Annotated in this window: 29 protein-coding genes, 1 tRNA gene and 2 pseudogenes (1 of these 32 running past the window's edge); 25 read left to right on the top strand and 7 right to left on the bottom strand. The window is 72.7% G+C overall.

The annotated features are described in order from the left end of the window. Positions 1–1,138, top strand: the 3' portion of a protein-coding gene (locus AC156L_RS25600; protein ID WP_330883321.1) for an acyl-CoA dehydrogenase family protein. The gene continues 59 nt to the left of window position 1, outside the view; 1,138 of the gene's 1,197 nt are visible here — the last part of the coding sequence; the start codon falls outside the window, past its left edge; the stop codon is at positions 1,136–1,138. An 18-nt stretch (positions 1,139–1,156) separates the two neighbouring features. On the opposite strand, the gene AC156L_RS25595 is transcribed toward AC156L_RS25600, so the two are convergent. Beyond that, a complete protein-coding gene (locus AC156L_RS25595) occupies positions 1,157–2,251 on the bottom strand; it encodes a calcium:cation antiporter (RefSeq protein ID WP_330883319.1) in 1,095 nt (364 codons plus the stop codon). Between the two features lie 165 nt (positions 2,252–2,416). Between AC156L_RS25595 and AC156L_RS25590 the strand changes: the two genes are divergently transcribed. After that, complete coding sequence (locus AC156L_RS25590) at positions 2,417–3,148, top strand: MOSC domain-containing protein (protein WP_330883317.1); 732 nt, start codon at positions 2,417–2,419, stop codon at positions 3,146–3,148. Between the two features lie 10 nt (positions 3,149–3,158). Here AC156L_RS25590 and AC156L_RS25585 read toward each other — a convergent pair whose 3' ends face one another. Beyond that, positions 3,159–4,208, bottom strand: a complete 1,050-nt coding sequence (locus AC156L_RS25585; protein WP_330883315.1) for a saccharopine dehydrogenase family protein — start codon at positions 4,206–4,208, stop codon at positions 3,159–3,161. Between the two features lie 71 nt (positions 4,209–4,279). Between AC156L_RS25585 and AC156L_RS25580 the strand changes: the two genes are divergently transcribed. Then, on the top strand, positions 4,280–5,230 hold the full coding sequence (locus AC156L_RS25580) for a helix-turn-helix domain-containing protein (protein WP_330883313.1): 951 nt from the start codon (positions 4,280–4,282) through the stop codon (positions 5,228–5,230). Between the two features lie 67 nt (positions 5,231–5,297). Here the strand turns inward: AC156L_RS25580 and AC156L_RS25575 are convergent. Beyond that, positions 5,298–5,852, bottom strand: a pseudogene (locus tag AC156L_RS25575) (TetR/AcrR family transcriptional regulator); the annotation flags it as partial. Positions 5,853–5,982: 130 nt separating this feature from the next. Here AC156L_RS25575 and AC156L_RS25570 point away from each other — a divergent pair. After that, positions 5,983–6,867: an alpha/beta hydrolase family protein gene (locus tag AC156L_RS25570; RefSeq protein ID WP_330883311.1), complete on the top strand. Its 885-nt coding sequence runs from the start codon at positions 5,983–5,985 to the stop codon at positions 6,865–6,867. A 50-nt stretch (positions 6,868–6,917) separates the two neighbouring features. Beyond that, the gene (locus tag AC156L_RS25565) at positions 6,918–7,766 is read left to right on the top strand and encodes an LLM class flavin-dependent oxidoreductase (protein ID WP_330883309.1); all 849 of its coding nucleotides are present in this window, start codon (positions 6,918–6,920) and stop codon (positions 7,764–7,766) included. Between the two features lie 67 nt (positions 7,767–7,833). Here AC156L_RS25565 and AC156L_RS25560 read toward each other — a convergent pair whose 3' ends face one another. Beyond that, on the bottom strand, positions 7,834–9,426 hold the full coding sequence (locus tag AC156L_RS25560; RefSeq protein WP_330883307.1) for a tryptophan halogenase family protein: 1,593 nt from the start codon (positions 9,424–9,426) through the stop codon (positions 7,834–7,836). A gap of 352 nt (positions 9,427–9,778) precedes the next feature. Here AC156L_RS25560 and sbnB point away from each other — a divergent pair, with 352 nt between their 5' ends. The 9 genes from sbnB to AC156L_RS25515 all read left to right on the top strand — a co-directional run bounded on the left by sbnB (position 9,779) and on the right by AC156L_RS25515 (position 32,119). Further along, positions 9,779–10,810 carry a 2,3-diaminopropionate biosynthesis protein SbnB gene (gene sbnB / locus AC156L_RS25555; RefSeq protein WP_330883305.1) on the top strand — a complete coding sequence of 344 codons (1,032 nt, stop codon included), beginning with the start codon at positions 9,779–9,781 and terminating at the stop codon, positions 10,808–10,810. Between the two features lie 33 nt (positions 10,811–10,843). Further along, a complete protein-coding gene (gene sbnA, locus AC156L_RS25550; RefSeq protein WP_330883303.1) occupies positions 10,844–11,848 on the top strand; it encodes a 2,3-diaminopropionate biosynthesis protein SbnA in 1,005 nt (334 codons plus the stop codon). After that, positions 11,848–26,760 (top strand): non-ribosomal peptide synthetase, encoded by a 14,913-nt coding sequence (locus AC156L_RS25545; RefSeq protein WP_484407324.1) that lies wholly within the window; start codon positions 11,848–11,850, stop codon positions 26,758–26,760. Before sbnA ends, AC156L_RS25545 begins: the two co-directional genes overlap by 1 nt. Further along, positions 26,757–27,629, top strand: a complete 873-nt coding sequence (locus AC156L_RS25540; protein ID WP_330883299.1) for an ABC transporter permease — start codon at positions 26,757–26,759, stop codon at positions 27,627–27,629. The genes AC156L_RS25545 and AC156L_RS25540 overlap by 4 nt, the downstream gene beginning before the upstream one ends. A gap of 24 nt (positions 27,630–27,653) precedes the next feature. Continuing rightward, positions 27,654–28,871 carry a cytochrome P450 gene (locus tag AC156L_RS25535; protein WP_330883297.1) on the top strand — a complete coding sequence of 406 codons (1,218 nt, stop codon included), beginning with the start codon at positions 27,654–27,656 and terminating at the stop codon, positions 28,869–28,871. 114 nt (positions 28,872–28,985) lie between these two features. Then, the gene (locus AC156L_RS25530) at positions 28,986–29,204 is read left to right on the top strand and encodes an MbtH family protein (RefSeq protein WP_330883295.1); all 219 of its coding nucleotides are present in this window, start codon (positions 28,986–28,988) and stop codon (positions 29,202–29,204) included. 31 nt (positions 29,205–29,235) lie between these two features. After that, positions 29,236–30,177, top strand: a complete 942-nt coding sequence (locus AC156L_RS25525) for an ATP-binding cassette domain-containing protein (protein ID WP_330883292.1) — start codon at positions 29,236–29,238, stop codon at positions 30,175–30,177. A 155-nt stretch (positions 30,178–30,332) separates the two neighbouring features. Beyond that, entirely contained in the window at positions 30,333–31,607 is a 1,275-nt protein-coding gene (locus tag AC156L_RS25520) for a cation:proton antiporter (RefSeq protein WP_330883290.1), read from the top strand. Continuing rightward, positions 31,604–32,119: a flavin reductase family protein gene (locus AC156L_RS25515; RefSeq protein WP_330883287.1), complete on the top strand. Its 516-nt coding sequence runs from the start codon at positions 31,604–31,606 to the stop codon at positions 32,117–32,119. Before AC156L_RS25520 ends, AC156L_RS25515 begins: the two co-directional genes overlap by 4 nt. Before the next feature lie 166 nt (positions 32,120–32,285). On the opposite strand, the gene AC156L_RS25510 is transcribed toward AC156L_RS25515, so the two are convergent. Both AC156L_RS25510 and AC156L_RS25505 read right to left on the bottom strand, forming a co-directional pair. After that, positions 32,286–32,924 (bottom strand): GTP pyrophosphokinase, encoded by a 639-nt coding sequence (locus tag AC156L_RS25510; protein WP_330883285.1) that lies wholly within the window; start codon positions 32,922–32,924, stop codon positions 32,286–32,288. Between the two features lie 907 nt (positions 32,925–33,831). Then, positions 33,832–33,918 (bottom strand) — tRNA-Ser (locus tag AC156L_RS25505). 968 nt (positions 33,919–34,886) lie between these two features. On the opposite strand from AC156L_RS25505, the gene AC156L_RS25500 reads away from it, so the two are divergent. From AC156L_RS25500 to AC156L_RS25485, 4 genes are read left to right on the top strand one after another with little or no spacing between them, the layout of a single operon-like run. Next, a complete protein-coding gene (locus AC156L_RS25500; RefSeq protein WP_330883283.1) occupies positions 34,887–36,392 on the top strand; it encodes an acyltransferase domain-containing protein in 1,506 nt (501 codons plus the stop codon). 4 nt (positions 36,393–36,396) lie between these two features. Next, a complete protein-coding gene (locus AC156L_RS25495) occupies positions 36,397–42,129 on the top strand; it encodes an SDR family oxidoreductase (RefSeq protein ID WP_330883281.1) in 5,733 nt (1,910 codons plus the stop codon). A gap of 21 nt (positions 42,130–42,150) precedes the next feature. Further along, the gene (locus AC156L_RS25490) at positions 42,151–43,494 is read left to right on the top strand and encodes a cytochrome P450 (RefSeq protein ID WP_330883279.1); all 1,344 of its coding nucleotides are present in this window, start codon (positions 42,151–42,153) and stop codon (positions 43,492–43,494) included. Then, positions 43,491–47,312, top strand: coding sequence for a KR domain-containing protein (locus tag AC156L_RS25485; RefSeq protein ID WP_330883277.1), 3,822 nt, complete (start codon positions 43,491–43,493; stop codon positions 47,310–47,312). The genes AC156L_RS25490 and AC156L_RS25485 overlap by 4 nt, the downstream gene beginning before the upstream one ends. Before the next feature lie 296 nt (positions 47,313–47,608). Here AC156L_RS25485 and AC156L_RS25480 read toward each other — a convergent pair whose 3' ends face one another. Then, positions 47,609–48,127: an ATP-binding protein gene (locus AC156L_RS25480; RefSeq protein WP_330883275.1), complete on the bottom strand. Its 519-nt coding sequence runs from the start codon at positions 48,125–48,127 to the stop codon at positions 47,609–47,611. Between the two features lie 974 nt (positions 48,128–49,101). Between AC156L_RS25480 and AC156L_RS25475 the strand changes: the two genes are divergently transcribed. The 7 genes and pseudogenes from AC156L_RS25475 to AC156L_RS25445 all read left to right on the top strand — a co-directional run bounded on the left by AC156L_RS25475 (position 49,102) and on the right by AC156L_RS25445 (position 57,292). Further along, a complete protein-coding gene (locus AC156L_RS25475) occupies positions 49,102–50,352 on the top strand; it encodes an ROK family transcriptional regulator (RefSeq protein WP_330883272.1) in 1,251 nt (416 codons plus the stop codon). Between the two features lie 153 nt (positions 50,353–50,505). Continuing rightward, positions 50,506–50,748 (top strand): annotated as a pseudogene (locus AC156L_RS25470) (inositol-3-phosphate synthase); the annotation flags it as partial. Continuing rightward, positions 50,745–50,972 carry a hypothetical protein gene (locus AC156L_RS25465; RefSeq protein WP_330883269.1) on the top strand — a complete coding sequence of 76 codons (228 nt, stop codon included), beginning with the start codon at positions 50,745–50,747 and terminating at the stop codon, positions 50,970–50,972. The pseudogene AC156L_RS25470 and the gene AC156L_RS25465, both read left to right, overlap by 4 nt. Beyond that, positions 50,969–51,349 carry an EboA domain-containing protein gene (locus AC156L_RS25460; RefSeq protein ID WP_330883267.1) on the top strand — a complete coding sequence of 127 codons (381 nt, stop codon included), beginning with the start codon at positions 50,969–50,971 and terminating at the stop codon, positions 51,347–51,349. The genes AC156L_RS25465 and AC156L_RS25460 overlap by 4 nt, the downstream gene beginning before the upstream one ends. Positions 51,350–51,443: 94 nt before the next feature. Continuing rightward, positions 51,444–52,586: a metabolite traffic protein EboE gene (gene eboE, locus AC156L_RS25455; RefSeq protein ID WP_330883265.1), complete on the top strand. Its 1,143-nt coding sequence runs from the start codon at positions 51,444–51,446 to the stop codon at positions 52,584–52,586. Between the two features lie 202 nt (positions 52,587–52,788). Further along, positions 52,789–55,599 carry a carbohydrate-binding protein gene (locus AC156L_RS25450; protein WP_330883263.1) on the top strand — a complete coding sequence of 937 codons (2,811 nt, stop codon included), beginning with the start codon at positions 52,789–52,791 and terminating at the stop codon, positions 55,597–55,599. A gap of 13 nt (positions 55,600–55,612) precedes the next feature. Then, a complete protein-coding gene (locus tag AC156L_RS25445) occupies positions 55,613–57,292 on the top strand; it encodes a ThuA domain-containing protein (RefSeq protein ID WP_414720119.1) in 1,680 nt (559 codons plus the stop codon). Positions 57,293–57,671: the final 379 nt, after the last annotated feature.

The following is a 57,671-nucleotide window of genomic DNA, read 5'->3' as shown; positions in this document are numbered from 1 at the left end:
GGGGGCCGACTTCCGGGCGCTCGGGTTGGCGCTCGACCGCGACCCCGAGCTGATCCGGGAGCACTTCGACCTGCCCGCCGTGCGGTACCTGTCCACGATGGGCATCCCGCCGGAGTACGGCAACGTGCCGATCCCCATCGCGGGCAACAGGTTCTACGGGACGCTCGCCCTGGAGCGGGCGATCATCATGGAGGAGCTGTCCTGCGCCGACGTGGGGATGCTGGTCGCCTCACCCGGCCCGCTGCTCGCCGGGGTGCTGATCGACCTGCTCGCCGACGAGCAGCAGAAGGACTGGTTCTACGGGCGGATGCTGGAGAGTCCGCTGTGGACGTTCTTCGCGCTCACCGAACCGGACCGGGGTTCCGACGCGGGCGCGCTGAGCACCACGGTCGTGCCCGCCACGGGGGACCGGCCCGCGCTGCTCAGCGGCGAGAAGCGGTACGTCGGCAACGCGGCCCGCGCGCAGCTCGGCGTCGTGTTCGCCCGCACCAGCCCCGGCCCGCTGGGGATCAACGCGGTGCTCGTGGAGAGCCCCAGCCCCGGTTTCCACGCCGAGGCCCTGGAGACCATCGGCCTGCGGGGCGCGCGGATCAGCGCGATCACCATGCGGGACGTGGAGATCGCACCCGAGCGCTTCCTCGGGCGGCACCTCTCCCCGTCGCGGCGGGGGATGTGGGCGTTCGTGCAGACGTTCAACCTGCTGCGGCCCGGTGTCGCCGCCATCGCGCTGGGCATCGCGCGGGCCGCGCACGAGTACGTGATCACCCACCGGAGCGCGCTGCGGCGCGACGAGCGCGACCGCCTCGACCTGCTGGCGCGGCGGATCGACGGCGCGCGCAGGCTCGTGCACCTGGCGGCGGCCGCGGTCGACGCCCGCACCGGCGACGGCTACCTGGCGTCCGCGGCGAAGGTGCGCGCCGCGGAACTGGCCCACGACGCCACGCAGCAGGCGTGCACGTTCTTCGGCGCGGGCGCCAGGCTGGAGCACCCGGTGCTGGACAAGCTGGTCCGCGACGCCCGCGGCATGGAGTTCATCGAGGGCACCTCGAACATGCAGAAGCTGAACCTGTTCCAGGGGTTGTTCACCGGCAAGCTGGACCGCGACGACCCGTTCCGCACGGCGCCGCTGGCGGTGTGACGCGCCTGTTCCTCGCCGTCACGGGCTGACGGCGAGGAACAGGAACGCGGCCAGCAGTCCGAGGTGGACACCACCCTGGAGCAGGGTGGCGCGCCCCGGCACGATCGTCAGCGTCCCGGTCACGACGGTGAGCGCGAGCAGCACCATGTGCGTCGGGCCGAGACCCAGCACCAGCGGGCCGGTGAGCCAGATCGACGCGATGGCGATGGCCGGGATCGTCAGGCCGATGCTCGCCATCGCCGAACCCAGCGAGAGGTTGATGCTGGTCTGCACCCGGCCGCGGCGAGCCGCGCGCACGGCGGCGAGGGTTTCCGGGGCCAGCACCAGCAGCGCGATGACCACACCGACGACGGCGAGCGGGAACCCGGCCGCCTCCACACCCGCCTCGATCGCGGGCGAGACGGCCTTGGCGTTGCCCACGACCGCCACCAGCGACACCAGCAGCAGCCCGAGGCTGATCACCGCCGCCTTCGCGGTCGGCGGCTCCGCGTGCTCCTCCAGCACCACACCGTTCTCGTCGAGCGGGAGGAAGTAGTCGCGGTGCCGCACGGTCTGCATCGCGACGAACAGCGCGTAGAGGCCCAGCGACGCGACGGCCGCGAACGCGAGCTGCGCCGGCGAGAACTCCGGGCCGGGCTTGGTCGTGGTGAACGTCGGCAGCACCAGGCTCAGCGTCGTGATCGTGGTGACGGTGGCGAACATGCCGCCCGTGCCCTCCGGGTTGAACGTCGCCACCCGGTGCCTCAGCGCGCCCACGAGCAGCGAGACACCCATGATCCCGTTGATGGTGATCATGACTGCGGCGAACACCGTGTCGCGGGCCAGCGTCTCGCTGCCGGGTTTGCCGTCGGCCATGAGCGTGACGATCAGCGCGACCTCGATCACCGTCACCGCGACCGCGAGCACCAGCGACCCGAACGGTTCACCGACCCGGTGGGCGACCACCTCGGCGTGGTGCACCGCGGCCAGCACGGCTCCCGCCAGCAGCACGGCCACGAGCACGACCGCCAGGACCGGCAGCTCACGCCCCCAGGTCAGGGCGAGCGCCGCGACGGCGACGACGGGAACGGCGGTGGTCCAGTGCCGGGCGGTGGTGCGGGTCGGGTTCGCCATACTTCCTCACGTGCTCGGGGACGGTCCCTCCCAGCATTCCTGTTCCACCGCTGTTTCGCACCCCGACGAATCGTCCAACCAGCGGTTTCGCCGTTCCGGTGTGGTGAAACCGACCCCCGTCGGGTGATCCGGTTTGGCACGGGGGACGGCGGGCTAGCCTGGCCCATGTCGTTCCCGACACCCGCGGGCCGGGTGGACCTGCTGCTCGTCGCGCCCAGCAGGACCGAGTTCAGCACGTTCCCGGTGACCGCCGCCGAGTTCGACCTGGAGGCCAACAAGATCGTCGGCAGCGTCCGCAACGCGGGCCGGGTGGTCGCCGCCGACGTGCGGTGCCGGGCCTACCGCCGGGGCACGACGGTGCTCAACCGGCAGTCGGTGTCGCTCATCAGCGACACCGACCTCGACCACATCGCGGCCGGGCTCGGCCTGGACGAGCGGGCGTGCCTGGACGGTCTGCGCGCGCTGGGCGCGGCCCACGTGGACACCGACGGGGTGGACGTCGCGGCCCACGCGGCGCTGCTGGACGGGCTGGCCGACGGCGAGGCGGGCAGGCTGTTCCTGGCGCAGTGCCTCGGGGTCAACGTCGTCGTCGGCGGGTTCGCCGGGGAGGGTGCCATCCCCGACTTCGGCGCGCTGCCCGCGGGTGTCGACTTCGGCCCGTACGACCGGGTGCGGCGCCGGTTCACCGACGCCGCCGTCGTGGTCACCCGCGTGAACGAGCCGTGCGCGCGGCCCGCCGCCCTGGTCGAGAAGTACTACCCGCGGCCCATCGGCAGGCTGGGCAAGCGGTTCGTCCGGGTGGCGGCCGGCAGGCGCGGGTACGTCGGCATGGTCGCCAGGGGCGGGTCGATGGCCGTGGGGCAGTCGCTCGGCTTCGTGCCCTTCGGCGCCCGCTAGCGCCGCCCGGTCAGCTCGGGTCCAGGTCGACCTCCAGGTGCTCGGGGCTCAGCGAGAGCAGGAAGTCCCGCGCGTCGAACGCCTCGCCCGCCGCGAGGACCCCGGTCCTGCCCGGCGCGTCGAGCAGCCGCACGGCCGCCTCCACGACCAGCGGAGCGGTGACCGCGTAGATGTCCTGCCCGCGCGCCACCGCGCGCCTCGTCGAGCCCTCCCGCGACACCACGGCCTCGACGAGGAACGTCTGCGCGGAGCGGCCCCGGTCGTCGACGGCGGTCGGGGGCCTCGGATCGGCCGAGCGCAGGTCGTCCACGGCCGCGGCCGACAGGTACGTGCGCACCTCGGGGACCGCGAGGTGGCTGGGGATCGTGGCGCTGTCGGCCGTGGTGGACTCGGCGACCACGGACAGCGTCCCGACCGGGTCGGGGAAGGTCCACTCCGCGAGCGGTGCGGGACCGGTGCGCCTCCGGAACCGGTCGCCGGTGTAGACGATCCGGTCGCCGCCCCGGCGTCGCGCGGAGACCCGGCCGGTCGCCCTCGTGCCGGGGGTCGGGCGCCAGCAGCTCAGCGCGTAGGCGAGCGAGACCCGGTCCGCGGCGGGCCAGTCGCGCAGCGCGGCGGTGGCGAGCAGGTCGCCGAGACCGCCGAAGAACGCCATCGCCGGGACCACCGCGACACCCGCGTCGCGGGCGGGGGAGTCGTACCGGGCGATCACGTCCGCGACGGACTCGACCTCCGCGGTCACGTCCAGGTACGGCACGCGGGCGCGCAGGGCGGCGTCGAGCACGGGCGCGGCGGTGCCCGCGAAGGGCCCCGCGCAGTTGACCACGGCGTCCGCGCCCGCCAGGACGCGGTCGAGCGCCGCGGGGTGGTCCAGCGCCGCGGGTCGGACGACCGATCCGGGGAAGGCCCTGCCCAGGTCGTGCAGCCGGTCGGCGTCCCGGCCGGAGAGGATCGGGACCAGCCCGCGCCCGCTCAGCTCCGCGACGACGAACCGGCCGGTGTGCCCGTACGCGCCGATGACGGCGACGGTCCTGGTGGGTGTGGTGCTCCGCTCGGTCACGGTGATCAGCGTGGTCAGCGGGCCGGGCGGCCACAACCGTCCGCGGAGCCACGACCCGTACAGTTTCGGACATGCACTCGGTCGCCCTGGCGGTCACCGACGGGACACCGCTGTTCGAGCTGGCCGCGGCCTGCGAGGTGTTCGGCGTCGACCGCGACCTCGTCTCCCCGTGGTACGGGTTCACGGTCTGCGGGTCGGGCGGCGCCGAGGTCGGCGGCTGGCTGACGGCGGGCGTCCGGCACGGCCTGGACGTGCTCGCGACCGCGGACACCGTCGTCGTCCCGTCCCTCCGCGCGGCCGAGGACACCCCGCTGCCCGAACTGGTCGACGCCGTCCGGGCGGCCCACGACGCGGGCGCCCGCGTCGTCTCGCTGTGCACGGGGGCGTTCGTCCTCGCGGCGGCGGGCCTGCTGGACGGGCGGCGCGCCACGACGCACTGGGAGCACACGGCGCTGCTGGCGGAGCGGTACCCGCGGGTCCGGGTCGACCCGGACGTCCTCTACGTCGACGAGGGCTCGGTCCTGACCTCGGCGGGCAAGGCCGCCGGGATGGACCTGTGCCTGCACCTCGTGCGCACCGACCACGGCGCGGCCGTCGCCAACGCGCTGGCCCGCTGCCTCGTCGTGCCGCCGCACCGGCCCGGCGGGCAGGCGCAGTACGTGCCCGCGCCGGTGTCGCACGGCCGGGGCCACGCCCTCGCCGACCTGCTGCCGTGGATCACCGCCCGGCTCGACCAGCCGCTGACCGTCCGGGACCTGGCCCGCCAGGCGGGCATGAGCTCCCGCAACCTCGCGCGGCACTTCACCGCCGTCACCGGCTCCAGCCCGCTGCGGTGGCTGCTGGTCCAGCGGGCGCACCGCGCCCAGGAACTGCTGGAGACCACCGACGCCACGGTGGAGCTGATCGCGTCGCGGACCGGCATGGGGACGGCCACGACGCTGCGGCGGCACTTCGCCCGCCTGTTCGGGGTCTCGCCCGAGGCCTACCGCCGCACCTTCCGCGGCGGCGGCCTCCCGCGCTGACGGCTCTGCCGCGGTGACCGCCGCCCCCGCCGAGCCGTGCGGACCGCGGCCACCGCTGGTGCAGGAGCAGGCCGGTGAGCAGGAGGTCGACCAGGTGGCGGGCGTCGTGGCCGACGCCGACGCCGAGGTCGCCCACGCCGACCCCCAGTTCGAGGGCCGTGACGTCGGGGCGGACCTCGCCCGCACCGACGGCGGCGCAGCAGTGCGGCGCAGACGGGTTCCAGGCGGTCGAGGAAGTGGGCGTGCAGGGCCGCGAACGCGGTGTCGTCGGACCGCAGCGCCTCGGCGAGCCGTGCTCGGTGACGAGGAGGTCGACGAAGAGGTCGATCCAGCGCACCAGGGCGGCGTGCGGTGAGCCGACCGCCGCGAGCAGCGCCGGACCCGCCTCGGCGCAGGCGTCGACCTGGTGCCGGTGGACGCCGATGACGAGGTCGGCGCGCGTCGGGAAGTGCCGGTAGACCGTGGCGACGCCGACGTGCGCCCCGGCCGCGACGTCGCGCACCGGAGCGTCCACACCGGACGTGAGGAACGCCGCGGCGGCGGCTTCCAGGAGGGCCTGTTCGCGGCACCGGGCGTCGGCGCGCTTCCTGGGCACCGACGACCCCGGCTCGCTGCCGGCCACCGCGCTGTTGCCCCCGTCACCCTCCTTGATAACCGGAACACGGTTCCGTATGTTCTTAGTGGAACACGGCTCCGTTTAGCCAGGATGGCGGAACGGGACGTCCGTGACCACCACCTCCGAGGAGATCCCCATGACCCACCCCGTCCACTCGGTGCGCCCGGTGGTGCTGCCCACCCCCGGCCGCGGCGACGACCTGCTGGTGCGGGTGTCCGCCCCGACCACCGGCGACGCCCTGCCCGTCATCGTCTTCTCGCACGGGTTCGGCAGTTCGCTGGACGGCTACGCCCCGCTGGTCGACCACTGGGCCGCCCGCGGCTTCGTGGTGCTCCAGCCCACCCACCTCGACTCGCGGAGGCTGGGCCTCACGCCCGACGACCCCCGCTACCCGGAGATCTGGCGCATCCGGGTCGAGGACCTGAGCACGGTCGTCGACCGGCTGGCCGTCCTCGAAGCCGCCCTGCCGGGCCTCGCGGGCCGCGTCGACCACGGCCGGCTCGCCGTCGCGGGCCACTCCTGGGGCGCCCAGACCGCGAGCGTGCTGCTCGGCGCGCGGGTCCTCGACGCCGACGGTCACCCCGGCGAGGACGCGACCGACCCGCGCGTCAAGGCGGGCGTGCTGCTCGCCGTGCCCGGCGCGGGCGGTGCCGACCTGACGCCGTTCGCGGTCGAGAACCTGCCCTTCATGAACCCCGGCTTCGCGGAGATGGCCACGCCCGCCCTCGTCGTCGCGGGGGACCGGGACCAGTCGGCGCTGTCGGTCAGGGGACCGGACTGGTTCACCGACGCCTACGCGCTGAGCCCCGGACCCAAGAGCCTGCTCACCGTGCACGGCGCGGAGCACTCGCTGGGCGGGATCTCCGGGTACGACGCCGCGGAGACGACGGACGAGAGCCCCGAGCGGGTCGCCCTCGTCCAGCGCGCCACCACGGACTTCCTCCGCCACGCGCTGCGCGTCGGGGACACCGCGTGGCCCGGCGCGAGCGCGGAACCCCTGGGCCGCCTCGAATCCAAGTGACGCGCGCCCCGGAGCACCGGGAAGGACCACGCGTGCCGAGCTTCGGCATCATGACGGCCCCTGTGCGGGTCGACTACCACGACGTCCTGCGGGTCTGGCGGGAAGCCGACGCCATCCCCGAGATCGAGCACGCGTGGCTGTTCGACCACCTCATGCCGATCGGCGGCAGCCCGCTCGGGCCCGCCTACGAGGGCTGGACCCCGCTCGCGGCGCTCGCCGCCCAGACCCGGCGGCTGCGGGTCGGGTTGTTGGTGACCAGCAACAGGTTCCGGCCACCGGCGGTGCTGGCCAAGATCGCCGCGACGGTCGACGTCGTGTCCGGTGGGCGGCTGGACCTCGGCATCGGCGCGGGGTCGCGGCCCGACCACCCGCTGGCCCGGCGCGAGTACGAGGCGCACGGCCTGCCGCTCCACGACTTCGCCCACTCGGTGGAGAGCCTCGCCGAGGCGTGCACCGTGATCCGGCGGCTGTGGACGGAGACCGAGCCGTTCGACTTCGACGGCGCGCACGTCCAGCTCTCCGGCGCGTTCGGCAACCGCAAGCCGGTGCAGCGCCCCCACCCGCCGATCCTGATCGGCGGGCGCTCGTCCAGGACGCTGCGCGTGGTCGCCGAGCACGCCGACGTGCGGAACATCGCGGGCGGCGACATCGACGACGTCGTGCGCCGGAGTGCCCTGCTGGACCGCTGCTGCGCCGAGATCGGCCGCGACCCCGCGTCGATCACCCGCTCGATCCACCTGCCCGTCTCCTGCGAGCGGCCGGGGGACACGCGCGCCGCGATCGGCGACGCGGTCGCCGCGGGCTTCGGGCACGTCGTCCTCGGCCTGTCGTCGCCCTGCCCCGCGACCGCGGCGCGGTGGGTCGCCGACGAACTCGTCGTCCCGTCGGCGGTGCCCTGACGGGTGGCGGACGCGCGGGAACGCCGGAACGGGTCGGGGGCCCGTTCCGGCGTCCTGGTCGCCCGGACTACTTGCCGTGCAACTGCTTCAGGTAGTCGTAGGTCGTCGGCAGCGTCTTGAGCAGCTCGGCCTGCTTGCGCTTGATGTCCGCGAACACGTGCTCCGCGGAGTCGAGCATGGACGGGTGGTGCGTCAGCTTCGTCAGCGTCTGCTGCGGGTCGAAGCCGAGACCGGTGAACACGCAGTAGTAGCTCGCGTTCGTCCAGAAGTTGCGGAACTCCGCGTCGAAGTTCGCGTAGTAGGTGTTCTCGTCGGTGACCGGCATGTTGATCGCCAGCCCCGCCTTGTACATCCGGATCTTCTCCTTGATGTCGTCCGCGAGCACCAGGTCCTTGCAGGCGCGCCAGAACTCGGTGTCGTTGCGCGCGGCCAGGCTGAAGTGCGCCTGGAGGAAGTCGCGCGAGTCGTCGAACATCGTGTTGATCTCGGTGTTGAACCGGTCGGCGAAGATCGGGTCGAAGTTCTTGTCCGGGAAGTGCTTCGCCAGCTGGTAGAGCGCGGCGGTGATGAAGTAGATGCCGGTGGACTCCAGCGGCTCCAGGAAGCACGACGACAGGCCGATCGCGGCCACGTTGCGGACCCAGGTGCGGCGGTTGCGGCCGACGCGGAACTTGATGTGGTTGAGCTTCTGCTCGCTGGGGTCGAGGCCCCACATCTCGCAGAACTCCTGCGTCGCCGCGTCCTGCGTGGTGAACCGGCTGGAGTAGACGTGGCCGGTGCCGAAGCGGCCCAGCATCGGGATCTTCCACGTCCAGCCGTTGGTCATGGCGATCGAGCCGGTGAACGGCTCCACGCCGTTCTTCTCGTCGTCGTGCGGGACCTGCGTCGCGACCGCGCGGTCGTTGAGCAGGTGGTCGCTCATGTCCAGGAACGGCTCGCGCATCACGCCGTTGATCAGCAGCGCGCGGAAGCCCGAGCAGTCGACGAAGAAGTCGCCCTCGATCTTGCGGCCGCCCTTGGTGTTCAGCGCGGTCACGTGGCCGCGGGTGTCCACGTCGGCGTCGATGAACTCGTCCTGGATGTGGATCGCGCCCTGCTTGTTGGTCGCGAAGCGGCGCAGGAAGTCGGCCACCAGCGCGGCGTCGAAGTGCCACGCGTAGTTCGTCCACTTGGTGCCGTCGGAGTGGCGCGGCGCCAGCTTCGCGTCCAGGATCGGGGGCTCGCGGTAGCAGGCGTAGTCGAACGCCTCGGTGGTCTGGCCGGTGAGGCGCTTGTGCGACCAGTACGCCGACAGCGGCTCGTTCTCGTGGTTCGGCAGCAGGCCGAACAGGTGGTAGTAGTGGTCGGTCGTGTCGCGGTAGGGCCGGGGGTTGGCGTCACCCCTGCCGCCGGTGCGCCAGTTGGTGAACTTGATGCCCATCTTGAAGCTGGCGTTGCACTCCCGCATCCACTCCTCCTCGGAGAGGCCGAGGAAGTCGAAGAACACCTTGTGCAGGTTCGGGACGGTCGCCTCGCCGACACCGATCCGGGGGACCGTCGGCGCCTCCAGCACGGTGATCTTCACCGCGGGGCCCAGGGCCCGGCCGAGGTACGACGCGGTCATCCAGCCCGCCGTGCCGCCGCCCAGGACGACGACGTTCTTGATCCTGCGATCTTCCATCGAAGACGATCCTTTCTGTCTCAACACGACAAAAGTCGCGGAATTAGAATTGTTGATGGGGGCGCGACGGTGCTTCCAAGAATTGCGCGCTCGGCTTGAGGAAGACCATATGCACGGCTCGGTGACCCTGTCAATGTTCCGTCCGTGTTGCGGGCAGTTGGCCGATGCGGTTCTATACATCTTCTCTGGAAGTTTCTATATATTTTCTCCAGAAGCCGACTTGAGTGCCCATAGCCGCAGGTGAAGGGCTCCGTCAGTCCTGCGTCAGTGCCTCGTCAGCCCTGGTCGACATCCTATTGACCAGGTCGCCTCGGCATCCTGCCGTGGTTAGCGCAGAGGAGCGTGGGTACACATGTCGGATTCGAGTCCGACCTTCACGGTGATTTCCGGCGCACAGGTTCACGAGGTTTTGCGGGATCGTGACAAGCACCTCTTGGATTTGGTCGAGGCGGCCTACCGGCTGCACGGTTCGGGCGACACCGTGAACCCGCCCTCGTATTTCCTCCGGTTCCCGGAGGACCCCTCGTCGCGGATCATCGCGCTGCCCGCCTCGATCGGCGGCGACATCGGCGTGCACGGGGTCAAGTGGATCTCCAGCTTCCCGGCGAACGTCCAGCGCGGCATCCCGCGCGCGTCGGCCGTGCTGATCCTCAACGACCAGGAGACCGGCTACCCGATCGCCTGCCTGGAGAGCTCCATCATCAGCGCGGTCCGCACGGCCGCCTCGGCCGCGCTCGCCGCCGACTGGCTGACCCGCGACCGCGTCCGGCCCGCGAAGGTCGGCTTCATCGGCACCGGGCTGATCGCCCGCTACATCCACACCTACCTCACCGGCACCGGCTGGTCGTTCGACGAGGTCGGCATCTTCGACCTCAGCGCCGAGCACGCCGCCGGGTTCCAGGGGTACGTCGAGTCCACCGGTGACGGCGCCGTGGTCGTCCACGAGTCGGCCGAGGACCTGATCAAGGCCTGCGACCTCGTCGTGTTCGCCACGGTCGCGGGCGAGCCGCACATCACCGACCCGACGTGGTTCGAGCACAACCCCCTGGTGCTGCACGTGTCGCTGCGCGACCTGTCGCCCGAGGTGGTGCTGTCCGGCACCAACGTGGTCGACGACGTCGAGCACTGCCTCAAGGCCAACACGTCGGTGCACCTGGCCGAGCAGGCCGAGGGCAACCGCGAGTTCCTGTCCGGCACGTTGTTCGACGTGATGACCGGGGCGGTCGAGCTGCCCGCGGACAAGCCGGTGTTCTTCTCGCCGTTCGGCCTCGGCGTGCTGGACCTGGCCGTCGGCAAGTTCGTCTACGACGAGGTCGGTCGCGCGGGTGACCTGGCTCCCGTGGAGGACTTCTTCTTTGACCTCAATCGCTACGGGAAGCGATGAGTCGCTGCTGGTCGATCTCGTAGGAGTCGGTTCATGCCAGTCATATCCACGCCGCAAGAGTTCAACGTGGACGATCTGTACGTCGACCTCAGGACGCTGTCCGGGCACCCGTTGTACCTCAAGTGCGAGGGCTTCAACTTCGCCGGGTCCATCAAGCTCAAGGCCGCCACCGAGATGGTCGCCACCGCCGTGCGCACCGGCGTGCTCCGACCGGGCGACACGCTGGTCGAGAGCTCGTCGGGCAACCTCGGCGTCGCGCTCAGCCTGGTGGCCGCGAGCCAGGGCTACGGTTTCCTGTGCGTCACGGACACGCGGTGCACGCTCGGCGCGCGGCAGCTGATGCAGTCGCTCGGCACGCAGGTGCACGTCGTCACCGAGCCGCACCCCGAGGAGGGGCTGCTCGGCGCGCGCATCCGCTACGTCGAGCGGATGCGCCGCGAGCGGGGCTACGTCTGGCTCAACCAGTACGCCAACCCCGGCAACGCGATGGCGCACTACCTCACCACCGGGCCGGAGATCCTCAAGAGCTTCCCCGAGGTCGAGGTGCTGTTCATCGGCGCGGGCAGCACGGGCACGCTCATGGGCTGCTCGCGCTACTTCCGCGAGAACCGCCCGTCGGTGCGGATCGTCGCCATCGACAGCGTCGGCTCCGTGACCTTCGGGACCCCGGCCCAGCCGCGGATGCTGCCCGGCCTCGGCACGAGCGTCCGGCCGCCGCTGCTCGACGAGTCCATCGTGGACGAGGTCGTGCACGTCGCCGAGATCGACACCGTGCGGGCGTGCCGGACGCTGGTGCGCCACGGCTTCCTGTTCGGCGGATCGACCGGCACGGTCATCAGCGGCGCGATGGACTGGCTCGCCCGCAACGCACCCGGCGACGACCTGTCGGCCGTCGCCATCTCGCCCGACCTCGGCGACCGGTACCTGGACACCATCTACCACGACCAGTGGATCGCCGACATCTACGGCGCCGAAGTGCTGGCGGAGAACGGTTCCCGGCTCCCGGCGCCCCCGACGGCCACCACGAGGAGCACCTGATGACCGCAGCGGCGAGCTTGCCACTGTCCGCCGGTCAGGCGGAGATCTGGTTCGACGAGAAGTTCCACGGACGCGGGGTCGCGTACAACTCCGCGGGCTACCTGGACATCCGGGGTCCGCTGGACGCGCCCGCGTTCCGCGCGGCCGTGCGGCGGCTGATCGTCGAGGCCGAGTGCGCCCGCACCCGCTACGTCGAGGTGGACGGCGAACCGCGCCAGGTCGTCGAGCCGATGGCCGAGGTGCCCATCGCGGAGCTGCGGCTGGACGAGGCCGAGGCCGTCGAGTGGATGGCGGCCGACCTGGCCACGCCGTTCACGCTGGACGACTTCCCGATGTTCCGGATCGCGGTCGTGGAGCTGGCCCCGGACCGGCACTTCTTCTACATGTGCATCCACCACCTGCTGTGCGACGGGTACAGCCAGGTCGTGTACTGGCGCAGGCTCGCCGAGCTCTACCAGGCGCTGGTGGAGGGCCGGTCGACCGCCGAGGGGACGCTGCCGCCGCTCAAGGAGCTGCTGGACGCGGAGAAGGCCTACACCGACTCGGTGTGGTTCCAGCGCGACCGCGACTTCTGGGCCGCCCGCTTCGACCAGGTGCCGGACCTGCCGAGCCTGTCGCAGCGCGAGCAGACCGCCACCGCCGTGCGCGGCTTCCTCCGCCGCACGACCGCGGTCCCCGCCGGGACGGCCGCCGCGCTGCGCGAGCTGGCGTCGAAGTCCGCGTCGACCTGGCCCGCCGTGGTCCTGTCCGCGGTCGGCGTCTACACCCAGCGGATGACCGGCGTCGGCGACGTGCTGCTCACGCTGCCCGCCACCGCCCGCATGGGTGCCACGATGCGCGCGATCCCCGGCATGATCGCGAACTACCTGCCGCTGCGCGTCCAGGTCCGCCCGGACGCGACGAAGGCCGAGCTGCTCAAGCGGACCTCGCGCGAACTGGCCCAGGTGCTCAAGCACCAGCGGTACCGGGTCAGCCGCATCCGCCGGGAGATGGGTCTGTCCTCGGAGGACCGCCGCCCGTTCGGGCCGTTCGTCAACATCCTGCCGCAGCAGACGACGTTCGCGCTCGGCGCGTGCGACGTCGAGGTCAACAACCTGTCGACCGGGCTCATCGAAGACCTGATGATCACCGTCGTGGACGCGCCCGACGGCGGCGCCGAGATCCACGTCAACGGCAACCCCGAGCTGTACACCGCGCAGGAGGTCGAGGACCACCTGCACCGGTTCGCCGAGTTCCTGGTCACCTTCGCCACCGTCGCCGACGACGTGCCGCTGGGCCGCGTCGACGTGGTCAGCGCGACCGAGCGCGCGGGCTGGCTGGACGAGGGCACCGGCGCGTTCACCGAGGGCGCGGACGCCGACGTCGTGGAGACCGTGCGCGCGCTGGCCGCCCGCTACCCCGACGCGGTCGCGATCGTCGAGGACGACGTCAGCACCACCTACGGCTCGCTCGTCGGCCGCGCCAGCGCGCTGTCCCGCCGCGTGCCCGCGGCGCTGGTCGGCGTCCTGGGCGCCCCCGGCACCGGGTTCGTCTCCGCCGTGCTCGGCGTGATCGGCGCGGGCGGCGCCTACGTGCCGCTGGACACGCGCGCCCCGGTGCGGCGCAGCGCCGACCTGCTGACCGACAACGGGATCCGCCACCTCGTGGTCGACGCCGCGCACCGCGCGCTCGCCGAGGAGATCACCCGCGCGGCCGGTCACGCCGTGGACGTCGTCGTGCTGGACGACGCCGAGGACGCGCTCGACGCGCTCGCGCCCGCGGTGGGCCTGCCGGACGACCTGGCCTACGTGATCTTCACGTCCGGCTCGACCGGCAAGCCCAAGGGCGCGATGGTGCACCGGCGCGGCATGGTGAACCACCTGCTCGCCAAGGTCGACGACCTCGCCCTCACGGCGGCGGACTCCCTGGTGCAGAACGCCCCGCTCACGTTCGACATCTCCGTGTGGCAGATGCTGGCGCCGCTGGTGGTCGGCGGCCGGGTGCGCGTGGTGACGCGCGAGACCGCGGCCGACCCGGACGCGCTGTTCGGCCTGGTGGCCGAGGAGTCCGTGACGGTGCTGGAGGTCGTCCCGTCGCTGCTGCGCGCCGCGCTGGACGCGTGGGACGTCGTCGGCGACCGGCCGCGGCTGCCCTCGCTGCGCCGCCTGGTGGTCACGGGCGAGGCGCTGCCGCCGGACCTGTGCCTGCGCTGGTTCGCCCGGTTCCCGACGATCCCGCTGGTGAACGCCTACGGGCCCACCGAGTGCTCCGACGACGTCACGCACGCGACGATCACCGTGGACGACGCCGTCGCGACCGCGCGCGTGCCCATCGGGCGCGCGGTGCGGGGCACGCGGCTGTACGTGCTGGGCGACGACCTCGGGCCCGTGCCGCCCGGCGTCCCCGGCGAGCTCTACGTGGGCGGTCTCGGGGTGGGGCGCGGCTACCTGCGCGACCCGGCCAGGACGTCGACCACGTTCGTGCCCGATCCCTTCGCGGGCACCGGTCTCCGGATGTACCGCACCGGGGACCGGGTGGTCCGCAGGGAGGACGGGCAGTTGGAGTTCGTGGAACGCCGCGACCACCAGGTGAAGGTGCGCGGCCACCGGATCGAGCTGGGAGAGGTCGAGGCGGCGCTGCGCGCCCTGCCGCACGTCGGCGACGCGGCCGTCGCGGTCGTGACCGACCCGGTCGGCAGCAAGCGGCTCATCGGCTACCTGGTCTCCGACAACGGGACCCCGGTCGACACCGACGACGTGCGCGCCCGGCTCACGGGCGTGCTGCCGGAGTACATGGTGCCCTCCACGCTGCTCGTGCTGGACGCGATGCCGCTGACCCCGCACGGCAAGGTGGACCGCAAGGCCCTGCCGGAGCCGGACTTCTCCGCGGGCCCGCGCGGTCGCACCGCCCGCAGCTCCGAGGAACGGGTGCTGTGCGAGGTCATGGCCGAGGTCCTCGGCCTGCCCGAGGTCGGCGTGGAGGACAGCTTCTTCGCGCTCGGCGGCGACAGCATCAGCTCCATCCAGGTCGTCAGCCGCGCCCGCCGCGCCGGTCTGCTGATCACCTCGCGGGACGTGCTGCGCCACCGGTCCCCGTCCGCCATCGCGACGATCGCCCGTCCGGTCGGCGCCCAGGTGGTCGCGGTCGCCGACGGCGTCGGCGAGGTCGAGCTGACCCCGATCGCGCACCAGCTGCGCGAGGACCTGGAGTCGCTGACCGACCGCACCCGCCAGTACAGCCAGTACGTCGTGGTGCGGGTGCCCGCGAACCGCGAGGTGCTCACCACCGCGCTCCAGGCCGTCGTGGACCACCACGACGTGCTGCGGGCGAAGCTCTCCGTGCCGGTGGACGGCCTGTGGTCCCTGGAGACCCTGCCGGTCGGCTCGGTGACCGTGGAGATCGCCGAGGCGTCCGACGTGGACAGCGCCGTCGCCGCCGCCAGGCAGGGCCTCGCGCCCGAGGAGGGCCGGGTCGTGCGGGCCGCGCTGGTCGGCGACCGGCTGGTCCTGGTCGTGCACCACCTCGTGGTCGACGGCGTCTCGTGGCGCATCATCGTGCCCGACCTCCAGGCGGCCACCGACGCCGTCACCGCGGGCCGCCCGGTCGCGCTCGACCCGGTCGGCACGTCCTACCGCCGCTGGTCGAAGGCGCTGTCGGAGAACGCCCGCGCCGCGGCCCGCACCCGCGAGCTGCCGCTGTGGACCGCCCAGGTCAAGCCGGTCGACCCGCCGCTGGGCGCGCGTCCGCTCGACCCGGAGCTGGACACCTACGGCACGGCGCGGTCGCTGCGCCTGGTGCTGCCCACCGCGACGACCACCGCGCTGCTGACCACCGTGCCCACCGCGTTCCACGGCGAGATCAACGACGTGCTGCTCGCGGGACTCGCCCTGGCCGTGGCGCGCTGGCGGCGCACGCGGCTGGGAGCGGACGACTCCGGCGTGCTGGTCGAGGTCGAGGGCCACGGCCGCGAGCAGGTCGCCGACGACCTGGACCTCTCCCGCACGGTCGGCTGGTTCACCAGCGTGTTCCCGCTGCGCGTCGACCCCGGTGACGCCACCGGGGGAGCGGCGGTCAAGCGCGTCAAGGAGCAGCTCCGCGCCCTGCCGGACCGCGGTCTCGGCTTCGGCCTGCTGCGCCACCTCAACCCGCAGACCGTCGGCGCGCTCGCCCGCTTCGGCGTGCCGCAGATCGGCTTCAACTACCTGGGCCGGTTCGCCGCGGGAGGCACGTCGGCGCAGTGGTCGCTCGACGGCGGCGAGTCCGTCGTCGGCACGGGCGTCAGCCCGGACATGCCGCTGCGGCACGTCCTCGCGGTCACCCCCGTCACCGAGGACCGCCCCGAGGGCCCGCGCCTGGTCGCCGACTGGCTGTGGGCGGGAGACCTGCTCGCCGAGTCCGATGTGGACGAGATCGCGCGGTCGTGGTTCGAGGTGCTGGAGTCGTTCGTCGGCGCCACCGGCGGGCACAGCCCGTCGGACTTCCCGCTCGTCTCGCTCACCGAGGCCGAGGTCGAGGACTTCGAGAGCGCGGGCGGCGTGGACGACGTGCTGCCGCTCTCGGCGTTGCAGAAGGGCCTGCTCTTCCAGGCCGAGTACGACAAGCAGGGCAGCGACGTCTACACCCTCCAGGCGGTCGTGGACGTGGAGGGCCCGCTGGACGTGGCCGCGTTCCGCGCCGCCGCCGAGGCGCTGGTGCGGCGGCACCCGGCCCTCCGCGCGTCCTTCCGGTCGCGCCCGGCGGGCGACGCCGTGCAGGTCATCCGGTCGTCGGTGACGCTGCCCTGGCAGGAGGTCGACCTCACCGGCATGGCCGACGAGGACGCCGTCGCCGAGCTGGCGCGGCTGACCGACGCCGACTGGGCGAGCCGGTTCGACATGACCGAGCCGCCGCTGGTGCGGTTCACCGCCGTGCGCGTGGGCACCGAGCGGTTCCGCCTGCTCTGGGCGGTGCACCACATCCTGGTCGACGGCTGGTCGATGCCGATCTTCGCCCGCGAGCTGTTCACGCTGTGCGCCAACGGCGCCGACACCGCGGCGCTCCCGCCCGTCCCGCCCTACCGCGACTACCTGGCCTGGCTGGGCGCGCAGGACGTCGACGCCGCCCGCGCCGCCTGGTCGGCCGCGTTCGACGGCTTCGCCGAGGCCGCCAAGCTCGGTCCGGCCGACCGCGAGCGCGTGTCCGACGTGCCGGAGTCGTTCGTCGTCGACCTGCCCGAGGACGTCACCCACCGGCTGTCGTCGTGGGCGAGGGCCCGCGGGTTGACGCTGAACACGGTCATGCAGGGCTGCTGGGCCGTGCTGCTCGGACGGCTCACCGGCAAGCGCGACGTGGCGTTCGGCGCGGTCAGCTCCGGCCGTCCCGCCGAACTGCCCGGCATGGAGTCGATGGTCGGCCTGTTCCTCAACACGCTGCCGGTGCGGGTGGCGCTCGACCCGACGGCGTCGCTGGCCGACCTGCTGGCGAAGCTCCAGGAGGACCAGTTCGACCTGGCCCCGCACCACCACCTCGGCCTGGCCGAGGTGCAGCAGCTGGTCGGGATCGGCGAGCTGTTCGACACCGTCGTCAGCTTCCACAACTACCCGCACGACGTGGACGACCTGAGCGACCTGATCCCCGGCGTCCGCGTCCTGGGAGCCGACGGCCGGTTGGTCGCCGAGTACCCGTTCGGGCTGATGGTCTACCCCGGCAAGCGCTTGCGGCTGCTCGCGCAGTACCGCTCCGACTCGTTCGACCAGCCCACCGTGGAATCCATCGTGGACCGGTTCCGGCGCCTGCTGACCTCGCTGGTGACCGAGCCGGACGTGCCGCTCGCGCGGCTCGACCTGCTGGCCGCCGACGAGCGCGCGCTGATCCTGGGCGAGTGGGCGGGCGCGCCCGCGCCGATCGCGCCGCAGGTCGTGCCCGAGGTGTTCGAGGCCCGCGCCTGCGCCGCACCGAACGCGGTCGCGGCCGTGTTCGAGGGGACGAGCCTGTCCTACGCCGGGCTGAACACCCGCGCGAACCAGCTCGCCCGGCTGCTCATCGGCCGGGGCGTCGGACCGGAGCACGTGGTGGCGCTGGCCATGCCGCGCTCGCTGGAGGCGCTCGTGGCCGTGCTCGCGGTGCTCAAGGCAGGCGCGGCGTACCTGCCGATCGACGCCAAGTACCCGGCCGACCGCGTCGACTACATGGTCGCCGACGCGAACCCGTCGGTGCTGCTGTCCACCACGGCGGTGGCCGACGGACTGACGGTGACCGGCGCGCCGGTGCTCGCGATCGACGCCCCCGACCTGGTCGCGGAGCTGGACGCGCTGCCGTCGCACGACGTGACGGACCCGGAGCGGCGGGAACCGCTGAGCCAGGGCCACCCGGCGTACGTCATCTACACCTCCGGCTCGACCGGCAGGCCCAAGGGCGTCGTGGTCGACCACCGCGGGTTCGTCGCGATGGCGGCGAGCCTGATCGAGAAGTTCGAGATCACGCCGGACACCAACGTCCTCCAGTTCGCCTCCTACAGCTTCGACGCCACCGTCTGGGAGTTCGCGCTCCCGCTGCTGGCAGGCGGCACGGTCGTGGTGGCGGGCGACGAGGCCCGCGCGCCCGGTCAGCCGCTGGTCGACCTGATCACCGACAACGGCGTCACGCTGGCCGCGCTGCCGCCGGTCGTCGCGGGCGGTCTGGCCGAGGGCACGGTGCTGCCCGACGACCTGGTGATCGTGGTCGCGGGCGAGGCCTGCCCGCCGGAGGTCGTGGCCCGCTGGTCGGCCACGCACCGGATGTTCAACGGCTACGGCCCGACCGAGTCCGTGATCGCCGCGACCGTCGGCGGCCCGCTCTCGGGCGGGGGACGGCCGCCGATCGGCACGCCGACCTCGGCGCACCGCGTGTACGTGCTGGACTCCGTGCTCCAGCCCGTTCCCGCGGGTGTGGTCGGCGACCTGTACGTCAGCGGCGGCCTGGCCCGCGGCTACCTCAACCGGCCGGGGCTCACGGGCGAGCGGTTCGTCGCCGACCCGTTCTCCGGCCACGGCGAACGCATGTACCGCACCGGCGACCTGGTGCGCTGGCACGCCGACGGGCAGCTCGACTACGTCGGCCGCGCCGACGACCAGGTCCAGCTGCGCGGGTTCCGCATCGAGCTGGGCGAGATCGAGTCGGCGCTGGTGTCGCACGGCGCGGTCGCGCAGGCCGTCGCGGTCGTCCGCGAGGACCCGACCGGTGACAAGCGCCTGGTCGCCTACGTCGTGGTGGACGAGGGCACGACCGTGCCCGTCGGCCTGCGCGAGCTGCTGGTCGAGTCGCTGCCGGAGTACATGGTCCCGTCCGCGATCGTGGTGCTGGAGCAGATCCCGCTGACCCCGCAGGGCAAGGTGGACCGCAGGGCGCTGCCCGAGCCCGACTTCGCGGGCCAGGGCCGTGGCCGCGGCCCGCGAACGCCGGTCGAGGACATCCTCTGCGGCATCTTCGCCGACGTGCTCGACCTGCCGCAGGTCGGCATCGACGACGACTTCTTCGCGCTGGGCGGGCACTCCCTGCTCGCCACCCGCGTGATCAGCCGCGCCCGCGCCGCGCTCGGCGTGGAGCTGCCGATCCGCGCGCTGTTCGAGACCCGCACGGTGGCCGGTGTCGCCGAGCAGGTGCACAGCGTCGCGGGCGTCGGACGTCCCGCGCTGGTTCCGGCCGAGCGGTCCGAGGACGGCGTGGTGCCGCTGTCGTTCGCGCAGCAGCGCCTGTGGTTCCTCGACCGCTTGGAGGAGGGCTCCAGCGGCACCTACAACGTGCCGCTGGCCGTGCGCCTGGTCGGCGACCTGGACGTGGACGCCCTGCGCCTCGCGCTGCACGACCTGGTGGTGCGCCACGAGATCCTGCGCTCGGTGTTCCCCGACGTGGAGGGCGAGCCGTTCCAGCGGGTGCTGGACGCCCCGGAGGGCTACCCGGAGCTGCCGCTCAAGCGGCTGTCCGAGGCGAAGCTGCCGGACGCGATGACGGCGGAGGCCGACCTGGCGTTCGACCTCGCGGTGGAACCCGTGCTGCGGTCGCGGCTGTTCTCCGTCTCGCCGACGGAGCACGTGCTGCTGCTGGTGATCCACCACATCGCGTTCGACGGCTGGTCGATCGCGCCGCTGGTCGGCGACCTCGGCACGGCCTACCAGGCCCGCAGCACCGGCCAGGCGCCCGAGTGGGAGCCGCTGCCCGTGCAGTACGCGGACTACGCGGTGTGGCAGAAGGAGCTCCTCGGCAGCGACGACGACCCGGACAGCCTGCTGGCCCACCAGCTCGCGTACTGGACCGGCGCGCTGGCCGACCTGCCGGAGGAGCTGGAGCTTCCGACCGACTTCCCGCGCCCCGCCGTCAGCTCCTACGACGGCGACGAGCTGGAGTTCGCCGTCGACCCCGAGCTGTACCGGGCGCTGGTGGCGCTGGCGCGCGACTCCGGGGCGAGCATCTTCATGCTCTTCCAGGCCGCGCTGTCCGCCCTGCTCACGAAGTTGGGCGCGGGCACGGACATCCCGCTCGGCAGCCCCACCGCGGGCCGCGCCGACGAGGAGCTGGGCGAGCTGGTCGGGTTCTTCGTCAACACGCTGGTCATGCGCACCGACACCAGCGGCGACCCGACGTTCCGCGACCTGGTGCACCGCGTCCGCGACACGAACCTGGCCGCCTACCAGCACCAGGACGTGCCGTTCGAGCACCTCGTGGACGCGCTGAACCCGGTGCGCTCGCTCAACCGGCAGCCGCTGTTCCAGGTCATGCTCACCCTCCAGACCAGTGAGGACGCGCCGCTGCTGCTGCCCGGCCTGACCGGCCGGGTCGAGCCGGTGCGGTCGCTGCGGTCGAAGTTCGACCTGACCGTTCTGCTGGAGGAGCAGTACGCCGACGGCCTGCCCGCCGGGATGCGCGGGGTCGTCGAGTACAGCACCGACCTGTTCACCAGGGCGTCGGCGGAGCGGGTGGCGCGGCGGCTGGTCGCGTTCCTGCGGACCGTCGTCGCCGACCCGAACACGCGGCTGAGCCGGGTGGACGTGCTGGAGGACGGCGAGCACGCCGAGCTGCTGGCCATCGGCACCGGCGACGTGAAGCCCGAGGTGTACGAGGGCGTGGTGGAACGGGTGCGCGGGTTCGCACTGTCCACTCCGGACGCCGTCGCCGTCGTGGACGACCACGCTCGGGTGACCTACGCCGAACTGGTCGGCCGGGCGAGCGCGCTGTCCCGCCGGGTCCCCGGCTCCGACCTGTCGGCCGTCCTGGCCTCGCCGGGCATCGGGTTCGTCACCGCCGTGCTCGGCGTGCTGGGCGCGGGCGGCGGCTACGTGCCGCTGGACGTGGCCGCGCCGGTGGCGCGGATCGCCGCGCTGCTGACCGACAGCGGCGCCACGCGCCTGGTCGTGGACGACGCGCACCGCGAACTGGCCGCGGAGATCGCGGACGCGGCCGGGGTCGAGGTGGTCGTGCTCGACGACGCCGTGGACACCGAGCTGGCCCCCGCTCTCGGCGCGCCGGACGACCTGGCGTACGTGATCTTCACGTCCGGGTCGACCGGCAAGCCCAAGGGCGCGATGGTGCACCGCGCGGGCATGGTCAACCACCTGCTGTGCAAGGTGGAGGACCTGGAGGTGACCGCCGCGGACAAGCTGGTGCACAACGCGCCGGTCACGTTCGACATCTCCGTCTGGCAGATGCTCACGACCCTGCTCGTCGGCGGCACCACCCGTGTCGTCGGCCGCGACACGGCCGTGGACCCCGACCTGCTGTTCGCCACGATCCCCACCGAGGGCGTGACGGTCCTGGAGGTCGTGCCGTCGCTGCTGCGCGCGGCGCTGGACTCCTGGGACGTCACCGGCGAGGCGCCGGAACTGCCCGGCCTCAAGTGGCTGGTCGTCACGGGCGAGGCGCTGCCGCCCGACCTGTGCGGCCGGTGGTTCCAGCGGTTCCCGGACATCGCGCTGGTCAACGCCTACGGGCCCACCGAGTGCTCGGACGACGTCACGCACGCGGTGATCACCAAGGACGACGAGCTGGGCGGGGCACGCGTGCCGATCGGCCGGCCCGTGCGCAACACCCGGCTGTACGTGCTCGGTGACGACCTCCGTCCCGTGCCCGCCGGTGTGGCCGGTGAGCTGTACGTCGGCGGCGCGGGCGTCGGCCGCGGCTACCTGGGCGACCGCACCAAGACCGCGCTGGCGTTCACCGCCGACCCGTTCGGCGAGCCCGGCGCGCGGATGTACCGCACGGGCGACCGCGTGGTGCTGCGCCCCGACGGCCAGCTGGAGTTCCTGGAGCGCCGCGACCACCAGGTCAAGATCCGCGGGCACCGCATCGAGCTGGGCGAGGTCGAGGCCGCGCTGCGGTCGGCCGACGTCGTCGGCGACGCGGCGGTCGCGGTCAGCTCCGACCAGGGCGGCCACCAGCGGCTCGTCGGGTACGTCGTCCCGGCTCCCGGTGACGACGGCCTCGACCTCGCCGTGGTGCGCAAGCACCTCGCCGGGTCGCTGCCGGAGTACATGGTGCCGTCCGCGCTGGTCGTGCTCGACGTCCTGCCGCTGACCCCCAACGGCAAGGTGGACCGCAAGGCGCTGCCCGCCGCGGACTTCGCGGCCCAGCCGCGGGCCGTGCGCGGACCGCGCACCCCGGTCGAGGAGATCCTCTGCGGCGTGTTCGCCGAGGTGCTCGGCGCCACCGAGGTCGGTGTGGAGGACGACTTCTTCGACCTGGGCGGGCACTCGCTGCTCGCCACGCGGGTCGTCAGCCGCGTCCGGACCGTCCTGGACGTCGAACTCCCCGTGCGGGCGCTGTTCGAGGCCCGCACGGTCGCCGGGCTGGCGAAGCTGGTCGAGGGCGCCGAGGGCGCCCGGCCCGCGCTCGTGGCCAGGGAGCGCGACGGCGACGAAGGTCTGCCGCTGTCCTACGCCCAGCGCCGCCTGTGGTTCCTCAACCGGATGGAGGAGGAGTCCACCGGCACCTACAACATCCCCCTCGCGGTCCGGCTGACCGGGGACCTGGACGTGGGGGCGCTGACCGCCGCGCTCGGCGACGTGGTGGCGCGCAACGAGATCCTGCGCACGGTGTTCCCGGACGTCGACGGTGTGCCCTACCAGGAGGTGCTGGCCCAGGCCCCCACCGAGCTGGCCGTGCGCCGCGTGGCCGAGGCCGACCTGTTCGACACCGTGGCCGCCGAGGTCGACAGCGGCTTCGACCTCGGTTCGGACACCGCGATGCGGGCGCACCTGTTCGTGCTCGACGAGCGCGACCACGTGCTGCTGCTGGTGTTCCACCACATCGCGTTCGACGGCTGGTCGACCGCGCCGCTGGCCCGCGACCTGGCCACCGCGTACGAGGCCCGCCACGCGGGCCGGGCCCCGCAGTGGGCGCCGCTCGTGGCGCAGTACGCCGACTACGCGGTGTGGCAGCGCGAGTGGCTCGGCTCGGAGACCGACCCGGACAGCGTGCTGTCCGCGCAGCTGGCCTACTGGACCGACGCGCTCGCCGGGCTGCCCGAGGAGCTGGAGCTGCCGACGGACTTCCCCCGTCCGGCGATCAGCAGCTACGACGGCGACGTGCGCCAGTTCGCGGTCCCCGCGGACCTGCACGCCGGCGTGGTGGCACTGGCGCGCGAGACCGGCGCCAGCGTGTTCATGGTCGTGCAGGCCGCGGTCTCGGCGCTGCTCACCAAGCTGGGCGCGGGCACGGACATCCCGCTGGGCAGCCCGATCGCGGGCCGCACCGACGAGGCGCTGCACGACCTGATCGGCTTCTTCGTCAACACCCTGGTGCTGCGCACGGACACGGCGGGCGACCCGACGTTCCGCCAGCTGCTGCACCGCGTCCGGGAGGCCGACCTCGGGGCGTACGCGCACCAGGACCTGCCGTTCGAGGCGCTGGTGGAGGCGGTCAACCCGACCCGGTCGCTGTCGCGGCACCCGCTGTTCCAGGTGATGCTGTCGTTCCAGAACAACGACGAGCCCGCCGACGCGATGCCGGGGCTGGAGAGCGGCGTCGTGCCGATGAAGGCGACGCGCTCCAAGTTCGACCTGGAGTTCGAGCTGGTCGAGCAGCACGACGACGGCACGCCCTCGGGCATGGACGGCGTGCTGGCCTACCGCACCGACCTGTTCACCGCGCACACCGTGGACGAGATCGGCGAACGCCTGGTGCGCCTGCTGCGCGCCGTCGTGACGAACCCGGACGCCGCGCTGAGCGAGGTGGACGTGCTCAGCGTCGCCGAGCGGCACCGCATCCTGGTGGAGTGGAACGACACCGGCCGCGCGCTCAGCGCGTTCGTGCTGCCGGACCTGATCTCCACCACGGCGACGGGCACGCCGAACGCCACCGCGGTCGTCGCGGGCGACGTGGCGCTGACCTACCGGCAGCTCACCGCGCGGGCCAACCGGCTGGCGCGCGAGCTGATCGCCAGGGGAGCGGGACCGGAGCGGGTCGTCGCCATCGCGCTGACACGGGGCGCCGACCTGATCGTGGCGGCGCTCGCGGTCCTCAAGTCCGGCGCCGCGTACCTGCCGATCGACCTGGACCACCCGGCCGACCGGGTGCGGTTCATGCTCGACGACGCCGAGCCGGTGCTGGTGATCACCGACGAGACCGCGGCCGACCGGGTCCCCGAGCTGGCGGGCACGCCGAGCTTCGTGCTCGGCGGCGCTGAGGCCGAGCGGGCGCTGCGCAAGCGCGGCGGTGCGGTCGACGTGACCGACGCCGACCGGAGCGAGGTCCTGGCGCCCACGCACCCCGCGTACGTCATGTACACCTCGGGCTCCACGGGCAGGCCGAAGGGCGTCGTCGTCCCGCACGGCGCGCTGGCCAACCTGATCACGGACATGTGCGGCAGGCTGTCGATGACGAAGGCCGACCGGCTGCTCGCGGTCACCACGTTCGGCTTCGACATCTCCAACCTGGAGATCTTCGTGCCGCTGGTGGCGGGCGCGAAGCTGATCGTCGCCGACCGCGACACCGTGCGGGACCCGATCGCGCTGGGCGAGCTGATGGTGTCCAGCCGCACGTCGGTCATGCAGGCCACGCCGAGCCTGTGGCAGGCGCTGGTGGGCACCACGCCGGAGTCGCTGCGGCGGGTCCGGGTCGTCATCACCGGCGGCGAGGCGCTCAGCGAGTCGCTGGCCGACGCGCTGCGGGCCGCGGCGCACGAGGTGCGCAACATGTACGGGCCGACCGAGACCACCATCTGGTCCACCGTCTCCAACGTGGACCAGGCCGGGACCGGCACGCCGACGATCGGCAGGCCCATCAGCAACACCAGCGTGTACGTGCTGGACGGCGCCCTGTGCCCGGTGCCGCCGAACGTGCCCGGCGAGCTGTACATCGCCGGTGACGGGCTGGCGCGCGGGTACCTCAACCGCACCGACCTGACGTCCGAGCGGTTCCTGGCGAACCCGTTCGGCGAGCCGGGCTCCCGGATGTACCGCACGGGCGACGTGGTCCGCTGGGACCGCCACGGCGAGATCGAGTTCCTGGGCCGCAAGGACCACCAGGTCAAGGTGCGCGGCCACCGGATCGAGCTGGGCGAGATCGAGGCCGCGCTGCGGGCCGAGGAGGCCGTGGTCGACGCCGTGGTCACCGTCGGCACGGACGCGGGCGGGCACAAGCGGCTCGTCGGGTACCTGCTGGTACCGGGCAGCGGCGAGCCGCTCGCGGACGGCGGCGGGATCGACACGGCCGAGGTCAAGAGGTCGCTCGGCGTCGCGCTGCCGGAGTACATGGTGCCCGCCGCGCTGGTCGTGCTGCCCGCGTTCCCGCTGACCCCCAACGGGAAGGTGGACCGCAAGGCGCTGCCGGAACCGGACTTCGGCGCCCGGACGCCGACCCGCGAGCCGGAGTCGGCCGCGGAGCACCTGCTGGTCGAGGTGTTCGGCGACGTGCTCGGCGTCGACGGCGTCCGCATCGACGACGACTTCTTCGAGCTGGGCGGGCACTCGCTGCTCGCGACCGGTGTCGTCAGCCGGGCCCGCAAGGCCGGTCTGCGGCTCACCATCGCGGACGTGTTCGTGCACAAGACCGTGCGGGCGCTCGCGGCGGCGGCCCAGGTCGAGCCGGACCCGGACGCCGCGTCCGGTGCGGCCTCGATGGCCCGCGCGCTGCACGAGATCGAGGAGCTGGACCAGGAGGACCCGTTCGCCACCGTCCTGCCGATCAGGCCGACCGGTGACCGCACGCCGTTCTTCTTCATCCACAGCGGGTTGGGCTCAGCCCTGCCGTACGTGGGGCTGGCCGGGCACGTCGACGAGCGGCACCCGATCTACGGCGTCCAGTCGCCGAGCGTCGGGCGGATGGCCCCGCTGCCGACGTCGATGGAGGAGGTGGCCGAGCTGTACGTCGGCCACATCAAGGAGGTGCGCCCCGAGGGGCCGTACAACCTGCTCGGCTGGTCGTTCGGCGGTGTGCTGGCGCAGGAGATCGCGGTCCGGCTCCAGGCCGCGGGCGACACCGTCGAGATGCTGGTCAACCTCGACGGCTACCCGCACCGGCCCGGCCACGACGACGAGGACGTGGACGACCGCGAGCAGCTGGTGCGGGTCATGGAGGTCATCGGCCACGACCGGGCCGAGTTCGACGGCCGTGAGCTGACCGCTCGGGACGTGGTCGAGGTGCTCCGCCGCGACCGCAACCCCCTGGCGGAGCTGGGGGAGGAGCGGCTGCTCGCGATGCTGGCCGTGGTGCGCAACCACGCGAAGCTCGTCGAGCGCTTCACCCCCTCGCGCTACACCGGTGCGATGCGGCTGTTCGCGGCCGTGGAGGACCTGACCGAGGCCGAGGTCGGCGAACTGGCCGCCGCCTGGGCACCCCACGTCGACGGGCCGGTCGAGCTGCACCCCGTCCACTGTGGACACGAGTACATGATGCACCCCGAACCGCAGGCGCTGATCGGCGCGGCTGTCGCGGCGGACCTCCGCCGGGTGCTCGAATCCGAGATCGGAGATGGGGAATCGTGAGCACCACGGCCGTCGTCGGCGACGACAACCAGCAGCTGGAACCCGAACGCGGCGAACCGGTGCGGCCCTCCAGGCCCGCCGGACCGCTGGCGACGCTCACCGAGGTGCTCGCCATCGGCGGGCGCCGGATGCGCCGCCTCAAGCGCAACCCCGGCAGGCTCGTCGGCATCACCCTCAACCCGCTGGTCACGATGATCGCCCTGGGCTACCTGTTCCAGAGCGCCATCGAGATCCCCGGCAGCAACAACTACATGGAGTTCATCTTCGCCGGTGTCGCGGCGCAGGTCGGGCTGGCCAGCATCGGCCCGACCGCCGTCGCGGTGTGCCTCGACCTCCAGGGCGGGCTGATCGACCGGTTCCGGTCGCTGCCGATCTCCCGGTCGGCGGTGCTGGTCGGGCACACGCTGGCCGACCTGGTGATCACCATGATCGGCCTGGTGATCGTGGTCGCGGCGGGCTTCCTGTTCGGCTGGCGCACGCACAACGACCCCCTGTCCGTGCTCGCCGGGTTCGCGCTGCTCGCGGTGTTCATGTACACGATGCTCTGGGTCGGCGTGCTGCTCGGCATGGTGTCGAAGAACGTGGAGACCATCGAGTCGGTCTCCGGCATCGTCGCCGTCGTCTTCTCCTTCATGTCCAACGGCTTCCTGTCCGTGGACAAGCTGCCCGGCTGGATCCGCCCGATCGCCGAGTGGAACCCGGTCAGCGCCGTCATCACCGCCCTGCGGCACCTGTGGGGCAACCCCGTCACGGTGTCGCCGAGCTTCCCGTCCGAGCACCCGGCGGCCGTCATCGCCATCTCGCTCGGCCTGCTGTTCCTGGTGACCACCGTGCTCAGCGTCCGCCGCTACCGCACCGCCTCCGCGTGACCCCCCTGCTGAAGGACTGAAGAGATGACCGCACCCGAGCGGACCGTCGACGCCACGTCACTCGACCTGGCCGACCCGCAGACCTACGTCGACCACGACCCGGTCTGGCTGTGGCGGGAGATCCGCGAACGCAGCCCGATGCACTGGAACGAGCCGAAGAACGGCGTGCCCGGCTTCTGGGCCGTCACCCGCTACGCCGACGTCGTCTCGGTGTACAAGGACACGAAGAACTTCACCTCCGAACGCGGCAACGTGCTGTCCACGCTGCTCCAGGGCCACGACTCCGCGGCGGGCAAGATGCTCGCCGTCACCGACGGCGCGCACCACCGGGCCGTGCGGAACCTGATGCTCAAGTCGTTCTCGCCCCGGCTGCTCGACCACGTGGCCGAGCTGGTCCGGCAGCGCACCCGCGACCTGTTCGCCGGTGTCGTCGGCACGGGCCGGTTCGACTTCGCCTCCGACGTCGCCGACAACATCCCCATCAACACCATCGGCGACCTGATGGACGTGCCCCAGGCCGACCGGCAGCAGCTCGTGGAGTGGAACAACAAGACCCTCGCGCGGCACAGCTCCGAGGACGGCGAGATGGAGGAGTGGCTGGCGCGCAACGAGATCCTGATGTACTTCGGGAGCCTCGCCGAGCAGCGCCGCCGCAACCCCGGCGACGACGTCGTGTCCGCGCTGGCCACCGGCCTGGTCGAGGGCAAGCCGCTGCCCGACGACGAGATCGTCTTCAACTGCTACAGCCTCATCCTCGGCGCCGACGAGTCCAGCCGCATGTCCTCCATCGGCGCGATCCGGGCGCTCGCCGAGAACCCCGAGCAGTGGCGGGCGCTCAAGGACGGCGACGTGAGCATCGAGAGCGCCACCGAGGAGGTGCTGCGCTGGACCACTCCCGCCATGCACTTCGGCAGGCGCGCGGTCGCCGACGTGGAGATCGGCGGCGCGACGATCCGCGAGGGCGACGTCGTCACGCTGTGGAACAGCTCCGCGAACTTCGACGAGGCCGTGTTCCCCGGCGCGGAGCGGTTCGACCTGGCCCGCACGCCGAACAAGCACCTGGCGTTCGGGTTCGGCCCGCACTTCTGCCTCGGCGCGTTCCTCGGCCGGGCGCACGTCGGCGCGGTGCTGGGCTGTTTGCGCGACACCGTGTCGGACATCCGGCTGCCCGCCGAACCGACGCGCCTGTACTCCAACTTCGTCTACGGCTACAGCTCCTTGCCCGTCGAGTTGGTCCCGTAGTGCTCTGGTCCGCGCGCCGCCGTGGATCAGGAATCCGTCAGTGCCCGGTCAGCGCCCCCGGACAGCATTGGCCGAGGGGCACCGAGGAAGTTTCGAGCCAACGGGAGTGCCGAAGTGACGAACCCCTTTGACGACCAGAACGGGTCGTTCCTGGTCCTGGTCAACGACGAAGGCCAGCACTGCGTGTGGCCCTCGTTCGCCGTGGTGCCCCCCGGTTGGACCGTGGCGCTCGGTGCGGGAACCAGAGAAGCGGCCCTGTCCTACATCGAGGAGAACTGGACGGACATGCGTCCCAGGAGCCTCCGCGACCAGTCCGCCACCCGCGCGGGCTGACCCGGTTCGGTTGAGTGAACGAGGAGTGCACGTGGACGTCGCGATCCAGGTCGAAGGCCTGACGAAGCGGTACGACCAGCACCAGGCGCTGGACGGCATCGACCTGTCCGTGCGCCAGGGCTCGGTGCTGGGGCTGCTCGGCCCGAACGGCGCGGGGAAGACGACCGCCGTGCGCGTCCTCGCGACGCTGCTGGAGCCCGACGGCGGGCGGGCCATGGTGGCGGGCTACGACGTGGTGAAGCAGCCCGTCGAGGTGCGCAGGCGGATCGGGCTGGCGGGCCAGTACGCCGCCGTGGACGAGCTGCTGACCGGTCGGGAGAACCTGGTGCTGCTGGGCACGCTGCTGCACCTCGGCCGCGCGGGCGCCCGCCGCCGCGCCGCCGAGCTGCTGGAGCGGTTCGACCTGACCGAGGCGGCCGACCGGTCCGCGGAGACCTACTCCGGCGGTATGCGGCGCAGGCTCGACCTGGCGAGCTGCCTGGTCGCGGACCCGTCCGTGCTGTTCCTCGACGAGCCGACCACGGGCCTCGACCCGGCCAGCAGGCAGTCGCTGTGGACGACCGTGCGCGGGCTGGTGTCCGACGGCGTCACGGTCCTGCTGACCACGCAGTACCTGGAGGAGGCCGACTACCTCGCCGACCAGGTCGTGGTCATCAACTCCGGCAAGGTCATCGCCGACGGCACTCCCGACGAGCTCAAGCGCAAGGTCGGCCAGGAGTGGCTGGAGGTGGTGGTGGCGCTGCCGAACGCGGTCGAGACCGCGGTGCGGGTGCTCGCGCCGATCGCCGTCGACCACCCGACGTCCGACCCCGTCAAGGGCGTGGTCGCGCTCCAGCTGCGCGACGGCATGGACGGGATCGCCGCGGCCGCGGTGGCGCTCAAGGACGCGGGCGTCGAGGTGGCGGACTTCGCCATGCGCCGCCCCACTCTCGACGACGTCTTCTTCAACCTCGTGGGCCACGCGCCGAGGTAGGCCCACACCGATTTTCCGCACACTACTGGGGAGTGAGACATGTTCGACCACCCGAGGACGACCACACGACGGATCGAGAACTTCTCCGGCAGCAGAGCACTGTCGATGGTGAGGACAACCCCCCGCCGCGGTGACGCCGGTCGGGGGGGCGTCCGATGAGCACGGTGCTCCTGGGCCTGCACGTCGTCGCGGTGCTGGCGGTCGTGCTGGCCGCGGCCCTGCTGGGAAGGCTGGCGGCGCGCGCCGCGCGCCAGCCGGAGGTGATCGGCGAGATCCTGGCCGGTATGTTGATCGTCCCCGTCGTGGCGGCCGTCGCGGGCCACGGCGCCCTGGCGGAACTGCTTCCGCCGGACGTGCTCGACGTGCTGAAGCACATCGGCAAGATCGCTCTCGTGCTGTTCCTCGTGGGCGTGGCCCACGAACTGCGCCGGGGCAGCGGGAGCCTGGGGTCCCGCTCCATCGGCTGGGTGACCGTCGGCTCCTTCGTCCCCGCACTGCTCTCCGGGTTCGTGTTCGCGGCCTGGGTGCTCTGGTCGGACGACGAGTCGCTGCGCGGCGGCGCCCCCGTGGTCTCACTAGTGCTCATGATCGCCGTCGCGCTCAGCGTGACCGCGGTCCCGGTGCTCGCCCGCATCCTCGAGGACCGGGGCCTGATGACGGGCCGCAACGGCAAGCTGTCGATGGCCGCCGCCGTGTTCACCGACTCCACCGCGTGGCTGCTGCTCGTCGTCGCGCTCGGCACCGCCTCCGGCGGCTGGGGCGGGGTGGTCCGCTCGGTCGTCGTGCTCGCGATCGGTGTCGCCGTCGTCCTGCTCGGCCGGGTCGTGCTGCGCACCAGGTTGTCCGGCACCCTGGCGGCCCGATTCCCCAAGCTGGTCTCCGTGGCCGTGGCGGCCACCGCCCTCGCACTGGCGATCGAGATGGAGAACTGGGGCCTCACCGCCGTGTTCGGCGCGTTCGTCGTCGGGCTCGCCATGCCCAACGGCGAGGACGCGCACCGCTGGGAGGAGATCACCGAGCCGGTCGCCTCGCTCGGCCGCCTGTTCGTGCCGGTGTTCTTCGTCGTCGCGGGCATGGGCCTGTTCGCCACCCCCACCGCGTCGCTGCCGTGGCTCGCGGCCGTGCTGGCCACCGTCCTCGCCATCGCGGGCAAGGTCGGCGGGAGCTACGCGGGCGCCCGGCTCGGCGGCGAGAGCCGCCGCGACTCGATCACCATCGGCGTCATGATGAACACCAGGGGTCTCACCGAGATCGTGGTGCTCCAGGCCGGTTACAGCGCCGGGCTGCTGTCGCCGGGCCTGTTCCTGGCACTCGTGATCATGGCCCTGGTCACCACGGGCCTCACCGGGCCGCTGCTGTCGCTCATCGACCTGCGCGCCCGCCGCACGGCGCCGCAGCCGGTCCTGGAACCGCTAGGTGGCACGCAATGACGCAATCACCTGCCCAGTCGCTGTCCGACCTCCCCGTCGCCGACTTCCGGTCGCTGATGTCGCGGTTCCCGACCGGTGTCGCCGTGGTCACCACCACCGGTGACGACGGCTCCCCGCGCGGCATGACCGTGTCGTCGGTGTGCAGCGTGACCCTGTCCCCGCCCACCCTGCTGGTGTGCCTGCGCACCGGCAGCCCGACGTTGCAGGCGATCATCGACCGGTCGACCTTCACGGTGAACTTCCTGCACGGCCGCGCGCAGACCGTGGCCGAGCTGTTCGCCTCGGGAGCCCCGGACCGCTTCGACCTCATCCCGTGGGAGATGCCGCCCGCGGCGGGCGGCCCGCACCTGCACCAGGACGCCCACTCCACCGCGGACTGCCGGGTGAGCCGCACCGAGCACGTCGGCGACCACGTCGTCGTGTTCGGCGAGGTCTTCGCGGTCTCCGAACGCCACGAGCACGGACCGCTCGTGTACGGCCTGCGGGAGTACCTCTCCTGGCCGGGCCGGTGACCGACCCCCGGTCGCGTCGCTGACGGCGGACCCGCGGAGGCGACCCCCGAGCCTCCGCGGGTCCGCCGTCACCCGGCCGGACCCGCGCCCCGGACCACCGCTCGTCGGGCCAGCGGGTCGCGCCGCCCGCCCCGCGGACGTGGAGGTGGTCGCGCAGGACCGGGGTTCAGCCGTCGCCGTGCACGCGCTGGTGCAGCGACTCCATCCGGGCGTCGAGCTGGGCGGCGATGAGCGCCGTGCTGGTCAGCTCGTCGACGAAGTCCGACGGCGCCTGCTCGTCGAACTTGTAGAACAGCTTGTGCTCCAGCGTCGCCCAGAAGTCCATCGCGATGGTCCGCACCTGGACCTCGACCTTCACGTGCTCCACCCGGTTGGACAGGAACACCGGGATGCGCACGATCAGGTGAAGACTGCGGTACCCGTTCGGCTTGGGGTTCGCGATGTAGTCCTTCGACCGCAGGACCTCCACGTCGTGCTGGCGGCGCAGCATCGCCTCGACGCGGTAGACGTCCGACACGAACGGGCACACCACGCGCACGCCCGCGACGTCGTGCAGGTGCTCGGCGATCAGCTCGGGCTCGGGCGGCAGACCCTTGCGGCGGAGCTTCTCGATGATCGCTTCGGGTCGCTTGATCCGGTTCGTGATGTGCTCGATGGGGTCGTGCTGGTGGACGAAGTCGAACTCCTCGCTCAGAATGCGCAGCTTCGTCATCAGCTCGTCGATCGCGAACTTGTACACCAGCAGGTGCTGCCCGAGGTCGACGGAGACGGGCTCGACCACCCTCACCCGCACGCCGTTGTCCATGCGTCAAGCCTACCGGCGATCTTGGTCTAGACCATCACGTGACCTGCGGCTTACGCCCACCGCACGACACGCCGGGCCCGCCCCGCCCCACACCGAAGACCCGCTCGGCAGACCGACCGGTCGGGGTGCGCGGCCGCAGGCGGCGCGTGCCCGACCCGGCCCGCGCTGGGTGCGGACGGAAGCGCTGAACGTGCCCCGCCCGCTGCACCCGGCCTGCGCCCCCGGCGGGCTGTGCACGGCCTGCCCCCGGCTGCTGCACCTGGTTCGCGCCGCCGCCCGCCGCACCTGGCCCGAGCCCCTCACCCTTCGGCGGGCTCCGGCCCGCGCCCCGCCCCGCCCCGCATCGCCCCGCACCGCACCGCACCGCTCGACGCGGTCCCGGTCGCGCTGAGCACCCGCCGAGCGCTGGAACACGCGCTTGCACCGCGTCGGTGAACGCGGCTCCCGGCCGCACGGTGCACCTGGCGGGTTCCGGTTCGTGCCCGTGCCGCGGTCTCGGCCCTACCGCGCCTCGGCCTGCTCGTGCCCGCGCCGCGTTGGTCGACGCGGCCCCGGGCCGCGCTCGGCGGGCGCGAGCCCGCCGAGCGCGGCCTTCGGGCGAGTGCGGTCGGGTCGTGTCGGTGGGCGCGGTGGTCGGTCGGGCGGCGTGGGGTGCCTGCTCGGCGGTCGGCGGCCTGCCCGCGCGGACCCGCCCACCGCGGTCGGGCGGCAGGGGGTGCCGGTCGTGGGGCGTGGGCGGATGTCCGGGGTCGTGTGCACGTGATCACCTGTCGTGGGTGTGGGGTCCGGGGTCGGACCGCGCCTACGGGGCGCTGAACCGCGATTACCAGCGTGGGTGGTGGCGGTGACCCCTCTCCTGCTACCGGACCCGGTGCCGCGTGCCATCACACGCGGCACCGGGGCTCGGTGGAGGGTGCGGGATTCGAACCCGCGTTCGGTTGTTACCGATCCCGCCTTAGCAAGGCGGTGCCTTGAGCCGCTCGGCCAACCCTCCGGAAAAAGAGGTCGTCGAATTCACGGAATGTGATTCCGCGAGTGTTCAGTCAAAAAGAGCCGCTCGATCGCACTCGGCGAACGGCGGCTCCGCGTGGTGGCGGTCAAGCCGTCAGCAGGCGGAACCTTCGCTGGTCAGGGCCTTGTGGACGCGTCGGCCGAGGTGTGGGCACTCGGCCGTCAGCGGACGGCGGCCGAGGTGTGAATGGTCGGTGGGGCGACCCGCACCCCATCCCTGCATGTCCGTCATCCGGTCCTCCAGGAAGCTGTTGACCATCACTATCCCGCGCATTTCGCGCGAGTGTCAATTGTTTTGCGCGGATTCGTGACCTGGACCGCCACCCCTGCCCCGACCCCTGTCGTCCCCCGGTGATGGGTGACGGCGTTTCAGGGGGTGGGCGGTCGGGGGCGCGGAACGGGCAGTCGTCGTATCCATCCGCGAGCCCCCGGCGAACGTCGCCGAGGCGGGGCTGAACCGTCCGACCGGACCGGCGACTCGGGGGGAACCACGACCTGAACCGGTTCGGCGGCCCGCGCGCCGCCCGGCACCGCGACGAGTCGTGCGCGGATCGTGACGTTCCCATTCGGCCCGCCGCAAACCCGCCGGTGGGGGCCGGTGCGCCGGTCGTCGCGCCGGGCGCTTGCTCCGAAGAGTCCAGCGGCGCTGTTCCGCGGGGGTGATCCGGGTCGCAATCGGCCGCCCGGAACGGCCCGGTTTTCGTAGAGTATAAATCTTCTTTTTCGTAACCTTGTTATAAGACTAAGGGGGCAATACCACCACGTCCGGGGGGCCGCTGGACGCGTAGGGGTCTCATTGATATATAGCATTTGCCTTAGGGGGAGACCAGGGGGCTTGAGAATCCAAGTGGCGCTGCTAGGATTTCGTCGCCGGCCCTGGTTCGGCTTTCACCGCACATTAGGCAATGAGCCCGGCGGTCCGGGTGGTGCACGATCCGAAGGGCGAGGTCGATGGCTGAAGGAAAAGTGGTCCTGCTCTTCCCTGGGCAGGGCGCTTTCGATGGTGAGCTGCTCCGCGCGGCTCACCGGGAACATCCCGAGGTCGCGCAGGTCTTCACCGCGGTCGACCGGGTCGCCGAGGAGATGTTCGGCCGCCCGCTTTCGCCCGTCGTGTTCGGCGCCCGGTCGGTCGACATCGCGGACCTGCTCCGCGACGACCCCTGGGTGTCTCAATTCGCGATCTACGCGAGCGACGTCGCGGCGCACCTCGTGCTCGCAGCCCAGGGCCTGCGGCCGGACGTCCTCATGGGCCACAGCCTCGGCGAGATCGCCGCGCTCGTCGCCGCGGGCGCCTACTCCGTGGAGGACGGGGCGCGGATCGTCGCCCACCGGGTGCTGGCCGTGGAAGCCGTCTCGCCGGACGGGTACCTCGTCGCGCTGAGCACGCCGCGCACGCGCGCGCAACTGCTCGTGGACCTGGTCGGCGACCCCTTCGTCGCGGTCGCCGCGGAGAACGACGACCGCCAGGTCGTCGTCAGCGGCGCGTCGGCCGGGATGGACACGCTCCAGGTCGTCGCCCGCCACCTCGGCATCGGCTCCGTGCGGCTCAACTCGCCGTTCCCGTTCCACTCGCCGGTGCTGCGCCCGGCGGTCGCCGAGTTCGCCGACCGCATCCGCGGACTGCCCCGGCACCGCATGGACGTGCGGGTTTACTCCCCGATCCTGCGCCGCTACTACGGCGACGAGGACGTGCTGGCCGACCTGCTGGCCGGTCACCTCGTCCAGCCGGTCGCGTTCGCCGACGGCCTGCGCCGCGTGCACGCCGACGGCGGCCGGGTGTTCGTGGAGGCCGGTGCGCTGACCGCGCTGACCAAGCTCGTCACGGCGGTCGTGCCCAACGACACGACCTCGCTGTCGACCCTCGCCCGTGGGCGGGACGACGTCCTCGCCCTCACCGGGACGGTCGCCGCGCTGCGCGCGAGCGGCCTGCTGAAGGGGGAGTCGGTCCGCCGCCTCGCCGAGACCCTGGCCCCCGGTGTCGACCCCGCCGTGTTCGCCGCGTTCTGGGCCGAGAGCCGCGGCGAGATCGTCGACCTCGTGGCCGACCGGCTGGAGGCGTTCACGTCCGGGCGCGCCCCCGTCGCGCCGCCCGCGCCGATCCGGCTCGTGCCGCTGCCGGTCGAGCCGCCGGAGCCCCAGGTGGTCAAACTGGCCGCCGTGCCCAGCGCGCAGGTCGACCGCGAGGACCTGTTGCTGGAGGTCCGGGCGGTTTACGCCACAGCGTTGGAATACCCCGAAGAGGTGTTCACCGACGACGTCCTCCTGGAGGCGGAACTCGGTGTCGACTCCGTGAAGCAAATCGAGTTGATGACCCGCGTCGCGACCCGCTACGGCATTTCCGAGCAGGCACGGGGAGTTCGACTCGCCGACTACGACACGATGGGCAAGGTCGTCGACTTCGTGCACGCCGCCATCGTGGAAGGCCACCTCGATTACCCCGTTGCCGCCACCAAGTAACGGGATGAGCACTATGCGTGAGCTCACCGGGAAACTCGCCTTGGTGACGGGCGGTGCGCGGGGAGTGGGCAAGGCGATCTCGGCGGAACTCGCATCCCGCGGCGCCCACGTTCTGATCAACTATTTTCACTCGCACGACGAAGCCAAGCGGACCAAGGCGGAACTGGAAGCCACCGGCGCGCGCGTCGACCTGTTCCGCGCTTCGATAGCCCGAAAGGATCAAGCCACTAGGCTGTTCGACGAGATCCGCGAGCGCTTCGGGCACCTCGACATCCTCGTCAACAACGCCGCGGACGGCGCGCTCGTCCCGGTCGACGAGGTGACCGACGAGCTGCTGGACCGCGCGCTGGACACGAACCTCAAGGGCGGCCTGCGGTGCGCCCGGCTGGCGGCGCCGCTCATGGAGGGCCGCGGCGGGTCGATCGTCACGGTGTCCGCGCTCGGCGGTTCCCAACTGGTGATGGCGAACTACCTGGCGTGCGCCCCGGCGAAGGCGGCGGCCGAGGCCGCCATGCGCTACCTCGCGGTCGAGTTCGCCCCGCTGGGCATCCGGGTCAACGCCGCGTCGGCCGCGATGCTCGTGAGCGAGGTCGCCGACAAGTTCCCCGACGCCGAGGAGATGCAGCGGGTCATCGCCGAGTCCACGCCGTCGGGCAGGCTCGGCACGCCGGAGGAGTTCGCGCGCGTGGTCGCGTTCCTCGCCTCCGACGACTCCTCGTGGATCACCGGCCAGGTCATCCTCGCCGACGGCGGCCTCAGCCTCGGTGCCGCGACGCTCGCCCCCCGGCGGGCCGCGTCCGTCGCGAGCCCGCCCGACGAGCGACCGCTCCCGCCGGTCCAGGGCCTCACCGAACCGCTGCCCGAACCAGCACCCGAACCCGAACCCGCCGCCGCCAACGCCAACGCCGAGGACGAGGACGACGACCACACGATCGCCGTGGTCGGCATGGGGCTGGTCGTGGCGGGCGCGAACGGGCCGGACGAGTTCTGGCGGCTGCGGCTCGACGGCGCGGAGCTCTTCGCGCCCGCACCGGCCGACCGGTGGGAACGGGCGAACTTCCACTCGCCCGACCACACCCGCGAGGACAAGGGCTACCAGGACAACGGCGTCTTCATCACCGACTTCACCCCCGCGGCGGGCGCGGGCGTGCCGTCCGGGCACACCGACCACGAGCTGACCACCCGCTGGCTGCGGCACTCGCTGGTGCAGGCGCTCGACGGCGTCGCCACCCGGCACGACGACCGCTTCTCGTTCCTCGTCGGCTACACCGCCGACGGCAGCCAGCACCTGGAGGAGGCGGGCGTGCTGGCGGCGGCCACCGGGCTGTCCGCCGACGTGCTCGCCGAACTGCCGCTCACCGACGTCGAACGCGACTCCCTGCTGGACGGCGTCGAGGGGGCGCTGCGCACCCGGTACCGGCGCGGCGCCGAGGAGCCGTCGCGGTTCCTGCCGCACCGGGTCGCCGCGCTCGCCATGACCGGTCTGCTGCCGGCCGACACCGAGACCACCATGGTCGACACGGCCTGCTCGTCGTCGCTGTACGCCATCGACATCGGCGTCAAGGGCCTGCTGATGGGCAGGCAGGACGTCGCCGTGTGCGGCGGGGCGTTCGCCCTCGCCCCGCGCGGCACGGTGCTGTTCGCGAAGCTCCAGGGCCTGTCCGAGCGCGGCGACGTGCGCTCGCTGGACGCCGGTGCCGACGGCGTGGTCTTCGCCGACGGCGCCGCCGTCGTGGTGCTGAAGAAGCTCAGCCGCGCCAAGGCCGACGGCGACCGCGTGCTCGCCGTCATCGAGGCGATCGGCTCGTCGTCCGACGGCAGGGGCAAGGCCGTCTACGCGCCCAACGCCGACGGCCAGGACCTGGCGGTGCGCCGCGCGCTCGCGGGCCGCGAGAAGGGCGGTGAGGACGTCGGGTGGGTGCTCGCGCACGCCACCGGCACCCCTGCGGGCGACCTGGCCGAGTTCAGCACGCTGCGCGAGCACTTCGGCACCGCCGGGCCGACGGCCGTGACGTCGAACAAGTCGCTCATCGGCCACACCGGCTGGGCCGCGGGCGTCGTGTCGGTGGTCGAGGCCGTGCTGGGGCTGCGCCACGAGACCATCCCGCCGCAGCACCGGTTCACCGCCGCGCCGGAGGAGTTCCGGATGGCCGGGACCGGCCTGGCCGTGCCCACCAGCCCGCTGCCGTGGCCGCGCACCGCGACCCGCCCCAGGACGGCCGCCGTGTCCGGCTTCGGGTTCGGCGGCACCAACGCCCACGTGCTGCTCCGCGACCACGTCCCCGGCACGCCCGCGCGCCCGAGGCCCGACACCGACCGGTCCGTCGTCGTGGTCGGCTGGTCCGGCCACCTGCCCGGCCTGTCCACGCGGGACGAGGTCGTGCGCTGGCTGCACGGCGGGCGCGCGCCGGACGACAGCTTCGGCGAGTTCTACCCGTCGCCGCCGTTCGCCGAGGTCCGGCTGCCCGCCTCCACCGTCCGCACGGTCGACCGCTGCCAGCTCATGGCCCTGCACTGCGCGCGGGACCTGCGCGAGCAGCTCGGCGACCTGTGGGACGCGGGTGCGGAACGCGCGGGCGTGGTCGTCGGCAACCTCGGCCCGACCCGTTCGGCGATGCTCTACGCCACCCGCTGCTACCTCGACGACATCGCCGCCGCGCTGGCCGCCGACCCGGAGCTGGACCTGCCACCGGAGTTCCTGGAGACCCTGTCCGCGCGGGTCCGCAGGCTCGTCCCACCGTCCAACGAGGACTCGTTCCCCGGCATGATGCCGAACGTGATCTCGGCCAGGGTGGCGAACTACTTCGACCTCAACGGACCGAACATCACCCTGGACTCCGGCCTGGCCTCGGCGCTGACGGCGTTCGACGTGGCCCACCGCTACCTCGCGGCGGGGGAGCTGGACTTCGCGCTGGTGGGCGGGTTCAACGGCAACGTGCTGCCCGAGTACCGGACGCTGCTCGGCGACCTGGTCCACCCGGACGACCCCCTCGCCGAGGGCGTGTTCCTGTTCGCGCTGACCACCGCGGAGACCGCGGCCGAGCACGGCCTGCCGGTGCTGGCGACGCTGGACGCGTCCGCCGACCCCCGCCGGACCGTCGACGCCGCCGAGCACGCCCGCTACACCGGCGCGGCGGGCGCGGTGGCGCTGGCCCGCGCGCTGACCGGCCCCGCCGGACCGGTCGGCGTGGTGTGCGACGGCGTGCGCGTGGACCTGGTGGTGGCGGAGAGGGCCGCCTGCCGGCTGCCGCACCGGTTCACCGACCCGGAGGCCCCGGCACCGGAGGTCAGCAGGTACGTGCCGGAGCTGCGGCCCGCGCCAGCCCACGACGTCCGCCCCGAGGTCCCGTTCTTCCCGCCGGGCACCGTCGTGCTGACCGACGACCCCGACCTGCTCGCGACGGTCGACGTGCCCGCCGACACCGTCGTGATCTCCACCCGGCCGCTGCGCGAGGCCCGCGCGGGCTGGCACGAGCTGGCCGAACGCACCCCGCTCGCCGTCCGCAGCCTGCTCTCCGGCTCGTCCGCGAGGCACCTGCGGCTGGTCGCCGACCTCGGCGCCGTCCCGGCCTCGGCCGCCGTGCTCGCGGGCGACGACCGGCTCACCGCGCTGCACGAGGCCGCGTTCCTCGTGGTGCAGGAGCGCTACGACGTGCTGGCGGCGGGCGACAGCTCGTTCATCTCGCTGCTGCTCGGCGCCCGCCCCGACGGCCGCGACCACCCGGCCCACGGCCTGTTCGCCGCGCTGGTCAAGTGCACCTTCCACGAGCTGCCGAGGTGCCACACGTTCGGGCTGTTCACCGCGGGCTCCGACCTGGCGACCGCCGTGCGCCGCACCGAGCGGGAGAGCGCCGCCGAACGGCTGTACCCGGTCGTGGTGCTCGACGCGGACCACGGGGGCGGCACGGTCCGCAAGACGCTGGTGCTCGTGCCGGAGCCCGTCGACCTGGACCACCCGGCCGACGCGCTGCTGTCGGAGGACTCGGTCGTGCTGGCCACCGGCGGCGCCCGCGGCATCACCGCCGAGGTCGTCAAGGAGCTGGCGCGCACGTTCCGGCCCCGGCTCTACCTGGTGGGCAGCAACCCGCTCGACCACTACGGCCCCGAGGTGTTCGAGGGCACCGACGAGGAGTTCGCCGCCGGGCGCAGCCACTTCATCCGCGCCGAGCTGTCCCGCCGCCGCGGTGCGCTCGTGGCCGGGCTCAACCGCGAGTTCGACCGGATGGTCGACGCCCGCGCCGCCCACCGCAACCTCGCCGAGCTGGTCGAGCACTGCGGCGCGGACCGGGTCACCTACCTCACCTGCGACGTGACGGACCGGGCGTCGGTGGAGGCCGCGGTCGCGACCGTGCTGGCCGCGCACGACCGGGTCGACCTGGTGATCAACGCGGCGGGCCGCAACCGGTCGGCGCTGATCCCGGACAAGGACTTCGCCGAGTTCCGCGCCATCCGCGACCTCAAGGTCGACGGCTACCGCAACCTCAAGAGCGCGCTGCGGGACCGGCCGCCGAGGCTGTGGTGCAACTTCGGCTCGCTGCTCGGCCACTTCGGCCTCTCCGGCGAGCTGGACTACGGCTCCGGCAACGACTTCCTCGCCTCCGCGGCCGACCACGCGGCCACCCTGTCCGGCACCGACGAGTTCACCGTCGGCTGGACGCTGTGGGACGGCGTCGGCATCGGCGCGGACGCGCTGGCCCGCTCCTACTTCAAGCGCGGCGGCCTGTACACGCACATGGCCATCAGCGAGGGCGTCCGGCACTTCGTCCGCGAGCTGCACGCGACCAACCGGCACCCGTTCGTGCTGCACATGGGCGACGCGGAGCTGGAACTGGGCAGGCGGCTCTACCCCGGCTACCTGGAGTCCGCGGACGCGGGCCCCCGCACGGAGTTCGTGCGCGAGTTCGACCCGAGGGCCGTCCCGGACGTCGAGCACCACCTGGTCCGCGGCACGCCCACGGTGCCCGCGAGCTGGGTCGTCGCGCTCGCCGCCGAGACCGCCGCGCGGATCGTGCCCGGCCAGGAGGTCATCGGCTTCACCGACCTGCGGTTCGAGCACTTCGTGCAGGCGCACCCCGCCGGACCGAAGCGGATCAGCGCGCGGCTGCTGGAGCAGGGCGACGAGGTGACGTCCGTGCAGGTGCGCATCACCGTCGACGTCGTGTCGCCCGGCGGTGTCCTGCTGGTCGAGGACCGCCTGCTGAGCAGCGTCGTCGTGCGCTTCGCGCGGGAGTTCCCGCGCGCGCCGCACTGGGAGGCGTGGCCGGAGGACGACGAGGTCGCCCTGCCCGACCCGTACCACCTGGAGTCCTCGCCGGTGCTGCTGACCGGGCCGTTCGTGGCGACCACCGACACCCGCTGGCACCCGCAGGGCAAGCGCGCGAGGTTCGCGCCCGCCGAGGTCCGCCCGTCCGGGTACGGCGTGCCCGCCGTGCTGCTCGACGCGATGGTCCGCACCGAGGTGCTGGCGCCGGTGGACGAAGGGCTGCCGGTGGCCGTTCCCGTGTCGATCCGCCGCATCGACCTCTACCAGCGCGGCGACGACCACGCCCTCGTCACGCGGCACGGCGACCTGGAGCTGTACGCCACCCCAGCCGAGTCGACCGTGGGCCGCCAGGCTCCCGGCAACCGGTTCGTCGCCACCACGGCCGACGGCCGCGTGGTCGTCCAGATCCACGACGTCGAGGCGACCGCGCTCGGGTACGTCGACCCCCTCACCGCCGCGCTGACGCGGGCGTGACCGTCCACGAGGAGAACCCCGGTGGCTGACCAGGTGAACGCGCCCGGCCCGAGCGGCAGCCAGCTCGGCCGCTTCGACCGCGACGCCATCGGCTTCGTGACGGCGATGGAGCAGGAGCACGGCGGGATCGTGCGCATCTCGCTCGGCCCGTTCGTGGTGCACCTGGTCAGCGACCCGGACGCGGTCAAGCACATCCTCCAGGACAACGCGAGGAACTACGTGCGCGGCAAGTTCTACGGCAACTTCGACCTGTTCTTCGGCCGGGGGATGCTCACCACCGACGGCGCCGAGTGGCGCGAGCGCAGACAGGTCAGCCAGCCCTTCTTCCACAAGCCCCGGCTGGTGGAGAAGTCCTCCGCGATCACCGGGTGCGCCGAGGACCTGGTCGCCGGGTGGGAGGCCGCCGCCGACCGCGGCGAGCCGGTCGACGTGACCGACGGCGTCATGACGATGGCCATGGGCGTGTTCGGGAAGATGTTCCTCGGCGTCGACCTGCGCCCGCACTCCGCCGAGCTCCAGCCCGCCACCCTGTTCGCGATGCAGGCCGTGCTGCGCAGCGGCTCGGTGTCGCAGCTGCTGCCGCGCTGGGTGCCGACCCCCTACCGCCGGACCTCCACCCGGCACCGCGCCACGCTCGACCGCGTGCTCGACGAGGTCGTCGAGCGGCACGTGCGCGGCGAGGTCGAGGAGCACACCGTCGTGTCCGCGCTGCTCGCCGCCCGCGACGAGCACGGCGCGCCGTGGCCGCGCGAGGCCGTGCTGGCCGAGCTGAAGACCCTGTTCCTCGCAGGCCACGAGACCACCGGGTGCAGCATCGTGTGGACCCTGCACGCGCTGTCGCAGCACCCGGAGGTGCGCAGGCGGCTGGAGTCCGAGCTGGCGGAAGTCCTGGGTGGACGGACGCCGACCGTCGACGACCTGCCGGAGCTGCCCTACCTCAAGCAGGTCGTGTCGGAGTCGTTGCGGCTCTACCCGGCGGTGTGGTCCTATCCTCGGGACGTGGTGGCCGACGACACCATCGGTGGCTACCACGTCCCGGCGGGCAGCTCGGTGCTGCTGTCGTCCTACGTGACGCAGCACAGCCGGAGCCTGTGGGAGAACCCGGAGGCGTTCGATCCGCAGCGGTTCTGCCCCGCGCACCAGGTCGCGGACCGGCCCAAGTACGCGTACTACCCGTTCGGGGGCGGAGCCCGCAAGTGCATCGGATTCGAAGCGGCGCTGATGGAGGTTCAGCTCGTCGTCGCCACCGTCGTGGGACGCGTGCGGATGGATTTGACGCCCGGCAGGCCGACCGGCATCTGGCCCAAGGCGTCCCTGCGCCCGATGCCCAACGTGCTGATGACCGCCTCCCGCGTGCCGTCGTGAGCACCCGCCGGTTCGTCTGGCACCCGCGCCGGACGTCCACACCGGACCCCTCACCATCGGAACTGCTGGCGGGCAAGCGGATCCTGCTGATCGGCGGCACGCCCGAGACGCGGGAGGCGGTCGGGGCCGAGCTGGTCGCGCACGGCGTGGTGCTCGTGGGCCAGGGCCACCTGCGCGACGCCGACGACCGGCCGGACGGCATCGTCGACCTCACGTCCGACGCCGGGTTCCCCGCCGACTGGCGGCCCGCCCTGCTCCGCACCATCGGCGCGCTCCGCGGCTGCTACGACGCCTGGTCCGAGGAGACCGACGCCACCAGGACCTGCTACGTCGCCGTCACCTACCTCGGCGGCCGGATGGGGTACCGGGGCGCGAGCGACCGGCCGTGGGGCGGGCTGTGGGCCGGGCTGGCCAAGACGCTGCACCAGGAGCTGCCGAACCTGAACACCAAGGTCGTCGACATCGACCCCGCCGAGGTCGCCGACCTGCCCTCCGTCCTGGTCCGCGAGCTGTACCGGTGGGGCTCCTACGAGGTCGGCTACGCGGGCGGCGTCCGCTACACCCTGGCGCCCCGGCGGGAGGACGGCGGGGCGCCGACGGTGAGCCTCGACCCCTCCGACCTCGTCCTGGTCTCCGGTGGTGGCCGGGGCATCGGGTTCGCCGCCGCGACGGCCCTCGCCGCGGCGCACGGGTGCCGCGTGGTCGTCACCGGACGCCACCCGCTGCCCGGCCCCGACGACGCGTGGGGCTCGCTCGACGACGACGGTTTCAAGGCCCACCAACGGGATCTGTGGATTCGAGCCAGCGCGGACGGCACGCTGGCCGCGGTCCGCGCCGAGACGACCAGGATGGCGCAGCGGCGGCTGCTCGCGGCCAACGTGGCGTCGGCCAGGGCCGACGGGCTGCGCCTCGACTACGAGGTCTGCGACTTCACCGACCGCGCGCAGGTCGACGCGCTGCTGGCGAGGCTCGGGCCCGCGCTGACCGGCGTGGTGCACAACGCGGGCGTCGACACGGCCACCCGGCTGCCGAGGATGTCGGACGACGACATCCTGCGGACCGTCGCCACCAAGGTCGACGGGTTCGCGCACCTGTTCGCGGCGCTGCGCGACCGGCCGCTGAAGTTCTTCTGCAACACCGGTTCCATGAGCGGACGCCTCGGCGGGATGGTCGGCCAGATCGCCTACGCGGCGGCCAACGACGGCCTCACCCGCCTCGGGCTCTGGGCCGACGCGCGCGCCCCGTTCCCGGTCACCACGCTGTGCTGGCCGACGTGGGAGCGGATGGGGCTGATCACGAACTACGACGCGGCCGTCCGGTACATGACCGCCATCGGCGCCGACGAGGGCGTGCGCCGCTGGGCGGAGGAGCTGCGCGCCCCCGCCCACGGCGAGGTCACGTTCCTCGGCGCGCTCGGCAGCGCGCTGAACCCCGTGCAGGTGCGGGGGTTCCCGCTGCACCGCGAGGTGCCGGAGTTCGCCGCCGTCTACCCGCGCGTCTTCCACCTCGGCATCCCCGTCGGCTACCGGCCCGGCGTCGAGTTCGTCGCCGACGTGCTGTTCGACGACGCGAGCGCGCCCGTGCTGACCGACTTCGCCGTGTCCGGTCACGCCGCCGTGCCGGTGGGCGTGCTGCTGGAGAACGCGCTCGCGTCCGCGGTGTGGGTGCACCCGGCGGGCGAGGAGCCCGCGGTGGCCTGGATCGGCGACGTCGCCGTGTGCCTGGAGGGGCTGCGGCTGGAGCGGGGAGCGCTCGAACTGCGCCGCACCACCACGCTGTCCACTGTGGATGGTGAGACGGTGGTGGACGTGCGGTTCGACCGCCCCGGTCTCGGTCCGGTCGCCGAACTCCGCCTCGGCTACGAGTCGCGGGAGGTCGACGCGCCGGTAGCGGTGCACGCCGCGCGCGAGTCGACGGTCCCCGCGCCCGCCCGCTGGCTCGGCGCGGTCATCCCGGTCGCCACCTGGCACGAGGGCGCGGGCCCGGTCGACCGGACCGCCGTGGTGCGCGAACCCCAGCCCGCCGACCTGTGGGCCGTTCCGCTGACCCCGCCGCTCGCCCTGCCGCTGGCGGCGCTGGAGAACATCGTCCGCTCGGTGCTGCGGGTCCGACCGGGCCGGGTGCTGCGGATCACCAGGCTGGTGCCCCACGGGCCACCCTCGCCCACCAGCCGAATCGACGGCGACCCGGTGCGGGGGCGCTGGCACGTCGTCGATCCCGTTGACGGTCGGCCGGTCCTCACCGCGTCGACACCCACTTCCCCCACCCTTCCGGAGGACCTGATGCCGACCACCGTGGACCCCGACGTCGTGCACCGCGAAGTCGCGGACATCCTGGTCCGCGTGCTGGGCGACTACGGCGTGGCCGCGGAGTCGATCACCCGCGACACCGACCTCCACACCGACCTCCAGTTCGAGAGCATCGGCACCGACCTGCCCGTGCTGCTGGGTGTGCTCGGCGCGTTCTACGGCGGCCGGGTCGACCTGGTCCCGTTCCTCCGGGGACTGGACATGGACCAGCTCATCTCCCTGCGGGTGGGGACGCTGGTGGACGAGGTCGTCGCCCAGTTGCGCGTGAACACCGGCCCGGTGTTCACGCCGCCGCCCGTGCACCCGCTCGCGGTCCGGCCCCCGGTCCCGTCCGGAGGGGACGGTGCGGCCCGCCGGTTCCTGTTCGTGGTGCCGCCGATGACCGGGCACGTGAACCCGACGATCGGCGTGGCGGCGAAGCTCGTGGAGCGCGGGCACTCGGTCGCGTGGGCCGGGTACGGGCCGCTGCTGCGGTCGGTGCTGGGGCCGGACGCGGTGGTGTTCGACTGCGCCGTCCCGCCCGCCGCCGGGCGGTGGACCGAGCGCGGGCCCGAGGTGCGGAGCATGAGATCGATCAAGGTCATGTGGGAGGAGTTCCTGGAACCGTTGGCGCACACCATGGTTCCGGGTGTGCGGGCGGCGGTGGAGGTGTTCGCGCCGGACGTCGTCGTGGCCGACCAGCAGGCGCTGGCCGGGGCGCTGGTCGCGGGAGCCGCGGGGATCCCGTGGGCCACCTCGGCCACCACGCCCGCCGAGCTGATCGACATGGAGGCCGGGCTGCCGAAGGTGCTGGACTGGCTGCACGCCCTGTTCGCCGGGCTGCGCAAGGACTACGGCGGCCCGTCCTCCGACCTGAGGTACTCACCGGACCTGGTGCTCGCGTACACCGTGGAGGACCTGGTCGGGCCGATCCCCCGGCGTGAGCCGATCGCGTACGTCGGGCCGTCGCTGCACCCGCGTCCGGTCGTGGCCGACTTCCCGTGGGACCGGTTGGACCCGCGGCGGTCGCTGGTGCTGATCAGCCTGGGGACGATCAGCGTGGGCGCCGGGGCGCGGTTCCTGCGGGAGGCCGTGGTCGCGGTCCGGGAGCGGGCCGATCGGGTGCAGGCCGTGGTGGTGGACCCGTCCGGGGCGGTCGGGGCGTCCGATGACGACGTGCTCGTGCTGCCGGAGGTGCCGCAGTTGGAGCTGATGGCGTCGGTGGACGCGGTGGTCTGCCACGCGGGGCACAACACGGTGTGCGAGGCGTTGAACTCCGGGCTGCCGCTGGTGGTCGCCCCCATCCGGGATGATCAGCCGATCGTGGCCGGTCAGGTGGAGGGGGCCGGGGTTGGGGTGCAGGTCAGGTTCGGGTTGGCCGGGGCGCGGCAGATCGGGGCGGCCCTGGACGCGGTGTTGGGGGAGGGTGGGTACCGGGAGGCCGCCGGGAGGGTTCGGCGGGCGTTTCTGGAGGCTGGTGGGGCTGGGGCGGCTGCTGGGTACTTGGAGGACTTTGCTGCTCGGGGGTGAGGGGGTCTGACCGGACCCCGCTGCTGTCGGTCCGGAGAAGCCTGCTGCCGCTGGTCGGGAGGAGCCGAGCGGCGCTGGTCCGCGGAACTCCGCTGCTGCTGGTCAGGAGAAGCCTGCTGCTGGTCCGCGGAACTCCGCTGCCGCTGGTCCGGAGGAGCCGAGCGGCGCTGGTCCGCGGAACCCGCTGCCGCTGGTCCGGAGGAGCCGACTGCTGCTGGTCCGCGGAACCCGGTGCCGCTCGTCCGCGGAACCTGCGCGCCGGTCCCCGTACTGCCGTGGTCGCTCGACCGCTGTGGTTACTCGCCCTGCCAGCCCTGTGAGCCGCCCAAGCCGTAGAGCAGGCGTTCCATCACCTGCGGGTCTACCTCGGTCGCCTCCGGGGGGAGGCCTTCCGCTGCCGGGGAGCGGCGGGGTTCGCGCCTGGGGAGCGGGACCGCTGAGGCGGTCATGCCCGTGGGCAGCGGTAGTTCGCACCAGAGGAGCGTGCAGCCGTCGTCCAGTTGCAGGATGCCCGCGTGCCTGCCCTTGAGGGCGTTCGTGGGGGCTGGTTTCGGGGCGTACGGGTCGATCTCGACCTCTAGGATCAGCATGTTGCCGGAGAGGCGCAGGCGCAGGGTGATGAAGCGCGGCACCCTGTGGTTGGCGGTGTCCACTACGGACGCGACCAGGTGGCCCAGTACGTGTGCTGCCTCGTCCTGCATGGGGCGCAAGGACCATTCGGCCAGCGAGAAGCGCGCGAAGAGTTCCGCGCAGTTCACCGCGCTGGGTAGCGCGACGAGCTGCAGGTCGTCGACCTGCTCGGTGCGGGCGTTCACCTGGCTCCTTCCGTCATGCGCTGCCGGCGCGAGTGGGTGGCCGGAATCGTGCCACAACCGGGTGAAGAAGTGGTACGCGGTGTCGTGGATAGATACGCGGGGTGGGGGTGGTTCGTTCGCATCAGTTTTCCCAGCATCGCCCTGACCACGGTCGGAGCAGCGGCTAGGTGTCCTTCTACCACCTGCGCTCCTTCCTGACCAGGTGCTTCCCGTCGCGCTGGTCCACGGGAAGTGTGCCAGGTCCGGTGATCCCGGCTGTGACCTGGTGAAGCTCGGCGGGCCCCGTGGACGCCAGTCGGACATTTGTCCGGTCGGGCCTCCGCTGTGTCATCGGGGCGCGGGCGAGGGCGCGGGTGTCGTCCGGCCGGTGGTCGCCCTCGGGATTCGTCACGGTGGGGTTCGGCGGTGAGCGCTGCCCCGGTGTGCGAGGGGGTGGCATCGCCGTCCAGGGGCACCGACCCGACGTGTTCCGGCTGCGAGCCGGGTGGTGCGGGGGATCGGGGTGGTCGTGGTGCGGGAGTGGCCCACCTGGTCGTGGAACTGTGGGCGGAATTCGTGTCCGCGCGGGTGACAACGATGTCAATTGGGTGTCGAATAATGGAAAAGCGTGCTGTGCGGCGCGTGAGATTAAGCCAATGCCGGAACTAATTCACCCCCTGTATAGCGTGTGGTCCAAATGGCGTCAAGCCGTCTGACGACCGGAAATTTCCTACGGAGCAAGGGTTGTTGCGCCAGGCGGAGCAGTGGTCGGCTCGCGTGGTTCATTAGGGCTGGTGGGCGCGCTGATGACTACTCCATTAGTGGGACATGGAGACGTGAACTGTTGCTTGTGCGCGTCCGCTTGAGTCTTAATTCACGGGTCGTTACCCGTAAAAAACCGACTGTTAACGAGCATTCGAGTGGCGCGATTCGTTGATCCGACCGACTAACCGGCGGTGGCCGTGCACCCTTCCCCAGTCCTCCGATCTCTGGCCTTGGCGCAGCCCGCCGACCAGGCCGCCGTGCGCCGGAGCAACCTGGCGCTGGTCCTGCGGCACCTCGGCGCTCGCGGCGCCCGCTCGCGCGCGGGCATCGCGGCCGACACCGGGCTGAACAAGGCCACCGTGTCGAGCCTGGTGGCGGAACTGGTGGACCGCGGACTGGTGCGCGAGGGCGAGGTGGACCGGGCGGGTGCGGTCGGGCGGCCCGGCAAGAGCGTCGAGCTGGACGGGCGGTGCGTCGGCGGGATCGGCGTGGAGATCAACGTCGACTACCTGACCGCGCTGGTGCTCGACCTGACCCGCACGGTGCTGTTCGAGCAGCGGGTCGCGCTGGACGTGCAGGCGCTGCCGCCGGGGGACGTGCTGGACGCCGTGGCGGAGCTGACGGCGCGCGCCGTGCGGGAGTGCAGGCGGCGCGACGTGCTGCCGGTGGGCGTGACGGTCGCGATCCCGGCGCTGGTCGACGTGGAGGGCGGGGTCGTCGCGTTCGCGCCGAACCTGCACTGGCGGGACGTGCCCGTGGTGCGCGGGATGACCGAGCGGCTCACCGGGCTGCTCGGCGAGCACCCGGTGCCGATCCGGGTGGCCAACGACGCGAACCTCGCGGCGCTCGGCGAGTACGCGATGGGCGGCGTCGCGGGAACGCCCGACCTGGTGTACCTGACCGGCGAGATCGGGGTCGGCGGCGGGGTGATCTCCGGCGGCAGGCTCCTCGGCGGCGCGGAGGGGTTCTCCGGCGAGGTCGGGCACATCCAGCTCGACCCGGCGGGCCACGAGTGCGGCTGCGGCCGTCGCGGCTGCTGGGAGACGCTGGTCGGGATGGCGGGGATGCTCCGGCTCGCGGCCGACGCCGACGACCCGGTCAGCGACCCGTCGCTGGACCTGGAGCAGCGGCTGGACATGATCCGCCGCCGCGCGGAGACCGGTGACCGGCGCACGCTCGACGCGCTGGCGGAGGTCGGTGCCGGGCTGGGCGTCGGCGCGTCGATCCTGATCAACTTCGTCAACCCGAGGGTGGTCGTCCTCGGCGGCTACTTCGCCCGCCTCGGCCCGTACCTGCTGGGCCCGATGATGGCCGAGCTGCGGTCCCGCGTGATCGCGCCGGACATCGGCGGCTGCCGGGTGGAGCTGTCCACGCTCGGGTTCGCCGCCGCGTCGCGGGGCGGGGCGAACGTGGCGCTCGAAGCGGTGTTCGGCGACCCGGCCCTGGTGCCCGTCCGGTCCGCGGTGGGGAGCGTCCGATGAGCACCGACTCCGCGCCGTCCGACGTGCGACGGGACCGGGGGGCCACCGCGGGCAGGACCGGGGTGCGGCTCGTGGGGGCACGGGGAGCGGTCGCGACGACGGCCGTCGTGGCCGCCGCGGCGGTGCGGGCGGTCGCCGCGGCGCCGACCGGCCTCGTGGGACCACGTGCTGTTCGAGGGCTTCCTCGGCACCCGCATGACCCTCCAGGTCACCTGGCAGGGCAGCGACTCCGCGCTGGCCGCGCCGCCGGTGCTCGACCCGGCCCGGTTCACGGCGACCGTCGACGCGCCCGGCCAGGTGCCGGAGCCTGCGTTCTTCTTCGAGGACCCGCCGGGTGCCGGGCCGCACCGGTTGGCCGCCCAGCACGACGTGCTGCGCGACTGGGCGCGCCGATGAGCGCGCCCGCCACCCCCGTGCTCGCGACCACCGCGGTCGCGGTGGAGGTCGGCGCGCCCCGTCCGGTGCTCGGGGGCGCGCCGCTCGGCGGTCACGCGGTGGCCGTCGGCCCGGCGCACCTGGAGGCGGCCCGCGATCCGGTGCCGCGCCAGGTGCGGCGGGTGGTCGGGACGAACCCGAACCCGGTGGGGCGCACGCAGTCCGGGGAGGTGCTGCCGCCGTGACCGGGCCGCGCTTCGGCTGCGCGACGACCGGCTTCGCCGAGCACCGGCTCGGCGACCCCGAGTTCTTCGGGTCCGCGCTGGACGTGCTGCCGGTCGGTGACGCCCGGCTGCCGCTGGTCCTGGACGCGCTGCGCACCGACGACCTCGCCCCGGTCGCCGCCGCGCTCGCCACCGCGAGGGTCGAGGGGCTGGACGCGCACGCCTACCGGCCCGCCGTCCTCAAGTGCGTCGCCGCGGGCGTGCCGCCCGCGGAGATGGGCGCTCCGCGCATCGACGACGAGCTGCGCCGCACGCCGCGCGCGTTCGCCGCCGACCGCGTCGCCGCCGGACGTCCGGTGCCCGCCGACGTCCCGATGGTCCTCGCCGGGGAGGCCTGATGCGCTTCTTCCACCACCACGTCCACCGGGGGCCCCGCACCACCGACGACCGCCGGGCCGTGGTCGCGCCCGCGCGCGGGCGGGGGTGAGGGCCGTGCGCTTCCGCCACTCCGACGGCACCACGGTGCACGTCGCCTACTGCACCAACGTGCACGCGGCCGAGAACATGGCCGGGGTGCTCGACCAGCTGCGCCGGTTCGGCGAGCCGGTTCGCAAGCGCCTCGGCGTCGACCGGCTCGGCCTCGGGCTCTGGCTGGCGCGACCGGTCGCGAGCGAACTGCTCGCCGACCGGGCGGCACTGGCCAAGCTCCGGTCCGAGCTGGGCAGCCGGGGTCTGGAGGTGGTGACCGTCAACGGGTTCCCCTACCAGGGCTTCCCCGCACCCGTGGTCAAGCACGCGGTCTACCACCCGGACTGGGCCGACCCCCGCCGCACCCGCTACACGCTCGACCTGGCCAGGCTGCTCGCGGCGCTGATGCCCGACGACGCGACGCGCGGCAGCATCTCGACGCTGCCGCTGGGCTGGCGCGACCCGTGGACGGCCTCCCGGTCGATCCGCGCGGCCCGCCAGCTCGACCTGCTGGCCGACGGGCTGTCCCGGCTCGACCGGTCGATCAGGGTCGGCTTCGAGCCCGAACCCGGCTGCGTCGTGGAGAACACCGGCCAGGCCGTCACCCACTTCCGCGACGCGGACACCACCAGGCTCGGCGTCTGCCTGGACACCTGCCACCTCGCGGTCGCGTTCGAGGAACCCGTCGAGGCCCTCGACGCGCTGTCGGCCGCGGGCATCCCCGTGGTGAAGGTGCAGGCCTCCACCGCGCTGCACGTCCGCAGGCCCCGCGACCCGGCCACCCGGTACGCGCTGTCGTCGTTCGTGGAGCGCCGGTTCCTGCACCAGACCAGGGAGGGCGCGCCGTACGGCGTGGACGACCTGGACGCGGCGCTCGCGGGCGGCCTGCCGGGGCACGCCCCGTGGCGGGTGCACTTCCACACCCCGCTGCACGCCGACCCGCGCCCGCCGCTGACCACCACCCGCGACGTCCTGCGGGGGACGCTGAGGAAGCTCTTCGGCGGTGCCACCGCGTGGACCGACCACGTCGAGGTCGAGACGTACACGTGGCAGGCGCTGCCCGAACGCCCGGTCGGGGAGGCCGGCCTCGTGAAGGGGCTGACGGCCGAGCTGGACTGGGTGCGCGACGAACTCCAGTCCCTCGGCCTGGTGGAGGTGGGTGGATGAGCCGAGCCACCGACCTCCGCACGACCGGGTGAGCACCAGCCCACCAGAACTCCACCGCAAGCCCGGCGTCGGACGGCCACAAGCCTCCGCCGGCGCCGCTGTCCCGAGCACCGACTAGGGCACCACCCTGCCAGGGCACCACCGCCGACCAGGCACCAGAGGTCGGCGGGCGATGCCCCCTGCCGGAAGAGGAAACCCTGCCATGTCCGCAACCCCACCGGTGTGGGCGCGGGCGTTCGGCGCGTCACTGCTGATCGCCTCACTGCTGACACCCCTGCCCGCCGCGGCCGACATCCCGGCCGCCGACTACCAACAGGTCCAGCTCGCCGTCGGCTCGGCGAAGCTCGGCGAACCGATGTCCTTCACCGTCCTGCCCGACCGCTCCGTGGTGCACACCGCCCGCGACGGCACGGTCCGCGTCACCAACTCCGCGGGCAACTCCACGACGGTCGCCGCGAAGCTCTCCGTCTACACCCACGACGAGGAAGGGCTCCAGGGCGTCGTCGCGGACCCCGGCTTCGCCTCGAACCGCTACCTGTACCTGTACCACTCGCCCCGGCTGTCCACACCGGACGGTGACGCGCCCGCCGACGGCACGGAGGCGCAGTTCGCGCCGTTCAAGGGTGAGCTGCACCTGTCGCGGTTCGTGCTGAAGACGGACAACACCCTCGACCTCGCCAGCGAGAAGGTCGTCCTGAGGGTGCCCAACGACCGCGGCCAGTGCTGCCACGTCGGCGGCGACCTGGACTTCGACGCCGCCGGGAACCTGTACCTGACCACCGGCGACGACACGAACCCGTTCGTCTCCGACGGCTACTCGCCGATCGACGAGCGCACGAGCCGCAACCCGCAGTTCGACGCCCAGCGCACCTCGGGCAACACGAACGACCTGCGCGGGAAGCTGCTGCGGATCAAGCCGCAACCCGACGGCACGTACACGGTCCCGTCCGGCAACCTGTTCGCGCCGGGCACCGCGCGGACGCGCCCGGAGATCTACGCGATGGGCTTCCGCAACCCGTTCCGGATGAACGTCGACAAGGCCACCGGTGTGGTCTACCTCGGCGACTACGGGCCGGACGCGGGCGTGACCAACGCCAACCGCGGGCCGAGCGGGCAGGTGGAGTTCGACCGCATCACCAGCGCGGGCAACTACGGCTGGCCGTACTGCACCGGCTCGAACAGCACCACCGAGACGTACAACCGGTTCACCTTCCCCAGCGGACCGTCGGGGGCGAAGCACGACTGCGCCACCGGCCCGACCAACTCCTCGCCGCGCAACACCGGGCTGGCGAAGCTGCCGGCCCCGCGCGCGGCGTGGATCAAGTACGCGGGTGACGAGGGGTCGCCGCCGGAGTTCGGCAGCGGCTCGGAGTCCCCGATGGGCGGCCCGGTCTACCGGTTCAACCCGAACCTGAACTCGGCCACGAAGTTCCCGCAGTCCTTGGACGGCAAGTACTTCGCGGGCGAGTACGGCCGCCGCTGGATCAAGGCGATCGGCGTCGACGCGGACGGTTCGCGGGGCGCGATCGAGGCGTTCCCGTGGAGCGGCACGCAGGTGATGGACATGAACTTCGGCCCGGAGGGCGCGCTCTACGTCCTCGACTACGGCACCGGGTCGGACAACCAGGCCCTGTACCGGATCGACTACAAGGGCAACACGCCCCGGCCGCCGACGGCGAAGGTGGCGGCGGACAGGGTGTCCGGCGCGCTCCCGCTCACCGTGGCGTTCTCCTCCGCGGGCAGCGCCGACCCCGAGGGCGGCGCGCTGACCTACCGGTGGGAGTTCGGCGACGGCGGCACGTCCACCGCCGCGAACCCGTCGCACACCTACACGACAGCGGGTTCCTACTCGTCGAAGCTGACCGTGACGGACCCGACCGGTCTGACGGGGTCGGCGAGCATCCTGGTCACGGCGGGCAACACCGCCCCGACGGTGACCCTGCGACTGCCGGGCGACGGCGCGCTGTTCTCCTTCGGCGACACCGTCCCGTTCCAGGTGAGCGCCAGCGACCCGGAGGACGGCCCGGTCGACTGCTCGCGGGTCAAGGTCACCTACCTGCTCGGCCACGACTCCCACCGCCACCAGATCACCCAGAGGACCGGCTGCTCCGGAACGATCCCGGTGCCGGTCGACGGTGAGCACGACGCCGCGGCGAACGTCTACGGCGTCTTCGACGCGGAGTACACCGACAACGCGGGCCTGACCTCCCACGGCGTCAGCATCCTCCAGCCCAGGCACCGGCAGGCCGAGCACTTCGGGGCCCAGCAGGGCGTCCAGGTCGCCGACCACGCCACCGCCGAGGGCGGCAAGACCGTCGGCTACACCGACAACGGCGACTGGATCTCCTACTCGCCCTACGTTCTCGCCAACGCCACCTCGGTCACCGCACGGGTCTCGTCCGGCGGTCCGGGCGGCACGCTGGAGGTCCGCGCGGGCTCGGCCACCGGCACGCTGCTCGGCTCCATGGCGGTCGCCAACACCGGCAACTGGGACACCTTCGTCGACGTCAGCACCCCGCTGACCAACCGGCCCAGCGGGTCCACCCCGCTGTTCCTGGTGTTCAAGGGCGTGACCGGGCAGGGCAACCTGTTCGACGTCGACGCGATCACGGTCACCACGAGCGGGAACCGGGTCGAGGGCGAGGCGTTCACCTCGACCGGCGGCGTGGAGCCCGCACCGCACGCGAACGCCAGCGGCGGCGCCACCGCCGGGTACATCAACACCGGCGACTGGGCCGGGTACTCGTCGGTGAGCACGGCGGGTCTGCGGTCGTTCAGCGCGTCGGTGTCCTCGGCCGGCACCGGCGGCACGATCCAGATCAGGTCCGGTTCCCAGACGGGGACGGTCCTCGGCTCGGTCGCGGTACCGGTCACCGGCGGGTGGGAGACGTTCCAGACGGTCTCCACGACCCTCACCGGGACCGGGTCCGGGCCGCTGTTCCTGACCTTCACCGGTCCGGGCGCGCCCGCGGACTCCGCGTTCGACGTCGACCACTTCACCACCTCCGGCTGAAGGGCTGAAGACGATGCGCAGACTCCCCGTGCTCGCCGCGGCGGCACTACTGTCGGCCGGTGTGGTCATGACACCGGCGGCGCAGGCCCAAGCTCCCTACCAGGTCCTGGTCTTCTCGAAGACCGCGGGCTTCCGGCACGACTCCATCCCCGCGGGGATCCAGGCGATCCGCGACCTGGGCGCCGCCAACGGGTTCACCGTCACCGCGACGGAGAACGCGGCGGCGTTCACCCCCACCGAGCTGGCCAAGTACGCCGCCGTGGTGTTCCTCAGCACCACCGGTGACGTGCTCGACGGCACCCAGCAGTCGGCGTTCGAGTCCTACGTCAACGGCGGCGGCGGGTTCGTCGGCGTGCACGCGGCGGCGGACACCGAGTACGACTGGCCGTTCTACGGGCAGGTGGTCGGGGCGTACTTCCTCAGCCACCCCACCGTCCAGCAGGCCACCGTGAAGGTCGAGGACCGGGCGCACGCCGCGACCGCGCACCTCGGCCCGACGTGGACCCGCACCGACGAGCTGTACGACTACCGCGCCAACCCCAGGCCGAACGTGCACGTGCTGGCGACGCTGGACGAGTCCAGCTACTCCGGCGGCAGGATGGGCGCCGACCACCCGATCTCCTGGTGCCGCGCGGTGTCGGCGGGCCGGTCGTTCTACACCGGACTCGGTCACACGATCGAGTCCTACGCCGACCCGGTGTTCCGCGCCCACCTGCTCGGCGGCATCAGGTTCGCCGCCGGACGGGCGAAGGCGGACTGCCGACCGGAATCGGGCTACACCGGGCTGTTCACCGGCTCCACCGCTGGCTGGTCGCAGGCGGGCACCGGGAGCTTCGCCAACGCCGACGGGACGCTCACGTCACGCGGCGGACCGGGCAACCTCTGGCACTCCGCCAAGGAGTTCGGCTCGTACTCGCTCAAGCTCGACTGGCGGCTCACCGGCGACGGCGACTCGGGGATCTTCCTCGGGTTCCCGGCCTCCGGCGCCGCCGATCCGGGCGCGGGCGGGTACGAGGTGGCGATCGACGCCTCCGGTGCGGCCAACACCACGACCGGAGCGGTCCACGGCGCGCAGGCGCCCGACACCGCCGTCCGCGACGCGGCGCTGAACCCGCCGGGGCAGTGGAACACCTTCGAGCTGCTGGTCGAGGGCGAACGGCTGCGGGTGCTGCTGAACGGCAGGCAGGTCAACGACTTCACCAACACCGATCCGGCGCGGAGCCTGCGGCAGGGCCACGTCGGCCTCCAGAACCTCGGTGACGGCGCGGTGTCCTTCCGCAACGTGCGGATCAAGGAACTCGGTGTGGTCGTGCCGACGCAGGTGCAGGGCGAGGCGTACACGTCGTCGTCCGGCGTGCAGCCCGCCGGGCACGCCGGCGCGGTCGGCGGCCAGACCGTCGGGTACATCGAGAACGGCGACTGGGCGGCCTACTCCCAGGTGTCGACCGCGGGTGCCCGGCAGTTCACCGCACGGGTGTCCTCCGGCGGAGCGGGAGGCCGGATCGAGGTCCGGTCCGGCTCGTCCACCGGGCCGCTGCTGGGTTCGGTGGCGGTGCCCAACACCGGCGGCTACGACACGTTCACCAGCGTGTCGACCGCGCTGACCGGCACGGCGACCGGCCAGGTGGTGCTCGTGTTCACCGGGGCGGGGTCGGGCGGTCTGTTCGACGTCGACCACTTCACCCTCGGGTAGCGCGGCGGTGGGCGCGGACGCGGTCCGCGCCCACCGTCCGTCACGACGAGCGGACCGCCGGCCCCGCGACCTGGCCGGTGCTGCCCGCGACCCACCCGGACGCGCCGACCCGCCCGCCCGAGGCCGCTCGAACGACCGGTACCCCGCCACGGCCTTCGCGGGCTCGACCACCGACCCCCCGCGCCGCTCGTCGAACGACGCGATCGACACCCGGTCCGGCTGGCCGCCCCCGCCGCCGGCCGTCCACGTGGCCGGGCCCGAGCGACGGCGCCCGCACGAGCCCGTTCGCCTCGCAGAACGCCGACGCGTCAGCCCAACCCGGCGCCGTTCGCGGCACCGCCTTACCAGGGGTGGTGGAAGAACGAACCAACAGGGTTGT

Source organism: Umezawaea sp. (genome assembly GCF_057122925.1).
This window is presented reverse-complemented; position numbering and strand designations above follow the sequence as displayed.

What these genes read in the sequence shown, in the direction of transcription:
- AC156L_RS25595 (WP_330883319.1), bottom strand. Translation starts at nt 2,251, where the DNA reads ATGGCGAACCCGACCCGCACCACCGCCCGGCACTGGACCACCGCCGTT.
- AC156L_RS25590 (WP_330883317.1), top strand. Translation starts at nt 2,417, where the DNA reads ATGTCGTTCCCGACACCCGCGGGCCGGGTGGACCTGCTGCTCGTCGCG.
- AC156L_RS25580 (WP_330883313.1), top strand. Translation starts at nt 4,280, where the DNA reads ATGCACTCGGTCGCCCTGGCGGTCACCGACGGGACACCGCTGTTCGAG.
- AC156L_RS25570 (WP_330883311.1), top strand. Translation starts at nt 5,983, where the DNA reads ATGACCCACCCCGTCCACTCGGTGCGCCCGGTGGTGCTGCCCACCCCC.
- AC156L_RS25565 (WP_330883309.1), top strand. Translation starts at nt 6,918, where the DNA reads ATGACGGCCCCTGTGCGGGTCGACTACCACGACGTCCTGCGGGTCTGG.
- AC156L_RS25560 (WP_330883307.1), bottom strand. Translation starts at nt 9,426, where the DNA reads ATGGAAGATCGCAGGATCAAGAACGTCGTCGTCCTGGGCGGCGGCACG.
- sbnB (WP_330883305.1), top strand. Translation starts at nt 9,779, where the DNA reads ATGTCGGATTCGAGTCCGACCTTCACGGTGATTTCCGGCGCACAGGTT.
- sbnA (WP_330883303.1), top strand. Translation starts at nt 10,844, where the DNA reads ATGCCAGTCATATCCACGCCGCAAGAGTTCAACGTGGACGATCTGTAC.
- AC156L_RS25545 (WP_484407324.1), top strand. Translation starts at nt 11,848, where the DNA reads ATGACCGCAGCGGCGAGCTTGCCACTGTCCGCCGGTCAGGCGGAGATC.
- AC156L_RS25535 (WP_330883297.1), top strand. Translation starts at nt 27,654, where the DNA reads ATGACCGCACCCGAGCGGACCGTCGACGCCACGTCACTCGACCTGGCC.
- AC156L_RS25520 (WP_330883290.1), top strand. Translation starts at nt 30,333, where the DNA reads ATGAGCACGGTGCTCCTGGGCCTGCACGTCGTCGCGGTGCTGGCGGTC.
- AC156L_RS25515 (WP_330883287.1), top strand. Translation starts at nt 31,604, where the DNA reads ATGACGCAATCACCTGCCCAGTCGCTGTCCGACCTCCCCGTCGCCGAC.
- AC156L_RS25510 (WP_330883285.1), bottom strand. Translation starts at nt 32,924, where the DNA reads ATGGACAACGGCGTGCGGGTGAGGGTGGTCGAGCCCGTCTCCGTCGAC.
- AC156L_RS25500 (WP_330883283.1), top strand. Translation starts at nt 34,887, where the DNA reads ATGGCTGAAGGAAAAGTGGTCCTGCTCTTCCCTGGGCAGGGCGCTTTC.
- AC156L_RS25495 (WP_330883281.1), top strand. Translation starts at nt 36,397, where the DNA reads ATGAGCACTATGCGTGAGCTCACCGGGAAACTCGCCTTGGTGACGGGC.
- AC156L_RS25465 (WP_330883269.1), top strand. Translation starts at nt 50,745, where the DNA reads ATGAGCGCGCCCGCCACCCCCGTGCTCGCGACCACCGCGGTCGCGGTG.
- AC156L_RS25450 (WP_330883263.1), top strand. Translation starts at nt 52,789, where the DNA reads ATGTCCGCAACCCCACCGGTGTGGGCGCGGGCGTTCGGCGCGTCACTG.
- AC156L_RS25445 (WP_414720119.1), top strand. Translation starts at nt 55,613, where the DNA reads ATGCGCAGACTCCCCGTGCTCGCCGCGGCGGCACTACTGTCGGCCGGT.